The sequence below is a fragment of the Streptomyces sp. NPDC086519 genome (assembly GCF_040686075.1).
GTDB lineage: Bacteria > Actinomycetota > Actinomycetes > Streptomycetales > Streptomycetaceae > Streptomyces > Streptomyces shenzhenensis.
In genome coordinates, this window is sequence record NZ_JBFBJL010000028.1 from 57,209 (window position 1) to 112,678 (window position 55,470).

The window sequence follows — 55,470 nt, forward strand, 5'->3', positions numbered from 1 at the left end:
GTCCATGGTAGGGAGGCGGGGGGACATGGCACCTGAACAAATGGCCGAGGGCCCGCGGGATCGCGCCGCACTGCCGCCGGCGCGCCCGCTGGACGCCATTGATCAGGACATCCTGCAGATCCTCCAGGCGGACGGCCGGGCGTCGATACGGTCGGTCGCCGAACGCGTCCACGTCTCGCGCGCCAACGCCTACGCGCGTATCAACCGGCTCATCGAGGACGGGGTGATCCGCGGTTTCGGCGCCCGCGTGGACCATGAGCGGGCCGGCCAGGGCACCTCGGCCTACATCACGCTGAAGATCGTCCAGAACAGCTGGCGCACGGTCCGCGAGCAGTTGCGGCAGCTGCCCGGCGCCTCCCACATCGCCCTGGTGGGAGGGGACTTCGACGTGCTGCTTCTGGTGCACACCCCCGACAACCGGGCACTGCGCGAGCTGGTGCTGACCCGGCTCCAGGCCATCCCCGAGGTGCTCAGCACCCGCACGTCCCTGGTGTTCGAGGAGGAGGACCTGGAGCCGCAGGGCTGAGTCAGTGGGCGCGCAGGCCGGAGAAGGCCAGCCGGACGACCGCGTCCGCGACCTCGCGCGCGCTCGCGCCCGCGCCCCGCCCGTCCGGGCGGTACCACTCCACGATGGAGTTGACCATGCCGAAGACCAGCCGGGTCGCGAGGCGCACCTCGACGTCGCCGCGTATGTCCCCCTCGGCGGCGGCCGCCTTCAGCAGGTCGGCCACCCGGTGGTCGAAGTCACGGCGCCGCTCCAGCGCCCACCGCTCGGTGCCGGTGTTGCCGCGCACCCGCAGCAGCAGCGTCACGTACGGCAGTTCGGTGATCAGCACCTCGACCATGCGCCGTACGACGTGCTCCAGGCGGTCGGCGGCGGGGCCCACGCACGCGTGCTCCTCGTCGAGGATCCCGAACAGGCCGTCCAGGGCCCGGCTGACCGCGCGGCGCAGCAGCTCCTCCTTGCCGGAGACGTGGTGGTAGATCGACGACTTGGAGATGCCGGCGGCCTTGGAGAGGTGCTCCATGGAGGTGCCGTCGTAGCCGCGCTCGTTGAAGACCTGGACGGCCACCGCGAGCAGGGTCTCGGGGGTGTAGGTGTCGCGCTTGGCGGTCGTCATGACGCGCCCTCCCGCTTCTCGGTGGCGTACGCGTGGCGGTAGAGCGCGAGGGACGGCGCGTAGCGGCCGCTCGGCTCGCGCACGTGCAGGTCGTCGAGGAGGTCGTAGGCGAAGTCACGGCCGAGACGGCGGCTCCACTCGAAGGGGCCGAGCGGGTAGTTGACGCCCAGGCGCATCGCGGTGTCGATGTCCTCCTCGGTGGCGACGCCCTTGGCGACGGCGTCGTGCGCGAGGTCCACGATCCGGGCGACCGTGCGGGCGACGATCATTCCGGGGACGTCGCCGATGACGCTGACCTGCTTGCCGAGCGCCTGGAAGAGGCCGATGGCCTCGCTGAGGGTCCTGGGCAGGGTGTCGTGTCCGGCGGACAGGGCGATCCGGGTGGCGCGGCGGTAGTCGAGGGCGAGGTCGAAGTAGACGACGTCCCGGAACTCCACCGAGGTCTGGCCGTCGGCGAGGGCCAGCTGGCCGCCGCTGGGCAGGACCAGGCGGGTGCCGTGGTCCTCGTCCTCCTCGCGGACCTGGATGCCGGCCTCGCGGATCATCGCGAGCAGCTCGGCGGCGGGGCCCAGGCCGCCCTCGGCGACGACGTAGGCGGGCCGGTCGGCGGGCTCGGCGGTGTGCGGCTCCGCGGTCTCGGCGCCGTCCGCGTAGTCGTACCAGCCGTGCCCGGTCTTGCGGCCGAGCCTGCCGGACTCGACCAGCCGGCGCTGGGCCAGGGAGGGCGTGAAGCGGACGTCCTGGAAGAAGGCCTGCCACACGGAGTGTGTGACGGACTCGTTGACGTCCTGGCCGATCAGGTCGGTCAGTTCGAAGGCACCCATCCGGAAGCCGCCGCTCTCGCGCAGCACCGCGTCGATGGTGGCCGGGTCCGCGGCCTGCGCCTCGTAGACGGCGAACGCCTCGGCGTAGAAGGGCCGGGCGATGCGGTTGACGATGAAGCCGGGGGTGTCCGCGCAGGCGACCGGCGTCTTGCCCCAGGAGCGTGCGGTCTCGTACGCGCACGTGGCCGACGTGACGTCGGTGGCGAACCCGGAGACGACCTCCACCAGCGGCAGCAGCGGGGCCGGGTTGAAGAAGTGCAGGCCGACCAGGCGGGAGGCGCTGCGCAGGGCGCCGCCGATGGCCGTCACCGACAGGGAGGAGGTGTTGGTGGCGAGCAGACAGTCCTCGCCGACGATGTCCTCCAGGGCCCGGAACAGCTCCTGCTTGGCCTCCAGCCGCTCCAGGACGGCCTCCACGACCAGCGAGCAGTCGGCGAACTCCGTGAGCTCGCCGGCGGGCAGCAGCCGGGCGCGGGCGGCGTCCCGGGCGGCGGCCGCCATCCGGTCCTTCTCGACGAGCCGGTCGAGGCGGGCGAGGATCGCGGCGGCCGCCTCCGCGGCCCGCCCGGGGACGGTGTCGTACAGCCGTACGGGGTGGCCCGCGACGAGTGCGACCTGGGCGATGCCCTGGCCCATGGTGCCGGTGCCGACGACTCCCACGGTGCTGCTGAGGTCGAGTGCTGTCATGTGCGCGATCCTCCCGCACGGGGTTTTCCACAGATGCGGCAGGCCCCCTTGTCCCGACCGATCGTTCGGTTACTCTAACTCTGTCCGGCCGTTTCCGCCCAGGTCATGAGCTTCGAGGGGAGCTCATCAGACGAGGAGTTGGTCCCGCATGACCGCCGAACTCACCGCGCACGAGCTGATCGCCAGGCACCGGTCCACGCTTGACCAGGCGCTGGAGGCGATCCGCACGCGCGCGTACTGGTCCCCCCACCCCGAGCACCCCAAGGCGTACGGGGAACAGGGCAGCCTGGACGCGGCGGCGGGCAAGGCCGCCTTCGACGCCCTCCTCGGCACTCGTATCGACCTCGGCCAGCCCGGCACCGACGACTGGACCGGCGGCGAGGTCTCCCCGTACGGCATCGAGCTGGGCGTGACCTACCCGCACGCGGACATCGACACACTGCTGCCGGCGATGCGGGCCGGGCAGCCCGCCTGGCGCGACGCGGGCGCCGAGGCGCGGGCGCTGGTGTGTCTTGAGATCCTCAAGCGGATCAGCGACCGGACGCACGAGTTCGCGCACGCGGTCATGCACACCAGCGGCCAGGCCTTCATGATGGCGTTCCAGGCAGGCGGCCCGCACGCCCAGGACCGCGGCCTGGAGGCGGTGGCCTACGCCTACGCGGAGCAGGTCCGCACCCCCGAGACGGCCGAGTGGACCAAGCCGCAGGGCAAGCGCGACCCGCTCGCGCTGACGAAGACCTTCAAGCCGGTCCCGCGCGGCATCGCGCTGGTCATCGGCTGCAACACGTTCCCGACCTGGAACGGCTACCCGGGCCTGTTCGCCTCCCTCGCCACCGGCAACGCGGTCCTGGTGAAGCCGCACCCGCGCGCGGTGCTGCCGCTCGCCCTCACCGTGCAGGTCGCCCGCCAGGTCCTCACCGAGGCCGGCTTCGACCCGAACCTGGTGGCGCTGACGACCGAGCGCCCCGGCGAGGGCATCGCCAGGACGCTCGCGACCCGCCCGGAGATCCGGATCATCGACTACACCGGTTCGACCGCCTTCGGCGACTGGCTGGAGACCAACGCCCGGCAGGCGCAGGTCTACACGGAGAAGGCCGGCGTCAACACGGTCCTGGTCGAGTCGACCGACAACTACCAGGGGATGCTCTCCAACCTGGCCTTCTCGCTCTCCCTCTACAGCGGCCAGATGTGCACGACCCCGCAGAACCTGCTGATCCCCCGGGACGGCATCCGAACCGACGCGGGCCCGAAGACGTACGACGAGGTGGTCGCCGACATCGCCCGCGCGGTCGACGGCCTGCTCGGCGACGACGCCCGGGCGAACGCGCTGCTCGGCGCGATCGTCAACCCCGACGTCAAGGCCCGCCTGGAGGCCGCCGCGGGGCTCGGCGAGGTCGCCCTCGCCTCCCGCGAGATCGCCAACCCGGAGTTCCCGGGCGCGGTCGTGCGGACGCCGGTGATCGTGAAGCTGGACGGGGCGCGGAAATACTGGGAGGGGGCGGACGACGAGGCCGCCTACATGAGCGAGTGCTTCGGCCCGGTGTCCTTCGCCGTCGCCGTCGACTCCGCCACCGACGCGGTGGAGCTGCTGCGGCGGACCGTCCGTGAGAAGGGCGCGATGACGGTCGGGGCGTACACGGTCGACGCGGAGGTGGAGCAGGCCGTGGAGGAGGTCTGCCTGGAGGAGGCGGCCCAGCTGTCGCTGAACCTCGTCGGCGGGGTGTACGTCAACCAGACGGCCGCCTTCTCCGACTTCCACGGCTCGGGCGGCAACCCGGCGGCCAACGCCGCGCTGTGCGACGGGGCGTTCGTGGCGAACCGGTTCCGGGTGATCGAGGTGCGCCGGGAGTCGTAGGCACGCGGGGCGCGCGACCGGCCGACGTCAGCGGCAGGCATCGGTTCCTGACCTGACCGTCACCGATGCGTCGGCCGGCCCCCTTACAGGGCACTCCAGTGGTACAAGGTCATCGCTACGCTCGTCGCCAGGTTGTAGCTGCTCACCTGCGGGCGCATCGGCAGCCGTAGGAGATGGTCGGCACGCGTGCGTAGCTCCCCCGACAACCCGGTCCGCTCCGAGCCGAACGCGAGGATCGCGTCGTCGGGGAGCTTCGCCGTCCTGATGTCCTCGCCCTCCGGGTCCAGGGCGTACAGCGGGCCCTGCGGCAGGTCCGCCACGGTCATCCGCTCCACGGCCGTGGCGAAGTGGAGGCCCGCGCCGCCGCGGACGACCGTCGGATGCCAGGGGTCGAGGGTCCCGGTCGTGATGACTCCCGTCGCCCCGAAGCCCGCCGCCAGGCGGATCACCGCGCCCGCGTTGCCCAGGTTGCGCGGCTCGTCGAGGACCACGATCGGGGCCGTGCGCGGGACACGGGCCAGCTCGCGCAGGTTGGCCTCGCGGGACGGCCGTACGGCCAGGGCGGCCACGGCCGTGGGGTGCGGGCGCGGGACGAGGGACGCGTACGTCCGCGACGGCACCTCCGTCAGCAGCGCGGCCAGCGCCTGCGCCACGTCCGGGGCCAGCTCCCGCGCCAGGGCCAGCGCCGCCGCCCGGTCCGCCGTGACCGCCACCGGCACCTGCGCGCCGAAGCGCAGCGCGTGCTTGAGGGCGTGGAAGCCGTCGAGGAGGACGGCTGAGCCGGCCAGCCGCGCCCAGTGGTCCAGGGGGTCGGTCATGCCCCGAAGCCTACGCGGGGCTGCTCGTCGGCCTCCGGGAAGCGCTGCCCCGGCAGCTCGGGCTCGCTCCGGCGGAACCCGCGCTCACGCGCGCGTGCCGCCCAGCCGCCGATCCGGCGCAGGAAGGACGTCGGGAGGAAGACGGAGTCCGCCGCGATCATCGCCAGCGAGAAGAAGGGCAGACCGAGGACGACCGCGATCACCGCGTGCTCGGTCATCATCGCGGCCAGCAGCACGTTCTTCACCCGCCGGTTGAACAGCGTGAACGGGAAGGCGACCTGCACGGCGACCGTCCCGTAGGTCACCAGCATCACCAGCGTGCCGTTGGCGGACAGCAGGTCGGCGAGGGCCGGCCAGGGCGAGAAGTAGTCCAGGTGGAGCGGGTAGTAGACGGCGGTGCCGTCCTGCCAGCGAGAGCCCTGGATCTTGTACCAGCCGGCGGTGGCGTAGATCAGGCAGGCCTCGGCCATGATCACGAACAGGGCGCCGTTGTGCAGGATGTCGGCGATGACATCGAGCAGGATCCGGGGCTCGGGCGTGCGTGCCCAGCGGCCGGCCGCCCACCACAGGGCGGCGCCCGCCCAGGTCGCCCATATCAGGGCCGGGACCAGCCAGCCGCCGCCGGTGCGGCCGGTGAGGGCCGCCACCAGCAGGACGAGACCCGATGCCGCCCACAGCGCGGGGCCCGCCCGGTCGGGGGCCACTCGCTCGCCACGCGCGCGTGCGGCGCTCGCGCGGGCCGCCCTGCGCGCGTCCAGGGACCACACCTGGCCGCAGCGCGTGAACACCAGGTAGATGGACATCAGGTGCAGCACGTTGTCGCCGCCGTCGCCCACGAAGACGCTGCGGTTCTGCAGGGACAGCACCCCGATCATGAACAGCAGGGACGTGGCGCGGGTGCGCCAGCCCAGCATGAGCAGGGCGCCGGCGAGCACGGCGAGGAAGTAGCAGATCTCGAAGAAGGCCTGGCTGTCGGAGGACAGCAGCGCCGTGAAGGCGTGGTTGTCGGCGGTCAGCTGCTGGGCGAGGCCGAAGCTCCACGGGGCGTCGGGGCCGTACAGCTCCTGGCGGTGCGGGTACTCGCGCAGCAGGAACAGCAGCCAGGTGGCGGCGAAGCCGATGCGGACGACGGCCGTCTGGTACGGGCCGAGAGCCGCCCCGGTGACCTGGGCGATGGCACGGGACAGGCACAGAGCGAGACGGTTCACCGCACACCGCCGTTCGCCTCGTCCGCCGTGACCGTCCACCAGGGCAGCACCCGGTAGACGGGCGTGTCGGAGACCTTCTCACCGCTCCAGTCCGGTGGCGGCACGTTCGTGGTGCTGGAGCGCACCTGGACCCGCTCGATGGTGCCCTTCCGGCTCGTGGCGTCCCCCTCGTACATGCGCATCACGACGATCCGGCGCAGGTACTGCTCGGACAGGGAGCCGCGCAGGCCGATCGGGCGGTTGTCGGTGCCGTGCGTGGTCGTGAAGAAGTCCAAGGCCCGGCGCAGCTCGTTCTGCACGGTGTGGCTGGGCAGCAGGCTGCCGTCTATGGCCCTGCCGTCCTGTGCGGACAGATCGTTCCAGCCGGTCGTGGTCGTGGTGCCGTCCGGCATGAGCACGTCGGCGCGCACCTGCACGGCGATGTTCTGCTGCAGCGGGTTCGGTGCGAAGAGCTTCCAGTTCTGTTCGAACTCCGGGTACACCCACTCCTCGATCGCCTTGCCGTGCTGCTTGGTCACCGTGTTCGCCGGCGCCACGCTCAGGAACACCATCCCCAGGTGCACGCAGGCGGCGACGGCGACCAGGGCGAGGGCGAGGGCCGCGCCCACCTGGTAACGGGGCGAGAGGGCGGCGACGCCGGTGCGAGGGAGGGCGGGTGACTTTGCCTGAGAGACCGGATCGACCGGAGAAACCGGAGCGGCCGGAGAGACCGGAGCGGGTGGCGGGGCCGGTGGGGCGGACTCCGGCTCCGGACGCGTCCCGCTCGGGCTGTCCGGCCCGTGCCGGGCGTCCGCGCCCTCGTCGTACGCGTCGTCCATGCCGCCCCGTTCCCCGATCCCGTCACGCCGGCCGGGCGGCCGATCCGGGACCGCCCGGTGTGCCGCTGCCCGGCACTCGCACGGAACGGTACTCAGCACCGGCCACCGGGCGCAGCCCTGCGGGCGAGGCCGACGGCGTGGCCATCGCCACTCCGGGAGGGCCGGCGGCCCTCCCGGCCCGGGGCATCGGGGGCCTGTGCCCGAGATCACCCCAGGTCATACGGCATCCGGGCCCGGCCCCCGGTCACGCTCCGGCGAGTTTTCCACAGGCCGCGGCCAGCTTTTTCCACAGGGGTTGATCGCCCGCGCGGGCCCGGCCACCATGGGAATGGCCGAAACCGAACGATCGGACGGGACCGCGGGACGGCGGAACGGCGTCCGGGTCAGGCGGTCGCGCTCCGGGCGTGCAGCATGCGGTGGACGGCGTCCGTGCGTTCCAGGAGGGTGTTGCGGACCACGGGGGCCGCTTCCAGGGCCGTCTGCCGGGCTTTCTCGATGTACGCGGCATCGATGGCGTACGGCGGGAAGAGGTGGGAGGCGTAGGTCATCGCCGGGATCATGCCGCCCTGGTGCAGCTGGGGGACGGCGGCCAGGTAGCGCTCGGCGTAGGGGGCGAGCTGGGCGTCCTGGCCGGGGCGCCAGAAGGCGGCCGCCACCGGGGCGACCGCATGGACGGGCACCTCGCGGTCCACGGCCAGCCGCTGCCAGACCTCGGCCTTCGCGGCCGGGTCGGGAAGGGCGGCGCGGACCGTGAGGGCGCGCACCCAGGCATCGGGGTCGGGGTCGCGCGCGAGCAGGGCGGCGGACCGGGCGGTGACGTCGCCGCCGAGTTCGGCCTCGCGGACGAGGGCGCGCCAGTGCAGGTCGACGTCGTCGCCGGCCTGCTCGCGGAGCCAGGCCAGGTCCTCGGCGCCGGACGCGGTGCGGGCGAGGCCGCGCAGGGCGACCTGGCGGCGGCCCGGATCGGCGGCGAGCCGTCGGCAGGTCGCGGCCACGGCCTGCGCCAGCGCGGGGCGTTCCGCGGCGGGCGCCCAGAGTTCGGCGATGTTGGTGACGAGCGTGAGGTAGGGCTCGATCACGGCGTCGGAGGTCTCGGCCGCGAGGACCGCGGTGAGGCAGCGTCCGGCCTCGGCGGCCGTGGCCTCGCCGGCCGTGAGCATGTCCCAGACGGTGGCGGCGGCCGCGCCCCGGGAGATGGCCGTGGGCAGTTGGGCCGCGGCGCGGAAGAGGGTGTCCCGGGTGGTGGGGTCCGGGCGGGTGGTGGCGAAGGTGAGGTCGTCGTCGTTGATCAGGAGGAGGTCGGACGTGGCGGGAAGACCGGTGACGGGGGTACGGGCCTCGGTCACCTCGACGCGGACCAGCGCGGTGCGTCGCAGGCCGTCGCCGGCGCGGTCGTACGCGCCGACCGCCAGGACCTGGGGGCGCGGGTCGCCGTCGGCGACCAGGGTGACCGCGCCCCCGTCGTGCTCCAGGGTGAAGCGGTCGGTGCCGGCGGTCTCCAGCCAGGCCTTGCGCCAGGCTGCGAGATCGCGGCCGCTGGCCTCGGCGAGGGCGTCGATCAGGTCCTGGAGGGTGGTGGTGCCCCAGGCGTGGCGGGCGAAGTAGGCGGCCATGCCGGTGCGGAAGAGGTCCTCGCCGACGTAGGTCATCAGCTGTAGGAGGACGGAGGCGCCCTTGGGGTAGGTGATGTTGTCGAAGATCGACGCGGCCTGGGCGACGTCGTGGATGGGCTGGTGGATCGGGTGCGAGACGGGGCCCTGGTCGGAGAGGTACGCCCTGACCTTGCCGCCGAGGAGGTGGCCGGCCCACGCGTCGGTGTAGCGGGTGGCGCCCTCGGCGGCCCAGTGGCAGGCGAACTCGGCGAAGGCCTCGTTCAGCCAGAGGTCGTCCCACCAGCGCATGGTGACGATGTTGCCGAACCACATGTGCGCCATCTCGTGCAGCAGCACCACCGCGAGCAGCTCGCGCTCGGCGGGTGTCGGCGTGGCCCGCCGCAGGAAGCCGTCCGACCAGGTCACACAGCCGTAGTTCTCCATCGCGCCGCCGAACTCGGGCATGAAGACCTGGTCGTACTTGCGCTGCGGGAACGGCATCGCGAAGGCTTCGGCGTAGAAGGCGAGGCCCTGGCGGGTGAGGGTGAAGATCTCGTCGGCGTCGCGTTCGAGGACCTCGGCGAGCGAGCGGCGGGCGTAGATGCCGAGGTCGTGACCGTCGGCCTCGCGGCGGATCCCGTGGAAGGGGCCGGCGTTGACGACGGTGTTGTACACGGACAGCGGCGGGGTGTCCGGGAAGCTCCAGCGGCGGGCGGCGCCCTGCTCCTCGATCCGCGGGTCACCGGAGTTGCTGAGGACGGTCCAGGCGGCCGGGGCCGTGACCGTGAAGGCGTGTGGGGCCTTGAGGTCGGGCTGGTCGAAGCAGGCCCAGACGAAGCGGGCCTCGTCGGGTTCGAAGCTCGTCCAGACGTACACCTCGCCGTCGGCGGGGTCGGTGGCCTTGTGCACGCCCTCGCCGGTGGCCGTGCCGGCCTGGACGCTCTCGACGCGCAGCACGTTGTGCGCGGCCAGGCCGGGCAGCGGGATCCGGCCGTCACCGGAGGGGGTGAGCGGGTTGCCGTTCAGGGTGGCGGCGCGGACCTCGGCCGCGCAGTCGACGAAGGTCTCGGCGCCCGGTTCGGAGCAGGTGAAGGTCACTGTAGAGACGCAGCGGATCTCCGGCCCGGCGGGCAGGGCCGTGAGGTCGATGTCGACGTCGTACCGCTCGACCGTGATCAGTGCGGCCCGGCGTTCGGCCTCGGTCCGGGTCAGGCTGCGGATCCCCATGTGTCCTCCCTTGTGTGTCCGTCCCCCATCGGCGGACAGCGGCCGTCAGCCTACGACGGGGGGAGCTGGTGATCGCAGGGGTTTTCAGGTTCCCTTCTTCTAGAACCTGTTCTATCTTGACGGACCGTCAGATCAGCGGGACCCGCCGGGAGGACAGGACCGTGGACTTCACCTTCAGCGAGGAGCAGTTGGCGGCGGCCGAGGCGGCGCGCGGGGTGTTCGCGGGGGTGGCGCCGGACGCGGTGCCGAGCCCGGCGCTGACCACCGGTGCCGTGGCCGAGGGCTTCGACCGGGAACTGTGGGACAGGCTGGCGGGCGCGGATCTGCTGAGTCTGCTGCTGGGCGAGGAGTACGGCGGGGCCGGTCTGGACGCCATCGCGCTGTGCCTGGTGCTGCGGGAGTCGGCGAAGGTGCTGGCCAGGGTGCCGTTGCTGGAGCACAGCGCGGCTCTGGCGGCCGTACAGAGGTATGGGGCGGCGGAGTTGCGGGACCGGCTGGCGGCGCGGGCGGGGCGGGGCGAGCTGGTGCTGACCGTCGCCGCGAGCGGGCGCACCGGGCACGACCCGGCGGAGCTGGCGGTGACCGCCCGGCGGGACGGTGACGGCTGGGTGCTGGACGGGGTGCAGACGGCGGTGCCGTGGGTGTACGACGCCGATCTCGTCGTCGTACCGGCGCGCACGGAGGCGGACCGGAGCGTGCTGGCGCTGGTGGCGCCGGGAGGCGAGGGGGCCACGGCCGGGCTCGCGGTCGCCGAGCAGGTGTCGACCAGCGGGGAACGGTTCGGGGAGCTGCGGCTGGAGTCGGCGCGGGTCGCCGGGCGGGACGCGGTGGTGGCGGAGGGGGCCTGGGAGTGGCTGCGGGAGCTGCTGGTGACCGGGACGTGTGCGCTGGCCCTCGGGGTGGGTGAGCGGGTGCTGCGGTTGACCAGCGAGTACGCGGGGAAGCGGGAGCAGTTCGGACATCCGATCGCCACCTTCCAGGCGGTCGCCGTGCAGGCCGCCGACCGGTACATCGACCTGCGGGCCATGGAGGCGACGCTGTGGCAGGCGGCGTGGCGGATCGCGTCGGGGGCGGCCGGGGCGCTGCCGGCGGCCGGGGATGTGGCGGTGGCGAAGGTGTGGGCGGCCGAGGGGGTGCGGCGGGTGGTGCAGACCGCGCAGCATCTGCACGGCGGGTTCGGGGCCGACACCGAGTATGTGCTGCACCGGTACCACGCCTGGGCGAAGCAGATCGAGCTGGCCCTCGGGGGAGCCGGGGTCCATGAGGAGGCGCTGGGGGATCTGCTGGCCGCGCATCCCCTGGGATAGGGGATGCCGGAGCAGGGGGCGCCCGGTCGTAGGCGGTCTGCGGGTCGGCGGGGGCTGGTCGCGCCCGCGCGGCGCAAGCCGCACATCGAGCACAGCCCAGCGCCCCTTACGGGGCGCCCCGGTGTGCTCCTGATCCGGCCCCTCAGATGACGAAGCCCGGTTCTTCCCCGTCCGTGACGACTTCGCGGCCCGCTGCCTGCCACACCTGCATGCCGCCGTCCACGTTCACCGCGTCGATGCCCTGCTGGACCAGGTACATCGTGACCTGGGCCGAACGGCCGCCGGAGCGGCAGATGACGTGGACGCGGGCATCCTGGGGTGCCGCCTCGGTGAACTCGCCGTAGCGGGCCACGAACTCGCTGATCGGGATGTGCAGGGCGCCGGCGGCGTGACCCGCCTGCCACTCGTCGTCCTCGCGGACGTCCAGCAGGAAATCGCCGTCCTTGAGGTCCTCGACCCCGACCGTGGGCACACGTGCTGCGAAGTTCATGTCCCCGACGCTACCCGACGGGGCGGAGCGCTACTCCTGGGTCAGCAGGGCCGCCAGTTCCGCCTCGCGTTCGGTGACGTCCTGCTGGAGCCGCCCGGCGATCTCGTCGAGGAGGCCGTCGGGGTCGTCCGGGGCCAGCCGGAGGAGGCCGGCGATGGGGCCGTTCTCCAGTTCCTTGGCGACCAGGGCGAGCAGTTCCTTGCGCTCGGAGAGCCATTCCAGGCGGGCGTAGAGCTCCTCCGCACGGCTCGGCCTGCGCTCCGGCGGGACCGGGCCGGCCGCCCACTCCTCGGCCAGCTCCCGCAGCAGCGCCTCGTCGCCGCGGGCGTAGGCCGCGTTGACCCGGCTGAGGAACTCCTCGCGCCGCTCCTGCTCGGCCTCGTCCTGCACCAGGTCGGGGTGGGCCTTGCGGGCCAGCTCACGGTAGAGCCGGCGGGCCTCCTCGCTGGGACGAACCCGCTGCGGAGGCCGGACCTCCTGCTCGGTGAGCATCGCGACGGCCTCCGGGAACAGGCCGTTGCCGTCCATCCAGCCGTGCATCAGCTCCTCGACGCCGGGGATGGGAAGCACCCGGGCCCGGGCCTCCTCGGCGGCGCGGATGTCCTCGGGGTCGCCGGTGCGGGCGGCCTTGGCCTCGGCGATCCGCGCGTCCAGTTCTTCGATGCGTAGGTAGAGGGGGCCGAGCTTCTGTTCGTGCAGGCGGGAGAAGTTCTCCACCTCGACGCGGAAGGTCTCGACCGCGATCTCGTACTCGATCAACGCCTGCTCGGCGGCCCGCACGGCCCGCTCCAGCCGTTCCTCGGGCCGCGGTGCCTGGGACTGCTCAGCTTCCGGGGTCGTCACCCGACCAGCCTAGGGCCTGTCGCCGCCGACGGTGGCCGGGACCCACTCGGCGACCAGATCGGGGCAGGCCTCGACCAATGACCGCACCTCTCCGAAAGTCCGGGACCGGAGGCCGGGAGCCGGAGGCCGGGAGCCGAAGTCCGAAGGCCGGGAGCCGAAGTCCGAAGTCCGAAGGCCGGGAGCCGAAGGCCGGGAGCCGGAGACCGGAGCGCGGAGTTCACGCGGGTCACACCCCGAGCTCCGCGGCTATCCGGCCCGCCCGCACCGCGGCCGCCAGTTCCGCGTGGTCCGCCTCCGTGCGGTCGGCGTAGGCCACCGCGAACGCGGCGATCGCCTCGTCCAGTTCCTCGTTCTTTCCGCAGTAGCCGGCGATCAGGCGCGGGTCGGCGCTGTGGGAGTGGGCGCGGGCCAGCAGGGCGCCGGTCATCCTGCCGTAGTCGTCGATCTGGTCGGGGGCCAGGGCGGCCGGGTCGACGCTGCCCTTGCGGTTGCGGAACTGGCGGACCTGGTAGGGGCGGCCGTCCACCGTGGTCCAGCCGAGCAGGATGTCGCTGACCACCTGCATCCGCTTCTGGCCGAGGACCACCCGGCGGCCCTCGTGGCCGACGGCCGGCGTCTCGAAGCCGGCCGTGGCGAGATGGGGGACGAGCGCGGACGGGCGGGCCTCCTTGACCTGGAGGATCAGCGGCTCGCCGCGGTGGTCGAGGAGGAGGACGACGTAGGACCGGGTGCCGACGCTGCCGGTGCCGACGATCCGGAAGGCGACGTCGTGCGGGGTGTGCCGGGCGAGCAGCGGGTGGCGGTCCTCGGAGACTGTGGTGACGTAGTGCTCCAGGGCCGCGGTGACCGCCTCCGCCTCCGCGTCCGGGACCCGGCGCAGCACCGGGGCGGCGTCGACGAAGCGGCGGCCGCCGTCCGCGGTGGGCTCGGTGGAGCGGGCCGCGAACCGGCCGCTGGTGTTGGCGCGGGCCTTCTCCGAGACCCGGCGCAGGGTGCCGATCATGTCGTGGGCGTCGGAGTGCGAGACCAGTTCCTCGTCGGCGATCGCGTTCCACGCGTCCAGCACCGGGAGTCTGGCCAGCAGGCGCATGGTGTGGCGGTAGGCACCGGCCGCGTCGCCCGCGGCCTTGCGGCAGGTGTCCTCGTCGGCGCCCGCCTCCCGGCCGGCCAGCACCAGGGAGGCGGCGAGCCGCTTGAGGTCCCACTCCCAGGGGCCGAGCACCGTCTCGTCGAAGTCGTTCAGGTCGATGACGAGGTCGCCCTTCGGGTCCCCGTACAGGCCGAAGTTGGCCGCGTGGGCGTCGCCACAGATCTGGGTGGCGATCCTGGTCATCGGGGTGCGGGCCAGGTCGTGCGCCATCAGGCCGGCCGAGCCGCGCAGGAACGCGAAGGGGCCGGCCGCCATCCTGCCGACCCTTATCGGGACCAGTTCGGGGATGCGGTCCCGGTTGGACTCCTCGACCGCGCGGACCGCGTCCGGGCGGGAGCCGTCCAGGTCCAGGGCGGCGTGGCTGCGGCGCGGGACCGCCGAACGCAGCGCCTTGCCCTCCTCCTTGGGGGAGCCCTCCGAGGGCCACTGCGCAAAGCCCCTGGGCGCGGGCAGCTTGCGCCCGCCCGGCGTCGTCAGCTCTTCCGGTCCGGTCACGTCGACCGCCTCCCCCGTACTCCACGCACGCACGCGCACGAACATCAACTCGTGGAGACGGTACAGGTGGGGGCCGAAGCCCGTCAGACCCTGTGGATAACTTCGGGGTGGCCGGGGGGAGCATGCAGGTCACGCGGCATCTCCCGCGCCCACCGCGCCCACCGCGGCCGGCCGGGCGCGGGCGGCCATGCGGGCGGTACCGACCAGGCCCGCGGTACCGACCAGGCCCGCGGCGCCCGCCAGACCGCGCCGGAGCACCTCGGCGGGGTCGCCCGCGCCGCCGGCGCGCACCACGTCGGCGAAGTGGCGCATCTCCTTCTCCATCAGCGGGTGCACGTGCTCGGCCAGTTCCGGGGTGATGTCCCTGCCGAGGGAACGCAGCCGGCACTGCCACCACTGCTGGCGTTGATCACATCGATCAGCGCGGTGAGGTCCAGGCCGGTCTGAAGGCCGGCGAGGGCATCCACATGCTCATCGACCCCTGGCCGCCGACAGCCACGCCATCGCCCTCCCGCCGTTGCGGGCCGGCCCACTGGCCGCGCTCTTCGGCTTCACGAGGGACGGCATGGCCGTTCACCTCGGACGATCCCGTACGGGGGCACGTTTCTCCCCCCTCACAGCGGGCTTTCCCGGTGCCAGGCTGGCAGCCATACCCCCCGAGACCCCTTCCGAGGAGCACCACCAGCATGTCCGGTTCCGACCGTCCCACCGTCGCCGTCGCTTTCCATTCCGGGTACGGCCACACCGCCGTCCTCGCCGAGGCCGTGGCTCGCGGCGCGGCTGAAGCGGGCGCCCAGGTGATCTCCATCGCCGTGGACGCGATCAGCGAGGAGCAGTGGGCGCAGCTGGACGCCGCCGACGCGATCATCTTCGGCGCGCCCACCTACATGGGCACGGCGTCTGCCGCCTTCCACGCCTTCGCCGAGGCGAGCAGCAAGCGCTGGTACACGCAGACATGGGCCGACAAGATCGCCGCCGGTTTCACCAACTCCGGTGCCAAGAACGGCGACAAGTCCTCCACCCTCGGCTACTTCTTCACGATGGCCGCCCAGCACGGCATGCACTGGGTCAGCCTCGGCGTGCAGCCGGGCTGGGCCTCCACCGAGGGCAGCGAGGACGACGTCAACCGCCTCGGCTACTTCGTCGGCGCCGGCGCCCAGACCCCGGTCGATGCCGGCCCGGAGGCCGTCCACAGGTCCGACATCGCCACCGCCGAGGGCCTCGGCGCCCGCGTCGCGCGCCAGACCGCGTTCTTCCGCGCCGGCCGCACCGCCCTCGCGGTCTGAGAAACGCCCGGAGCCGTCGCGGAGAGCAACGCGCCCGGAGCCGTCGCGGAGAGCAACGAGAGAAAGAGAAAGAGGCAGTACCGATGGACAGCAACGCGCCCCTTCCCAGCGTCGGACAGACCTGGCTGGCGGACCTCGGTCCGGACACCCCGCTCGGCCACTTCACGGTGGAGATCACCTTCGACTCGGCGGCCCAGGTCAGCTTCGAGGTGACGGGCGGTGCCCTCAAGGGCCGGAAGCAGACGATGGAGTACACCGCCACCCGGCTCCGCGACGGTCTGTACGTCGTGCGCTGGACCGAGCCCGACGCCGGTGACCACGTCACGCACATCGAGGACTACACCGAGGGGACCTGCATGGCCAGCTCCGTCATCGGCGGCCGGTTCGTCCAGCTCCACGGGAAGTGGACCCGCGTCCGCTGAACGGTGGCCCGACGCCGCTGACTCCCGGTGGCCCTGGGACCGCGGCCCCAGGGCCACCGGAGTGCGTTGCGGGGATTTGTCCAGGGAGGAAACCCTCCCCTCTCACGGCCCGCGATTCCGTGCGACGCTGTCGAGCATGAGCAGGGACCCGCATCTGAACGAACTCGGGGAGTTCCTCAAGGCTCGCCGTGCCGAGCTCAACCCCGCCGAGCTGGGCCTTCCCGACAGCGGTCAGCAGCGGCGGGTACCGGGCCTGCGCCGCGAGGAGGTCGCCGTGCTGGCCGTCGTCAGCACCGACTACTACACCCGGATCGAGCAGGGCCGCCTCCAGCCGTCGGCTCCGCTGCTGGCCGAACTCGCGCGGGTGCTCCGCCTGAACGACGACCAGCGCGCCTATCTCTTCGAACTCGCGGGCAAGAACCTGCCACCCCGCGCCGGCGAGCGGCAGCAGATGAATCCCCAGGTGCAGCGCATGCTCGACGATCTCACCACCACGCCTGCCTTCGTGATCGGCCGCCGCACCGAGGTCGTGGGCTGGAACCGGCTGGCAGCCGCCCTGTTCGCCGACTTCGGACGGATCCCGGAGCCGGAGCGGCTCTACGTCCGGCTGCTGATCACCGACCCCGCCATGCGCCGGCTGTACGCGGACTGGGAAGAGGTCACCCGGCTGGCCGTCGCGCAGTTGCGCATGGAGAACGCCCGCTACCCGGACGACCCGCGGCTCACCGCCCTGGTCGGTGAACTCTCGGCTCGGGACGGCCAGTTCCGGCAGTGGTGGGCCGCCCACGACGTCGCCCTGCGGACGGCGGGCAGCAAGCGGCTGCGCCATCCCGTCGTCGGTGACCTCACCCTCGACTGGCACACCCTGGCCTGCACCGCCGAACCCGACCAGCACATCATCGTGTGGACCGCCCCGCCCGGCTCCCCGTCCCACGACGGACTGCGGCTCCTGGCGTCCTGGGCCGCGGACCAGAACCTGACGGCGTCCGGCAGCGCCACCACCCCGTAGCGCGTTCTGCCTGGGTTTCCCCGGGGGTCTCCGCTGCCGGAGCAGAGATCCTCCCCTCTCCCCGGCTGCCCGGGCCCGTGCCGAGGTGCCGGACGGGGTGGACGGCCTGGTGGACGGCGCGGCAGGGACCGTCCGGACGCCGCGGGTACGGCGTGCGGGTCAGGCGCCGCGAGTGATGCGGCTGCTGTGGCGAGGGCCGGCGTACTCGGCCTCGGTGACGTGGTCGAGCCAGTCGACCTCGTCGGTCTCCCACATCGCGATGTGGACCATGAAGTGGTCCGGGGCCGCGCCGTGCCAGTGCTCCTCGCCCGGCGGAGTCCAGACCACGTCACCGGGGTGGGCTTCGAGGATGTCGCCGCCGCGGGACTGGATCAGGGCGATGCCCTCGACGATGTACAGGGTCTGGCCCAGGCCGTGGGAGTGCCAGGCGGTGCGGGCACCGGGCGCGAAGCGCACCGCGTTGGCACGGGTCCGGGACGGCTCCTCGCCACGGTAGATCACATCCGCCCACGCGTCCCCGGTGAACCACTTCCCGGGCAGCTTCGTCGTCGGCGGCTTCGGCAACAGTTCCATGATCGATTCCTTGGTGTTTCGCGCAGGTTCGTGCCGGTCAGAGCGTTGGATCGAGGGCTGGTGGCCCCCGGCGCCGTCAGCTCGGCGGCTGCGACGCCGGCAGGTGCCGGCCGGCGGCCCAGGAGGCGAGGATGCGCAGGCGGTCGTGCGTGGCGGAGCCGGGGGCCGCGGTCCAGACCGTGAGGTGCTGGTCCGGGTCGGTGTTCGCGGTCAACGTGTCCCAGTCCAGGACGAGTTCGCCGACGACCGGGTGGTTGAGGGTCTTGGTGCCCACCGTGCGGCCCGCGACACGGTGGTCGCCCCACCACTGGGCGAACTGCTTGTCCCGCAGCGACAGTTCACCGACCAGCTCGATCAGGCGGGGATCGTCGGGGTATTTCGCGGCCTCCATGCGCAGCTGCGCCACGGAGATCTTCGCGGAGTTCTCCCAGTCGGCGTAGAGGGTGCGCATGGCCGGGTCGGTGAACTGGATCCGGGGGTAGTTGCGGTGCTTCTCCGGGAGCCGGGAGAAGTCGGTGACCAGCGCGGCGGCCAGGGCGTTCCACGCCAGGACGTCCCCACGGCGGCCCTGCACGACGGCCGGGGTCGCGGTCAGGTCGTCCAGCACCCGCTGCAACTGCGGCTGGACCTGCTGCCGACCGCGCCGCCGGGTGCGGGTGCTGGGCTTGCCGGCGAGCTGGAAGAGGTAGCCGCGTTCGTCGTCGTCCAGGTGGAGCACCCGGGCGAGGACGTCCAGCACGGGCGCGGACGCCTGCATGCGGCCCTGTTCGAGGCGGGTGTAGTAGTCGGTGCTGATGGCGGCGAGCTGGGCGACCTCCTCACGGCGCAGTCCCGCCACCCGGCGGGGCTTGCCGGTCTCGGGCAGTCCGACCGCGCGGGGGCTCAGCTCCGAGCGACGCTTCCTGAGGAACTCTCCCAGCTCGTTGAGGGGGACATCGCTGGTCATGCCGCCCAGCATGACACCGATCACAGGAGAGGAAGGGGGAGGGAAGGGGGGAGGAATTCTTCCCAGGATGTTCCCCTCCCCGGATGGATTCCTCCGCTTTTCGTGCCTGACCTCCCATGTGAGCCTCGATCGTGAGCAGCCGTGACCGACGACGTCGGCCGCGGCATCCCCACCCCCGCAGCGAAGGAACACGATCATGCGCGGAGCAGTCATCCACGCCCCCGGCGACGTGCGCTTCGAGACCCTGGACGACCCGAAGATCAGCCGCCCCACCGACGCGGTCATCCGCACGGTCGCCACCTGCGTGTGCGGCTCGGACCTGTGGCCGTACCGCGGCCTGGAGCCCATCGGCGCCCCGCACCCGATGGGACACGAATACGTCGGCATCGTCGAGGAGGTCGGCGCCGAGGTCACCCACGTCAAGCCGGGCCAGTTCGTGGTCGGCTCCTTCGCCACCTCGGACAACACCTGCGCGAACTGCCGCAACGGCTGGCAGTCGAGCTGTCTGCACCGGGAGTTCATGAGCACCTGCCAGGCCGACTACGTCCGCATCCCCAACGCCCACGGCACCCTGGTCGCCACCGACGAGCACCCGTCGGGCGACCTCGTGCCCAGCCTGCTCGCCGTCTCCGACGTGATGGGCACCGGCTGGTACGCCGCCCTCGCCGCCGAGGTCAAGCCGGGTTCGACGGCCGTCGTGGTCGGGGACGGCGCGGTCGGCCTGTGCGGGGTCATCGCCGCGAAGGAGCTCGGCGCCGAGCGGATCATCGCGATGAGCCGCCACGAGTCCCGGCAGAAGCTGGCCGCCGAGTTCGGCGCGACCGACATCGTCAGCGAGCGCGGCGAGGACGGCGTCGCCCGGATCAAGGAGCTGACCGGCGGCATCGGCGCCGACAGCGTGCTGGAGTGCGTCGGCACCGCCGAGTCCATGCGGCAGGCCCTGCACTCCGCCCGCCCCGGCGGCAACGTCGGCTTCGTCGGCGTTCCGCACGAGGTCGCCGTCGACGGCCAGGAACTGTTCTTCTCCCAGGTCGGCCTGCGCGGCGGCCCCGCCCCCGTCCGCCGCTTCCTCCCCGACCTCGTCGACCGCGTGCTGTCCGGCCGCATCAACCCCGGCAAGGTCTTCGACCTCACCCTCCCCCTGGACCAGGTCGCCGAGGGCTACAGGGCGATGGACGAGCGCCGCGCGATCAAAGCCCTCCTCAAGCCCTGACCGTCGCCGGAACCACCGCGTTCACCGCGGCCCTACTCCGGGTTCGGGCGGACTCCGTCCAGAAGGTTGTTCACGAGCGCGACGACGAAGTCGTCGGTGACAGGTTCGTCGGGGATGAGCAGTCGGTGGTACACGGCGCCCCAGAGCTGGTCGACGAGGACCTGCACGTCGATGCCGGTGCGGATCTGGCCGACTTCCTGAGCCCGGTGGAGGCGCTCCGCGGCCAGCCGCCGCCGGTGCGAGGAGTACAGCTTCCGGTAGGCGGTGGCCAGGTCCTCGTCGGTCTGTGACTCGCCGATCAGCTCGGTCAGTACGCGCCCGCCCGGGGTGTGGGTCATCACATCGGCGAAGGCACGGAGTTGGGTGAGCAGGTCGGCGCGGATGTCTCCGGTGTCGGGGAAGGCGAGCGTCTGCTCGACGGCGTGGAAGTAGCCGTCCAGGGCCAGCGCTCCTTTGGAGGGCCACCACTTGTAGAGGGTGGTCTTGCTGACGCCCGATGCCCTGGCGATGCGTTCGAAGGTGAGGTCGGCGATGCCTTCGGTGAGCAGCAGCTCGCCGGCGGTGCGCAGGACGTCTGCTCGGACCTCGTCCGCGGGGCGGCGCCCTCGTCCGCGGGCGTTGCCTTCCTTGGCAGCCGGGCCGTTCGCCTTGTTCGCCACGTGTGCTCCTGCTCGGTTGCCGGGAATGATGCCAGTTCCCCTCGCGGCCGGTTTCACGGCGTGATCCGCAGGCTCGCGATCAGCCCGTCGCGCAGGCCGAAGGTCATGGCGCCGGTGCCGTTGTGACCGTTGCCGGTCACTGTCAGGGTCGCGACACAGGTGTGCGAGGACGTGTGCGAGGACGTGTACGAGGCCGGGCCGGGCTCGATCGCGTTCAGCTCGAAGTGTGCCTGGACGCCGATGTTGTCGGTGCGGTCCCAGGCGCGCACGCCGTCGCGGCCGCGGTACACGCGGCCCCAGTCGTCGAGGTACGCGTCGTGGGTGAACGCGGCGGCGAACGCCTCGGCGTCGCCGCGGTTGGTCGCCTCGATGAACGTCTGGACGGCGGCCGGGATTTCGATGGCGGTCATGGTGATTGCCTCGGTGGTGCGGGGAACCGGGACGGGGATGGGCTGACGTCCCTCGCCCGTCCCGGGCCCGGGGTGTCAGCGCTGGACGGTGAGCAGGTCGGCGAGGTCGATGCGGGTGAGGAACTCACGGCGGATGCGGTCAGCGACCTCGGAGACCTCCTCGGATCCGTCGTCGGCGGGGTCGATGTGGACGCGGAAGGGACGCTCTCCGGCGGGCAGGGCGATGATGCGGGCGATCTCGTCGGAGACCAGCGACGCGGACGCGCCCTTGGGGGCGAGAGCGGCGAGCTTGGCCGCCACCTGATCCATCAGGCCGGCGTACCTGGTCTCGTACTCGGCCTCGACGGTGGTGTCATCGGGGCGGCCGGAGTGGGCGAAGTGGTTGGTGCCGCTGGTGAACGAGCCGGGAACGATGATCGAGGTCTCCACGCCCCAGCGGGCGAGTTCGCCGGCGTAGGACACCGCGAGGGAGTCCATGCCGGCCTTGGCGGCGAAATAGGGGGCGAGGTAGGGCGGGGTGCCGCCCTTGACGCTGGTGCTGGAGACCCAGACCACCAGTCCCTGTCCACGCCTGCGCATGCCCGGCAGCGCGGCGCGGTTGACGCGCTGGGTCGACAGCACGTTCACGTCGTAGAGCTCGGCGAGCTGGTCGGGGGTGAACGCCTCGGCCGGCCCAGTCACCATGTGCCCGGCGTTGTGGATCAGCACATCGATCCGGCCGTGCGCTGCCTCGATCCTCGCGACGGCGGTGTCGACCGAGTCCTGGGAATTCACATCGAGCTCGATGGAGCGCAGATCGACGTCGTGCTCGTGGGCGTGGTCGGCGGCGGCCCGGACCTGGGGCGCGTTGCGGCCGGTGGTCTCGCGCATGCCGGCGTAGACCGTGTGGCCGGCGTCGGCCAGCGCGCGGGCGGTCAGCGCCCCGAAACCGCTGGAGGCGCCGGTGATGACGACGACGTTGCCGGTGGTGGACATGGACGTGGTTCCTTTCAGCGGGGGCAGCGGGGGCGGCGAGGCGGGACGGTGCGGGGGCGGCCCTGTCAGGCGAGGCCTCCGTTGGCGTAGAGGATCTGTCCGTTGACCCAGCGCGCGGGGCCGGCGAGGAACGAGACGACCTCGGCGATGTCCTCGGGCCGGCCCAGACGCTCCAGCGGGGTCGCCTTGGCGAAGTTCGCGATGGCGGCGTCGTCCTTGCCGTCCAGGAACAGCGGTGTGGCGGTGGGGCCGGGGGCGACGGCGTTGACGGTGACGTCCCGGCCGCGCAACTCACGGGCCAGGGTGAGGGTCAGGCCCTCGACCGCGGCCTTGCTGGCGACGTAGGCGCCGTAGGCGGGCAGCTGGGTGCGGACCACCGAGGTCGAGAAGTTGACGATCGCGCCACCCGGGCGGACCTTCCGCGCCGCCTGCTGGGAGACGACGAAAGTGCCGCGGATGTTCGTGCGGTGCATCCGGTCCAGGTCGGCGAGGTCGAACGTCGCGACCGGGCCCAGGATCATGATGCCGGCGGTGTTCACGACCACGTCGACGCCGCCGAAGGCCGCCTCGACCGCGTCGAACGCCGCGCTCATCGCACTCTCGTCAGCGACATCGCCTCCCACCGCCAGGGCCCTGCCACCGGCCGCGGTGATCGCGGACACGGTTTCCTCGGCCCTGGCCTTGTTGCCCGCGTACTGCACGGCGACCGCGAGGCCGTCCTGGGCGAGCCGCTCGGCCACGGCCCGGCCGATGCCGCCCGAGCCGCCGGTGACCAGCGCGACGCGGTGGGTGATGGGGCTGCTCATGGTTGTTCTCCTCCCGGTCCATCAAATGAACGACGCGTACATATAAGCAAGTAATGAACGTGCCGTCCATATCTGCGGGCAAGATTTTTCCGAGCGGGCGAGGACGGGCCCCTCTTCGCGTACGGCGGCCCGGCGTGACAGAAGGTCCGCTTCCGGACTCCGCAACCGCGTCGAGGGCTGACAACGGCTACGCCAAGAACCCCCTCACCGGGGGCATCGAATCCGCGGGCTCGACCCCGACGAGGCACCTGGCCCCGGCGGCGTAGATCAATCCGGTCCCGAGCACCGCAGCACCGCGCGCCACAGCACTGCGGCACCGCGCACCGCGGCACCGCAAAAGACAGGCCCCGCCCGTGAGATAGCTCACGAGCAGGGCCTTTGGCAGGTGCCGACAATGCTGTGCGATGCCTCACAGCCGCCGGACAGCCACTGCACGATCGCCGGACAACGAGAAGCGGGCCCCTGCGGTGACTTCCGTCACCGGCAGAGACCCGATTCGTCGGTTCATCTCTGTGCGCGAGGGGGGAGTTGAACCCCCACGCCCTTGCGGGCACTGGAACCTGAATCCAGCGCGTCTGCCTATTCCGCCACCCGCGCATTGGGTGTGTCTTCCGGCTTCGACCCCTTGTTTCCCTTGGGGTGGCGCCTTCCGACATCGAGAACATTAGCACGTGGGGCCGGGTGGGTTCACATCCCTTGTCGCGGGGCAGCGCTCACCTGGCGATCACGTACCGAGCAGTCGGCCATCACGTATCAACCTCGTACCGGTAGAGCCCATCTGTCCAGGAGACGGATCGGGTCCACAGTCAGGTGCGGGACACTGGTCGTGGGCCACCTCTACGATCCATGGCAGAAGGAGTGCCGATCCCGGCCGGGAGAAGCACGCCGAGGAGTTCGAAGGGGGGCCGCTGGGGGAACCGGCTGTTTGCCGGGCGCGTAGATACGATCAGTGAGCGGTAACGGCAACGGCAACGGCAGGCAGTACGGGCAAGGCGACAGAGGAGGTGCCCTGTGGGAGTCCTGAAGAAGTTCGAGCAGCGTCTCGAAGGTCTGGTCAACGGCACCTTCGCCAAGGTGTTCAAGTCCGAGGTCCAGCCCGTGGAGATCGCCGGCGCGCTACAGCGCGAGTGCGACAACAACGCGACCATCTGGAACCGGGACCGCACCGTCGTACCCAATGACTTCATCGTGGAGCTGAGCGCGCCCGACTTCGAGCGGCTCAGCCCCTACTCCGGACAGCTCGGCGACGAGCTGGCCGGGATGGTCCGCGACTACGCCAAGCAGCAGCGCTACACCTTCATGGGGCCGATCAAGGTCAACCTGGAGAAGGCCGAGGACCTCGACACCGGCCTGTACCGGGTGCGCAGCCGTACGCTCGCCTCCTCCAGCAACCAGCAGGCCCCCGAGCGTGCCCCCGCGAGCGGCGCCCCGCAGCGTCCGGGCGGCTACGGCTACCCGCCGCAGAGCGCGGCCGCGCCGCCGATGCCGAGCGCCCCGCCGCCCGGCGCCCGCCCCGGCGGCTACGGCTACCCGCAGCCGGCCCAGCCGGCCGCCCAGCGGCCGCCCTCGGGCCCCGTCGGCGCCCCCGTGCCCGGCTCCCGCACCCGCTACTGGATCGAGATCAACGGCGCCCGCCACCAGATCTCCCGCGCGACGCTGGTGCTGGGCCGCAGCACCGAGGCCGACGTGCGGATCGACGACCCCGGCGTGTCCCGCCGGCACTGCGAGATCCGGACCGGTTCGCCCTCGACGATCCAGGATCTCGGGTCCACCAACGGCATCGTGGTGGACGGGCAGCACACCACCCGCGCTACGCTCCGCGACGGCTCGCGGATCGTCGTGGGCAGCACCACCATCATTTACCGGCAAGCCGAAGGGTGAAGCGGGGGCAATGTCAGAGCTGACCCTCACGGTCATGCGGCTGGGTTTCCTGGCCGTACTGTGGCTGTTCGTGATCGTGGCCGTGCAGGTCATCCGCAGCGACCTGTTCGGTACGCGCGTCACCCAGCGCGGATCGCGAAGGGACGAAGGCCGCCGCCAGCAGCCCGCCGCCCGCCAGCAGGCCGCGCCCCCGCAGCAGCGCGGCCAGCAGCCCGCCGCCGGCGGCCGCCGCCGCAACGCCCCCACCAAGCTGGTCGTCTCCGAGGGCACCCTCACCGGTACGACGGTCGCCCTCCAGGGCCAGACCATCACCCTCGGCCGCGCCCACGACTCGACGATCGTGCTGGACGACGACTACGCCTCCAGCCGTCATGCCAGGATCTACCCGGACCGCGACGGCCAGTGGATCGTCGAGGACCTCGGCTCGACCAACGGCACCTACCTGGACCGGTCCCGGCTGACGACTCCCACGCCGATCCCGCTGGGCGCGCCGATCCGCATCGGCAAAACCGTCATCGAGCTGCGGAAGTAGTGCTACATCATGGATAGGCGCGAGCGGAGCGAGCACGCAGCGGCGGACCGGACGCCGGTCCCCGGCGCGCTCCCGACCGGAGGGTGGGCACCGTGCGGATGTACCCGGAGCCGACGGGCGAGGTGCGCATGAGTCTGTCACTGCGCTTCGCCGCCGGATCGCACAAAGGCATGATCCGGGAGGGCAACGAGGACTCCGGTTACGCCGGTCCCCGCCTGCTCGCCATCGCCGACGGCATGGGCGGCCAGGCCGCCGGCGAGGTGGCCTCCTCCGAGGTGATCTCCACCCTCGTCACGCTCGACGACGACGTGCCCGGCTCCGACATCCTCACCTCCCTCGGCCACGCCGTGCAGCGCGCCAACGACCAGCTGCGCGCCATGGTGGAGGAGGACCCGCAGCTGGAGGGCATGGGGACCACCCTCACCGCCCTGCTGTGGACCGGACAGCGCCTCGGCCTCGTACACGTCGGCGACTCCCGCGCGTACCTGCTCCGCGACGGCGTGCTCACCCAGATCACCCAGGACCACACCTGGGTGCAGCGGCTCGTCGACGAGGGCCGCATCACCGAAGAGGAAGCCACCACCCACCCGCAGCGCTCGCTGCTCATGCGCGCGCTCGGCAGCGGCGACCACGTCGAGCCGGACCTGTCGATCCGCGAGGTGCGCGCCGGCGACCGGTACCTCATCTGCTCCGACGGGCTCTCCGGGGTCGTCTCCCACCAGACCCTGGAAGAGACCCTCGCCAGCTACCAGGGGCCGCAGGAGACCGTGCAGGAGCTGATCCAGCTCGCGCTGCGCGGCGGCGGCCCCGACAACATCACCGTCATCATCGCGGACGTCCTCGACCTGGACACCGGCGACACCCTCGCCGGACAGCTCTCCGACACGCCGGTCGTGGTCGGCGCCGTCGCCGAGAACCAGCAGCACCTGCACGACAACGGGTTCATGCAGACCCCGGCGGGCCGCGCCGCCAGCCTCGGCCGCCAGGGCCCCCGGCACGGTGGCGGCGGCGAGTTCGGCCCGCCCGGCTCCGGCGACACCACCGGCTACGTCCCGGCCGGCAGCTTCGGCGACTACACCGACGACGACTTCGTCAAGCCCCGCAAGGGGCGCACATGGCTGAAGAGATCCTTCTACAGCGTGCTCGCCCTCGCCGTCATCGGCGGGGGCCTGTACGGCGGCTACCGCTGGACGCAGACCCAGTACTACGTCGGCGCCAACGGCGAGCACGTCGCGCTGTACCAGGGCATCAGCCAGGACCTGGCCTGGGTGTCGCTGTCGAAGGTGGAGACCGACCACCCCGAGATCGAACTCAAGTACCTGCCGCCCTACCAGCAGAAGCAGGTCAAGGCCACCATCGCCGAGGGCGGTCTCAAGGACGCCCGGTCCAAGGTCCAGGAGCTGGCCGTGCAGGCCTCCGCCTGCAAGAAGGAGTCGGAGCGCACCGCCGCCGAGTCCAAGACCAGCTCCAAGACCAGCTCCAAGACCGGCCAGGGCGAGGCCGGAGGCACCACGGGAACCACCAAGACCTCTCTCACGTCCAAGGCCTCGCCAAGCCCTTCGAAGTCGGCGTCCGCCACGGCGTCACCGTCCCCGTCCCCCTCAGCGACCCCCAGCCCCGGCCCCACCCTCTCGGAGGATGAGCAGAAGGTCGTCTCGCTGTGCGGTAAGCAATAGGCAAGCCGTGAGAGGCCCCGTCACACGATGAGCAGTACTACCAACACGTCGACGAACCACACGTCCACGATCGGCTCCATCGGCACCCCGAGCCGGCGCAACACCGAGCTCGCGCTGCTGGTGTTCGCCGTCGCCATCCCGGTGTTCGCCTACGCCAACGTGGGCCTGGCCATCAACGACAAGGTCCCCGCCGGACTGCTGAGCTACGGCCTGGGCCTCGGCCTGCTGGCCGGCGTCGCCCACCTCGCCGTCCGCAAGTTCGCCCCGTACGCGGACCCGCTGCTGCTGCCGCTGGCCACCCTCCTCAACGGCCTCGGCCTGGTCGTCATCTGGAGACTCGACCAGTCCAAGCTGCTCCAGTCGATCCACGTCTCGGGCGGCAAGGCCACCAACCAGCTGCTGTACACCGCGATGGGCATCGCGCTGTTCATCGTCGTCCTGATCTTCCTCAAGGACCACAGAGCACTCCAGCGCTACACCTACATCTCCATGGTGGCCGCGCTCTTCCTCCTGCTGCTCCCGCTGGTCCCGGGCCTCGGCGCCAACGTGTACGGCGCCAAGATCTGGATCCACGTCGGCAGCTTCACCATCCAGCCCGGTGAGTTCGCGAAGATCGTCCTCGCGGTGTTCTTCGCCGGCTACCTGATGGTCAAGCGGGACGCCCTCGCGCTCGCCAGCCGCCGCTTCATGGGCCTCTACCTGCCGCGCGGCCGCGACCTGGGCCCGATCCTGGTCGTCTGGTTCATCTCGATCCTCATCCTGGTGTTCGAGACCGACCTCGGTACCTCGCTGCTGTTCTTCGGAATGTTCATCATCATGCTGTACGTCGCCACCGAGCGGACCAGCTGGATCGTCTTCGGTCTGCTGATGTCCGCGGCCGGCGCCGTCGGCGTGGCCAGCTTCGAACCGCACATCCAGACCCGTGTGCAGGCCTGGCTGAACCCCATGCGTGAGTACACGCTCAGCCGCACGGGCAGCAACGACGGCATCCTCCACTCCGAACAGGCCATGCAGGCCCTGTGGGCGTTCGGCTCCGGCGGCACCCTCGGCACCGGCCTCGGCCAGGGCCACTCCGACCTGATCCGGTTCGCCGCCAACTCCGACTTCATCCTCGCCACCTTCGGCGAGGAGCTGGGCCTGGCCGGCCTGATGGCGATCCTGCTCATCTACGGCCTGATCGTCGAGCGCGGTCTGCGCACCTCGCTCGCCGCCCGCGACCCGTTCGGCAAGCTGCTCGCCGTCGGCCTCTCCGGCGCCTTCGCCCTCCAGGTCTTCGTCGTCGCCGGCGGTGTGATGGGGCTCATCCCGCTCACCGGTATGACGATGCCGTTCCTCGCGTACGGCGGTTCCTCCGTGATCGCCAACTGGGCGCTCATCGGCGTGCTGATCCGCATCAGCGACACCGCCCGCCGCCCGGCACCGGCCCCCGCCAGCAACCCCGACGCCGAGATGACCCAGGTGGTCCGCCCCTCATGAACAAGCCCCTGCGCCGGATCGCTATCTTCTGCGGCCTCCTGGTCCTCACCCTCCTGCTGCGCGACAACTGGCTCCAGTACGTCAAGGCCGACACCCTCCGCGAGGACCCCGCCAACCGCCGCGTCACGATCGCCCGCTACTCCACCCCGCGCGGCGACATCATCGTCGACGGCAACCCGATCACCGGCTCCACGGCGTCCAGCCCCTCCGGTCTCAACGACCTGAAGTACAAGCGCACGTACAAGAACGGCCCCATGTGGTCGCCGGTCACCGGCTACGCCTCCCAGGCCTTCGGCGCCAACCAGCTGGAGAGCCTCGAGGACGGCATCCTCACCGGCAACGACGACCGGCTCTTCTTCCGCAACACCCTCGACATGATCACGGGCAAGCAGAAGCAGGGCGGCAACGTCGTCACCACCCTCAGCGCGGCCGCGCAGAAGGCCGCGTACAACGGCCTGAAGGCACAGGGCGGCAAGGGCGCGGTCGTCGCCCTGGAGCCCTCCACGGGCAAGATCCTGGCCCTCGCCTCCTACCCGTCGTACGACCCCTCCGCCTTCGCCGGCACCTCGGACACCGACGCCGCGGCCTGGAAGAAGCTGCAGAAGAAATACAACCCGAACGACCCGATGCTGAACCGGGCGCTGCGCGAGACCTACCCGCCGGGCTCCACCTTCAAGGTGGTCACCGCCGCGGCCGCGCTGGAGAACGGGCTGTACAAGTCGGCCGACGAGGCCACGAACTCGCCGCTCCCCTACGTCATGCCCGGCACCACCACCGAGCTGAAGAACGAGGGCAGCATCCCCTGCAAGAACGCGACCATGCGGATCGCGCTGCGCTACTCCTGCAACACCGTCTTCGGCAAGATCGGCGCCGACCTCGGCAACGACAAGATGCTCGCCGAGGCCAAGAAGTTCGGCTTCGACGCCGAGCAGTTCACCCCGGTCCGCTCCAGCGCCTCGGTCTTCTCCGACAACATGAACCAGTCGCAGACCGCGCTGTCCTCGATCGGCCAGTTCAACACCGCCGCGACCCCGCTCCAGATGGCCATGGTCGCCTCCGCGGTCGCCAACGACGGCAAGCTGATGAAGCCGTACATGATCGACAAGCTTCAGTCGTCGAACCTCGACACGATCTCGCAGACCGACCCCGAGGAGATGAGCCAGCCGCTCAGCTCCGCCAACGCCCAGATCCTCCAGTCCATGATGGAGACCGTCGTCCAGGACGGCACGGGCAAGAACGCGCAGATCAACGGCGTCACCGTCGGCGGCAAGACCGGTACCGCCCAGCACGGCGTGGAGAACAGCGCGAACCCCTACGCCTGGTTCATCTCGTACGCCAAGCTCCCCGACGGCAGCAAGCCGGTCGCGGTCGCCGTCGTGATCGAGGACGATCAGGCCAACCGTGACGACATCTCCGGCGGCGGCCTCGCGGCCCCGATCGCGAAGAGCGTGATGGAGGCAGTCATCAACTCCAAGAAGTGACCCCGCTCACGTCCCCTTCACATCGGTGCACGTTGCGATACCGGTCCGGTATCGGGTTACGGGCTTGGCCAGGTCACACAAACACAGCCGGGTACGGTAGGCCCGGACGGCAGCCTCCGGCCGCACAACCGTGCCGGTCGGGACCGACGGAGAGGGCTGGTAGGGAACTATGGAAGAGCCGCGTCGCCTCGGCGGCCGGTACGAGCTGGGCCACGTGCTCGGCCGTGGTGGCATGGCGGAGGTCTACCTCGCGCATGACACGCGGCTCGGCCGCACGGTGGCGGTGAAGACGCTGCGCGCGGACCTCGCGCGCGACCCGTCCTTCCAGGCCCGGTTCCGCCGGGAGGCCCAGTCGGCCGCCTCGCTCAACCATCCCGCGATCGTCGCGGTCTACGACACGGGCGAGGACTACATCGACGGGGTCTCGATCCCGTACATCGTCATGGAGTACGTGGACGGCTCGACGCTGCGCGAACTCCTCCACTCCGGCCGCAAGCTCCTGCCCGAGCGTGCCATGGAGATGACCATCGGCATCCTCCAGGGCCTGGAGTACGCCCACCGCAGCGGCATCGTCCACCGGGACATCAAACCGGCGAACGTCATGCTGACGCGCAACGGCCAGGTCAAGGTCATGGACTTCGGCATCGCCCGCGCGATGGGCGACGCCGGCATGACCATGACCCAGACCGCGGCCGTCATCGGCACCGCCCAGTACCTCTCCCCGGAGCAGGCCAAGGGCGAGCAGGTCGACGCGCGGTCCGACCTCTATTCGACCGGTTGCCTGCTGTACGAGCTGCTGACGGTACGCCCGCCGTTCGTCGGCGACTCTCCCGTCGCGGTCGCCTACCAGCACGTCCGCGAGGAACCCCAGCCCCCCTCGGTCTTCGACCCCGAGATCACGCCGGAGATGGACGCGATCGTCCTCAAGGCCCTGGTCAAGGACCCGAACTACCGCTACCAGTCGGCCGACGAGATGCGCGCCGACATCGAGGCGTGCCTGGACGGCCAGCCCGTCGCGGCCACCGCGGCGATGGGCTCCGTCGGCTACGGCGGCTACCCGGACGACATGCCGACCACGGCCCTGCGCTCCGACGCCGGCGCCACCACCATGCTCCCCCCGATGAACCCCGACGACGGCGGCTACGGCTACGACGAACGCCCGGACCGCCGCCGCCAGCAGAAGAAGAACAACACCTCCACGATCCTGCTCGTGATCGCGGGCATCCTGGTGCTCGTCGGCGCGATCCTGATCGGGAAGTGGGCGTTCGGCGGAGGCGGGGCCGGGAACGACACGGTCCAGACGCCGAACTTCATCGGGCAGACCAAGGCGACGGCCACACAGATGGCCGACAACATCGGCCTGAAGCTGGCCTTCACCCAGAAGACCTGCGACAACCAGCCCAAGGGCAGCATCTGCGACCAGGACCCGGTCTACAAGACCGAGGTCAAGAAGGACTCCACGGTCAACCTGGTGGTCTCCACGGGCGCGCCGAAGGTCGTCGTGCCGAGCGTCGTCGGCCAGAACATCGACGACGCCAAGACCACGCTTGAGGGCGACAAGTACAACTTCGTCGTCAAGACGAAGCAGCAGGTGTCCGGTGAGGACCCGGGCACCGTCCTGGACCAGAATCCGGCCCTCGGCGCGGAAGTCCAGAAGGGCTCCACGATCACCCTCACGGTCGCCAAGGCCGAGGAGAAGTCCACGGTCCCCGACGTCGCCGGCCAGACCTGCGACGGAGCCAAGGCCCAGATGACGGCCAACAACCTGATCGGCACCTGCACCGAGGTCGACACCACGGACCCGAACCTGGTCGGCAAAGTCGTCTCGACCGACCCGCAGGCCGGTAAGCAGGTCGACAAGAACTCCACGGTGAACATCCAGATCGGCAAGGCCCAGCAGCAGACGGCCGTGCCGGAGGTGCGGGGCCAGACCGTGAGCCAAGCCAGGCAGGCCCTGCAGGCGGCCGGTTTCACGAAAATCCAGTTCAACGGCGACTCCAGCGACAACGCGATCGTCGCCAACCAGGATCCGCAGCCCAACACCGGCGTGAACGACCCCGGCAGCACAACGATCACCCTCACCACGGTGAGCAGTGGCAACGGCAACAACAACGGCGGCAACAACGGCGGCACCAACTTCTTCGGCGGTGTCACCGGCTGACGTTCCGCACGTGACAACGGATGGGCCCCTGCCGGGAAATTGGCGGCAGGGGCCCACTCACACGATCTGGAACCGGGTCAGCCCGCCAGGGTCTGCCTCGCAGCCTTCACCTTGAACGTCAGTCCTGCCTTGACCTTGGCCATGACCGCCGCGTTCGCCGCGATGGCCTGTTCCTGGTAAGCCCGGTCGACGGCGTACCAGACGCCAACCACGTTGTTCTTGTGACGGCAGTCCGCGTCGGCCGTCGCGGTCCGCAGTTCATGCGCCGTAGGCATGGCTGTCTTCACCCACGCGGTGTCACCCACCGCCGCCAACGGATTCGGGTAGCTGAAACCCTTGCCCTTCATGCACAGTGACCACTTGGAGAACACCGCCTCAGTCCGGCGGTCACGCTGAGACTCGATCAGCGTCTGCAATTTGAGGTCGACGGCGATCTGCGGGTCGACGAGCGAGTCGTCGATGCTGCCGGTCAGCTTCTTGGCCGCGTCTCCGATACAGCCGTGATCAGGAACCTTCTGGCCGTGAATGACCTGACCGCCCGCGCCGAATTTCTTCCTGGTGTCGGACGTACCCCGCAGCACGGTCTCGATACCCGGTGCCGTATCCGGTTGTTGCATCGCCGACTGGGACTTGTCGGCGTGGACTCCGCCCTCGGGGTGGTAGCCCCACTTGGCCATCAACGTGGCGTTCTGAGGACCGTAGCGACCGTCTATGCGCGTGGCGGGAGTTTCCCTGGTGCGCGGCGGAAGCGAAACCGGGAAAGAGTAGTTGAAACCGAATCTGGCCATGCAACCTGAGACGATCTTCGCCTGGGCCTTCGCCACCACGGACAGCTGTTCCCAATTCATCAGATATTGATCAAGGGGCAGGGGTTTGTCCTGTGCGGAGTCGAAGACGTACGTCTTGACCACAGATGGCGGGCTGGCAATCGCTGTGTTCCGAGCGTCATCGGGCTTGCCGTCGGCTTTCGCGCCCCCGCCAGCACCTGCGCAACCAGCCAGAAAAAACGCCAGAGTGATCGAGAAGGTGGTGCCGCGGAGGCTGCTGGGCACAAGCGTGGTCTTTCGGTTCAGGGGGCGCATGAAGTGGATTCGGGGCGTCAAGCGTCGCAGGGCTCTCCGGCCGACACCAGACCGGCCGAAGACCCCTGCTGCCACCGTCGGACGGATCTCCAGATCCGCGACTCAGCCTTCGAACCGGCCCGACGCGTTGTTGTTCTTGATCTGGGACGAAAGGTCGAGCGTCTTGTTCGCGCCGACGAGGAAGCACTCCACGCTGCAGCCATAGTTGCTGTTGTAGTAAATGACGAAGAGGCCGTTGTACCAGCTGTCAACGGCAGCCGCGTGGTTCTTGACCGACAGACCGGCGCCCGCGCTGCCGTTGTTGCCCGCCTTGAAGGTGTAGCCCGCGTAGTCGGAGATATCGGCGCTCTGCTTGTAGACGGCGCCGTACCCGTACGCGCTGGAGTTGTAGTACAGACACACTTGGCCACTGCTGCAGTCGGCAGCAGGGTTCGCCGAAGCCGGCGTAGTGGCCAGGGCCGCCACCAGCGCGGTGCCAGTCACGAGCCCCGCAGCAAGCAACTTATTCATGCCCATGTCAGTACTCCTCAAATCAAGGCGCCGATCCTCGGCGCTCGAGGGAGGATACAACGAAGTCGATCTTGTGGACAGAGCGACAACTCACCTGCACGCAGCGGGCCCAGAAGGTCCGAAGCCGCAGCACTGAGGCCTCCGGAGGGCCCCAGTCAACCGTTCAGCTCCGCCGGAGACGCACCAGTCATTCTTCGTCTCGAATCGCACTTCAGCGCCTTTGCCGATCACATCTTCGCGTGTCGCGAGTCGTTGAACGGGTGGGGCGAGGTATCGGGTCTCCGCCCTGGCCATACGGCCACACCGAGAACGGAAGGGCAGAACGTGATCAACGAATCGGCACTGCTGGAGTCGAAGACCCTGCGCAGCAGCGTGCTGGACCGCACCGATGCCCTTGACAAGGTGAAGGCACTGTCACTGCTGCCGGACGGGATGCATGTGACGACGGCGATGGTGGCGGCGTACTTCAACGTCACGATGGAGGCCATCCGGGCACTCGTGCATGATCACCGCACGGAGTTGAAAGCGAACGGCTATCAGGTCCTGACCGGATCCCAACTGAGTGACTTCAAGCAACTCAGTGGAATCCAGTCACGGACCCGGTCCCTCGCCCTCTTCTCCCGGCGAGCCGTCCTCAACGTCGCCATGCTGCTCCGTGACAGCGAAGTCGCACGTCAAGTACGTGTCTACCTCCTCGACATGGAGTACCTGGCTCGGACACAGCCTGTGGATAAACCCGTCCACAAGGAGTCCGACTCCCTCGACGACCGCATCGACCAACGCATCACCCACATCCTCGGCAAGACCGTCGTGCCGATGTTCAACGCCCTGATCGAGACATCGGGCGAGCACCGCAAAGAGCTGATCGCCCTGCGGGCAGGAGTCCAGCGCATCGAGCGGCGACTCCACCAGCACCACACACGGCTGAAGAGGCTCGAAGGGATCCGAGACGACCGCCCCGCCATCGGAGTCATGGCCGCCATGGACGCCATGAACGGCCGCACGTTCGAGCGCCACATCGCCAAGCTGCTGATCCGCGACGGATGCACCAACGTCGTCGTCCAGGGCGGTCATGGCGACCGGGGCGTCGACATCATCGGACTCACGGCCGACGGACGGCGCCTCGTCGTCCAGTGCAAGAGGTTCGCGCCCTACCTCAATATCACCAGCCCCGACGTCCAGAAGTTCATCGGAGCGGCGAAGGTCCTGTACAGCGCGGACGTGGCGCTCTACGTGGCGACGTGCCCCTTCACAGCGGAGGCCCTGGACATCGCCGCCGAAGCCGGGATCACCGCCGTACACCGTGGGGCGCTGGAGGACTGGAGCGCCGGGGAACCGCTGAAGATCCTGGAGTAAGCGCGACGTGACGGGAAAGGGCCCGAAGTCGCAAGGAGTAGTTGCGGCTTCGGGCCTTCGTCAGGCTAGACGAGTGAGCTCCCGGAACTCACTCAAGTCACCGCAGCTCCTTCGGCGGTGTCCGCTCGCTGTCCACCTTCTGCACCCGCACCAGCTCCCCCCACACCACATACCGGTACCGGCTCGTGTACACCGGCGTGCACGTCGTCAGGGTGATGTAGTGGCCCGGCTTGGTCTTGCCGGACTCCTTGGGGATCTGGGAGAGGACCTTGACGTTGTACTTCGAGGTCTCGGGGAGGATGTCGTAGACCTTGTAGACGTACCAGTCGTCGCGGGTCTCGAAGACGACCGGGTCGCCGACCTTCACCTTGTCGATGTTGTGGAACTTCGCGCCGTGGCCGTCGCGGTGGGCGGCGAGGGTGAAGTTGCCGGTCTTGCCGGTGGTGGGGAGCGTGGCCTTGGACGGGTCCGTGTAGTAGCCGGCCACGCCGTTGTTCAGGACGTCCGTCGACGTGCCCTTCTCGACGAGTACCTCGCCGTTCCTCATCGACGGCACGTGCAGGAAGCCGATGCCGTTCTTCGTGTTCAGCGCGCCCGGGCCGGTGTCCTGCCGAGCCCAGGTGTCCCGGACCTTCTCGCCCTCCCGGTCGGCCTTGCGGTCCGCGACGACGTTCGTCCACCACAGCGAGTAGACGACGAACAGGCCGAGCACCAGGCCGGCCGTGATGAGGAGTTCACCCAGAACGCTGACCGCCATCGCGATCCGGCCGATCGGCCGCCGCCCCGGTACGGACGCCGCGTCCGGCGCGTCGGTCTGCTCTTCGGTGTCGTCGGCGGTCGCTGCCACTGTTCCTCTGCCTCTGCCCTTACTCGACGAGCGCGTCTGGCTTGCCCTTGCTGCGCGGGCGTTCCTCGACCATCTTGCCCCACACGATCAACCGGTACTTGCTGGTGAACTCCGGCGTGCAGGTGGTGAGAGTGATGTAGCGGCCCGGCTTGGTGAAGCCGGAACCCTTCGGGACCGGGTCCAGCACGCTCACATTGCTCGGCGACGTCACCGGCAGCATCGACGTCACCTTGTACACGAAGTACTCGTCCTGCGTCTCGACGACCACCGCGTCACCGGCCACCAGCTTGTTGATGTACCGGAAGGGCTCGCCGTGCGTGTTGCGGTGCGCGGCCAGACCGAAGTTGCCGGTCTTGTCCTGCGGCATCGCGGTCTTCAGCGCACCCTCGCCGTAGTGCCCCACCATGCCCTTGTCGAGGACCTTGGCATTGCTGACGCCCTCGGCGATCGGCGCCACCACGTCCAGCTTGGGGATGTGCAGGATGGCGAAGCCCTGACCGGGCTCGAAGACACCGGGGGCGCGCTTGCCGCTCGCCCAGTCCTGCTGGAGGCTGCTGGCCTCCTTGCCGGCCTGGGCATGGGCGCGGACGTTCGTCCACCACAGCTGGTAGGTGACGAACAGCAGCATCAGCACGCCGGTGGTGATGAACACCTCGCCAATCGCCCGGCTCGCCACGACGGCCGGGCTCGGCTTGCGCAACCGTGCCTGCCGCCGCGCCTCGACCCGGGAGAGCGACCGCCCCGGCGCTCCGCTCTCCTGCGACACCGCCTCCGGTGCGCCGCCGTGCCGCCCACCGCGCCGCTTGGCGGCCTTTCTGCGGGCCGCTCGGCCACCTACCGGCCGTCCGATGCCAGAAGGGCCTGCCGTGCCCGCAGAAGCCGATATAGGCGGCGGGTCGGGGATCCGCAGCGCCACGGTCTCCTCGTCGATCGGCGGCACATACGCCGTCCGATCGTCGACCGGCGGGAGAAACGCCGTCTCCCCGAGCGTGCTCGACCCCCCGTACGGCTGATCCCCGTACGAGGCACCGGTCTCGTGCTCGGGGCGCAGCGCGGTCACGCCGAGGCCCTGCCCACCACCGGGGCGAGCCCCGCCGACCGCCCCACGGCCCCCTCGTCACCGCACTCGACCAGCCAGTTGGCCAGCATCCGGTGCCCGTGCTCGGTCAGCACCGACTCGGGATGGAACTGCACGCCCTCCACCGGGAGTTCACGGTGCCTGAGCCCCATGATGATCCCGTCGCGGGTACGGGCGGTCACCTCCAGCTCGGCCGGGACCGTCGCCGGCTCGGCGGCGAGCGAGTGGTACCGGGTCGCCGTGAACGGCGAGGGCAGCCCCGCGAAGACACCCTTGCCGCCGTGCTCGACCAACGAGGTCTTGCCGTGCAGCAGCTCCGGCGCCCGGTCCACCACACCGCCGTACGCCACCTGCATCGACTGCATGCCGAGACAGACGCCGAAGACCGGGACACCGGTCGCGGCACAGTGCCGCACCATGTCCACGCAGACCCCGGCCTCCTCCGGCGTTCCCGGGCCCGGCGACAGCAGCACACCGTCGAAGCCGTCCTGGGCATGCGCCGTCGACACCTCGTCGTTGCGCAGCACCTCGCACTCGGCGCCCAGCTGGTACAGGTACTGGACCAGGTTGAAGACGAAGCTGTCGTAGTTGTCGACGACGAGAATCCGCGCGCTCACTGGTTGTCCACCGTCACATCGTTGAAGGGCAGCAGCGGCTCGGCCCAGGGGAAGACGTACTGGAAGAGGACGTAGACCGCGGCCAGGACCAGCAGGAGTGAGATCAGCGCCTTCACCCACGCGTTCCCCGGCAGATGCCGCCAGATCCAGCCGTACATGCCGTCCCTTCCGTCTCACCACGGCACCAGAATCCCGCCGTACTGCACCAGACTAACGGCGCAGCGCCTTGGGTCTGCCTGACTCCACAGGCTGTGTGGAGTCCAAGTGCGCCCAGACGATCAGCCGATGGCTGTGCCCCCACTCCGGATCGCACGTGGTCAGCGTGAGATAACGGCCCGGGCGCGTATACCCCGACTTACGTGGCACAGGGTCGATCACTTCAACGTCCGTCGGAACTGTTTTGTAAGGGCCTTTGTCGATCCGATACGTGAACCAGGTCGTCCCGTCCGTCAGGACGATCGCGTCACCCTCGCGCAGCTCCGGGAAGTCGAGGAACGGATCACCGTAGGTGCGCCGGTGGCCGGCGACCGCGAAGTTGCCCACCTGCCCGAGCCCGGCGGTCCGCGCGTAGTGGGCGAGGCCCTTCTTCAGCACGTCGGTGCCGGTGCCCTCCAGGACCGGTTTGTTCCACGTGAAACCGAACCGGGGGATGTACATGATCGCGAAGGCCTTGCCGTAGTGGTACGCGGCGGGCTTGGCCGGAGGCGCCGCGGTCGCCCGCGCGGTGGTGGGGTGCACCGTGGCCTTCGCCGACCACTGCCGCTGCAACTGGTCGATCTGGTCGTGCATCACACTGTCGGCCTTCACACCGGTCCAGAACAGCACGTACGCGACGAAGAGCACGATGAGCGTGCCGACGGTGATGCAGAGCTCGCTGACGGTCCTGACGATCACGCGCACCGGCGGCTCCAGAAAGTGACGAGCTGCTTACCTCACGGGCTTCGCGTAGTGCAGATCCACTGTGCCCGAGTAGCCCGGCAGAGTCACCGTCCCGTCCTCGGTCACTTTCCATCCGAGCCCGTACACGTTCACGTACACCATGTAGTTCTGGATGGCCTCGGAGTCCGCGAGCGACTTCTGCATCTTCGCCGGGTCACCGATCGCCTGGATCTTGTACGGCGGTGAGTAGACCCGGCCCTGGAGGATCAGCGTGTTGCCGACACAGCGCACGGCGCTGGTGGAGATCAGCCGCTGGTCCATGACCTTGATGCCCTGGGCGCCGCCCTGCCACAGGGCGTTCACCACGGCCTGCAGGTCCTGCTGGTGGATGACCAGGTAGTCCGGCTGCGGCTCGGGGTAGCCGGGCAGCTTGGCCGTGGCGTTCGGCGGGGCGTCGTTGAGTGTGACGGTGATCGCCTTGCCGGTGAGCTTCTGGGTGCCCGCGTCCTTCTCCAGGCCGGTGAGCTTGTCGTCCTGGGCCTTGCTCGAGCCGTCGTCGCGCTCGGCGAGCTTCTCGTTCTGGTCGCGCGTGCTCGCGTTGGACTCGTCCAGGTCCTTGTTCTTGCGGCTGCGCTCCTGGATCAGGTCGGAGAGCTTGAGCAGGTTGTCGTCCGAGCGGATGTCGGTGCCCTTGGCCGTGTTGAAGCTGGTGAAGAAGAGGAGTCCCGCGAGGGCGAAGACGGCCACGGTGAGAACCCGCACCGGCCGGAAGCCGTTCCTGCGGGCTGGGCCGGCACCCGTTGATCCGGTCCCCTGGGAGTCGGCAGAATTGCTCAACGTACCCTTATCTCCTTCGGCGCCACGGAAGCACTACGCTAACGGACGCCCGGGGGAGCGCTCAGCGCGCCCTTATCTGTCCCCTTGTACGCTGCCCCGAGCCCGACCCAGTTACCTGCGCGGCCACGCAGCGCATCGACAGGAGAGACCCTCGTGCCGAAGTCACGTATCCGCAAGAAGGCCGACTACACGCCGCCCCCGGCGAAGCAGGCGACCGCCATCAAGCTCAACAGCCGCGGCTGGGTCGCGCCGGTGATGCTGGCCATGTTCCTCATCGGGCTGGCCTGGATCGTCGTCTTCTATGTGACCGACGGGTCGCTGCCGATCGACAGCCTCGACAACTGGAACATCGTCGTGGGCTTCGGCTTCATCGCGGCAGGCTTCGGCGTCTCCACGCAGTGGAAGTAGCCGGGCCGACAGCTCTGCCCAGGGCTGTTCGCTGAGTTATCCACAGGCTTGCACTGCTGTCCACACCCTCCTGGGGAAAAGACGACGATCTGTGGATAACCCGTCGAGTGTTGACGCCGGTACGACTACCACAACACCCGCCGTAAAACCGCTCGCCCCCTCCCTGACCTGCGGCAACGCAGGTGAGTAGGAGGGGGCGCAGTTGTGCACGCACGTTGTGCACAAGATCGGCCACCGACTGTGGACAACGGTTCGGTATCGGTGCGGTGCGCCGCCGTGATCGGGCTCAGGTGAGCTGAGTGGTCCGGACGACCGTGATCACCACGGCCACGACCAGCACCAGCGCACACGTGCCGTACTGGATCAGGTTCCGCCGCTCACGCGGGGCGTGCACCATCGCGTAGCCGGTGATGACACCGGCGACCAGGCCGCCGATGTGGGCCTGCCAGGCGATGCCGCCGCTGAAGGTGAAGATGAGGTTGATCACCAGCAGGGCGATGATCGGCCGCATGTCGTAGTTGAGGCGGCGGATGAGGACCGCGGTCGCGCCGAAGAGGCCGAAGATCGCGCCGGAGGCGCCGAGCGAAGGGCTGGCGGGGTTGGCGAGCAGATAGGTGAGCGCGCTGCCTGCCAGGCCGGAGACGAAGTACAGCGTCAGATAACGGGCGCGGCCGAGGGCGGCCTCCAGGGGGCCGCCGATCCACCACAGGCTCAGCATGTTGAACGCGATGTGCATGTAGTTCGAGGGGTCGTGCAGGAACATCGCGGTCAGCAGCCGGTAGTACTGCCCCTGCGCGACGCCTTCGACCCCGCCGTTCTGCGTGACCCAGGCCTGGCCGAACAGCTCGAAACGGCTGGTGAAGTCGTCTCCGACGGACAGCTGGGCCACGAAGACGGCGATGTTGACGCCGATCAGGATCTTGGTGAGCAGTCGTGGGTCGGCGGTCATGGTGCCGCCGGCGAGGGTGCGGGGCCGGTAGGCCGCGGGGGGCGGGCCGCTGTGGCCTTCGGTGGTGCCGCGGACGCATTCGGGGCACTGGAAGCCCACGGAGGCGCTGACCATGCACTCCGGGCAGATGGGTCGCTCGCAGCGGGTGCAGCGCACGCCGGTCTCCCGGTCCGGGTGCCGGTAGCACTTGGGCAGGCTGTGGGCGTCGCGCGCGCTGCCTGTCGCCTGGTCCTCCATGGGGTCCCCTCGCTTGTCGTGGGCAGTGTTCCGCCCCGACCATCCTTACGGACGAGCGGGGCGTTTGGTTCCCTTCGGGCGCTTCGGTTTCGGGCCGGTCAGCCAGCGCGCTTGGCGACGACGACCGTCTGGATGACGACGTCGGTCACGGGCCGCTTGTTGGGGCCGCTGACGGGGACGGCGGCGATGCTGTCCACGACCTTCTGGCCGGCCGGGTCGACGACCTCGCCGAAGATGGTGTGCTTGCGGTTGAGGTGGGGGGCGGGGTTGACCGTGATGAAGAACTGGGAGCCGTTGGTCCGGGGGCCGGCGTTGGCCATGGCGAGCAGGTAGGGGCGGTCGAAGCGCAGGTCGGGGTGGAACTCGTCCTCGAACTTGTAGCCGGGGCCGCCGATGCCGCTGCCGACCGGGTCGCCGCCCTGGATCATGAAGCCGCTGATCACGCGGTGGAAGACCGTGCCGTCGTACAGCGGGTCGGTGGAGACGGCGCCGGTGGCGGGGTGGGTCCACTCGCGCTCACCCTGCGCCAGTTCGACGAAGTTCCTGACCGTCTTGGGCGCGTGGTTCGGGAAGAGCCGGACCTCGATGTCGCCGAGGCTGGTCTTCAGAGTGGCGTAGAGCTGCTCGGCCACGGTCCGCCTTCCATTGTGCTCGAATTTCAGTGCCCCGATCCTCGCACGGTACGGCAGGCACGACGGCCGCCCGGGGTTTCCGCACCCGGATCCTCACGAATCGCTTGCGGAACCCCTCTGCCATGTGGGGCACGCGCTGCCGATCCGTGGCATTGTCGTGAGCAGGCCCCTCTTGGCTGTTTTTGCACCCGTATGCCGTTCTTCGCGCGCCGCTCGGCCCGCGGACAGGCATGATCCGTAAAAGGGTGGAAAGTCGAAATACCGTACGCCACCGAGGAGGAGGAAACCCGTGACCCGCAAAGACAGCGTGCGCGCCGCGACCAGTTCGGCGAAGGACAGCGTGCGGCACGCCGCGGAAGCGGTGGCGCCCTACGCCGACACGGCCAAGGAGCGTGCCGCGTACTACGCGCAGGAGGCACGCGTACGGCTCGCGCCCGTGGTGTCGCAGGCCGCCGAGCAGGCCCGCGTCCAGTACGACGCCCGTCTCGTGCCGCGCTTGGAGCAGGCCCGCACCCATGTGCCGCCGATGGTGGACCAGGCCGCGCACGACGCCGCCGATCTGACCCGCAAGGCGGCCCGGCAGGCCGCCGACTACTCGCGCCCGAGGATCGAGCAGGCGGTGGCCGCGGCCGGTCCGGTCCGCGAGGAGGCTGCCGCCCGGGGAGCCGCCGTGCTGGCGGCGCTGCGTGGCAATGTGTCGGCCGAGGACATCGAGAGGCTGGCGCGCCGGAATAGGCGGCGTGCGGCGTGCGGCCGTGCGTTCAAGGCGTTCGCCGCGGTCGGTGTGGTGGCCGGCGCGGCCTTCGCCGCCTGGAAGTGGTGGGACAGGCAGGCCAACCCCGACTGGCTGGTGGAGCCTCCGGCCGCCACGGAGGTCCCGGATCCGGGGCGTCTGAGTTCGGTGGACGGCAGCTCGCCCCTCGACCCGCAGGTGCAGGCCAAGGAAGCGGAGGAGCAGGGTTCCCGGTCCCGGGACGACAAGAACAGCTGAACCGGGCGGGGCTTCGGCCTCCCGCCTCTCGCCCCTCGGCGTCGTTTCACGTGAAACCAGACGCCCGACAGCGAGGGCGGACGCAGAGCCCCTCTGACTGCGTTTACGCAGGCCAGAGGGGTCTGTTGTGACGCCCGCAACCGGTCCCTCACCACGCTGTCCGGGCCCGAGCCGGTCCTCGACGCAGTCAGCACGCGCATCCGGCCCGACTGACTGTCCGACCCGCTCGTCCTGCATTCCAGCGGTAGGGAAACCCGTGTGCGAGATGCCCTCGGTAACCGTCCACGGTGCTCCGCAGGTGAATGAGCGCCGCGGGCGCCGGTCCCGCACGGTCCTATTCCGTCACCGGCGGCCCGGACGGCGCCGGACCACCGCGACCGCTTCCCGGACGGGACATCGGCCTGTTCCCTTCCCGCAAAGCCGAGGGGCCGCTCTGCGGGGGTACGGATCCGAGCCCTGCTCCCTGCCGGGGCTCCGGCGTCCGCACACCGGGTCTCCGAGCTGCACGCCTGGCGAGGTGGGGCAGGGAAGCGTAGAAGCGGTCGGGAAGGAACACGGCGTCCGCGATGATCATCGTGCCCGAGAAGAGAGGCAGTCCCAGGACAACCGCGATACCGATGTGCATGCCCAGCAGCATGGTCAGCACGGGGTACTTGAGCCTGCCGAAGAGCACGAACGGGAAAGCGACCTGCGTGAGAACGGTCAGGTAACCGACGATCGCGATCAGGAGCGGGTACCGGTCCAGGAGATGGGAGAGCTCGGGCCAGGGCTGGAAGAGGTCGAGGTTCAGCACGTAGTGGAGGGCCGTGCCGTCGCCCCAGAAAGAGCCCTGCACCTTGTACAGGCCGGCCGATCCGTAGAGAAGGCAGACCTGTACCGCGATGACGAAGACGCCGCAGTTGTGCACCACCGTGATCAGCTTGCCGCGCGCCGCCCGGAGTTGCCGAGCCGGGGAACTCCGCGCCTGCTCGGGCCCGACGTCCGCCCGCGCCGCCTTGATCCGTTTTCTGCGCGCGTCCAGGGACCAGCGCCGGCCGCACGCGGTGAGCACGAGATAGAGAGCCATCAGCAGGACGAGGTTGTCGCCCCCGTCCGTCATGAAGATCGCTCTGGCATGGAACGAGGTCACCACAATGGCGAAGAGGACGGATGTGGCCCGGGTCCGCCAGCCCAGCATGAACAGCGTGGACGTCACGAGGGCCAGCACGTAGCACAGCTCGAAGTAGGCACGGTTGTCCGACAGGATCAGGAAGCTGTACCAACCCGTCTGGTCGAAGAGCTGTGCCGCCAACGCGGGTGTCCACGGGGAACCCGGCCCCCAGATCTCGTACCGGTGGGGGAATTCGCGCAGGAGAAAGACCAGGTAGAGCAACCCGTAGCCGATGCGCAGAACCGACGTGGCGTACAGGGACACCGGCCGGCCGGTGACAAGTGCCCAGAAGGCGTCGGTTCGGGTGAGGAGCCGGTGGTAGAACGCGTCTGCGGTCCATGCGTCGTGGCTCATGGGCCGGTCCTGCGTGACCGCCGTGGCGGGGAGTTCGCGGATCTGCTCATTTCCCATGGGGGGTCACCTTCCACCAGGGCAGGAGCCGGTTCTCCACCGGCGACGGCGGCCGGTGTCCGGCCGCCGTACCGGGCGCGGCCACGGGCAGCGTGACGACCCGGAGCTGGACGAACTCGAAGGTGCCGCCGTCGTCGTGGTCGGCGAGGCGGTCGGCGGCGATGTTGCTCAGATACTTCTGCATCATGAGGGCCCGGTCCGAGCGTGCCGTGTCGTCCTCTCCGTGCGTGTCGACGTAGGAGGCCCAGGCGCGGCGCAGGAGGTTCTGGGCCGTGTGGCTCGGAAACGCGTTGTGCTCGACGGCGGCACGGTCCATGGCGGTCAGGTCGACCCACGGGCTGACCCGCATCGACCCGTTGGACGCGGTGTGCGCGGTTCTCGCCAGGACCTGCCGATTGACCGAGTCGGGGTTGGGGGCGAAGAGCCGCCAGTTCTGTTCGAAGAGGGGATACACCCACGCGTCGACCTGTCGGCTGTACCGCCTTGAGACAGGGTTGGCGGGTGCCACTTGCAGAAAGACGGCACCGATATGGACCAGGGTTGTCACCAGACACAGGAGGATGGCAGTGTGCAGCCCCGCTCTCAGCACCCTGGCACCCGCGGACCGCTCGCCGGGTGGGTTTCCGCTGTCGTACTGCTCCCATGAGAGCGAATCGGCATCGGACTCCCCGGTTTCCCGCACACGCGCTGCATCAATACTGCTCGACACCGCCCACCTCGCCTTCTCGTCTCCGCCGACCGGCGCCTGAGGTCCCTGCGGACCGGCCGACACCGGCGGCGCGCGGCGGAATCGAGGGGATCCCACCGCGCGCCGTCATCCGATGTACGGACCTCTCACAGCCTGCCGCCTAGCCTTCGTGGCCTTCCTGACCCTCAAGCTTCGGTGCGTTGGCGTAGCCGTAGGTGGTGGAGTCGTGGTTGGCGTAGTCGTGGTTGGCGTAGTCGTGGTTGGCGTAGTCGTGGCCGTTGTCCTCGCCCTGTTCCGGCTTGCCGTTCTCCGGCTTGCCGGGCCCACCCTGATGTTCCTCGCTCGGCTTGCCGTGCTGGTCATGGCCGCCACCGTGGTCCGGGCCGCCCGGCTTGTTGTCCTGCTCACCGGGTTTGCCGCCTTGCCCACCCGCGGTGGTCCCGGCGGTGTTGCCCGACGTGTTCCCGGAGGTGACGTTGTTCCCCGCCGTGTTGCCCACGGTGTTCCCGGCGGTGTTGCCGGAGACGTTCCCCGTGCCGCCGGTCCCGACGATCGGTCCGCCCACCAGGCCGCCGGTGACCAGATCGCCACCGGTCACACCGACGGTGGTGCCGGTCGTGGTTCCGGTCGTCGTACCGGTCGTCGTACCGGTCGTCGTGGTGCCACCGGTCGTGCTGGTCGCGCAGTTGTTGAGGAAGATGCGGTTGTCGTCGAGCGTCACGGCGCCGTTGCGGGCCAGCGCCCGGCCCTCGATGTTCGTCCCCGTGGTCACGGTGATCGAAGTCAGCGCCATGATGGTGCCGACGAACGTGGAATTGGTACCGAGGGTGGCCGAACTCCCGATCTGCCAGTACACGTTGCACGGCGAAGCGCCGTTCGTGAGAAGCACCCGGCTGGCGGTCGCGGTCGTCAGGGCTTCAGGAATCTGGAACACCCAGACCGCGTTCGGGTCTCCCTTGGCGTCCAGGATCAGGTCGCCGGTGAGTCCGACACCGGCTGTGGCGGTGTAGACGCCCGGAATCAGCGTTGTGCCCGTGGTGATTGCCGCCGGGAGAGCAAAGTTCGTAGCCTGGCCGGCTGCATTGTTGTACGCCGTGACCAGGTCGGACTTGGCCTGCAGCGCGACGGCGTCGGCGGCGTGTACGGCGCCGAGCACCTGACCGGGTGGGAAGCCTGTGATTGACGGGGTCGGGGACGTCCCCAGGTCGTGGCTGATCAGCGTGGCACCGGTATTGGTGACGCCCGAGCCTGCCAGAACTGAGAAGCTCGCGGCCGTGGCCAGCGGTACGGCCGTGGCGATGGCGCTAGCCTGCGCGGGCGTCAGGACGACCATGGCCGCGGCCACGATCGCGGCCAGGGCCGAGGCCAGCCAGCCGGGCAAGGTGTGACGGCGAGCTGTTTGAGGGATCTTCAGCTTCATCGAGAGGCCAATTTCTGTGGGGGCCGTGGCATGCCGGGCCCTACCAGTTACCCGGGAGCCTTGATCTGATCGCTGCATATTACGGAGAGATATATGAGCGGCAACGGCAATCGAAAGAGAGTCGAGATTTCCAACAATTAAACCCCCGAATGCATGGCAGGTATTGGTACATTAATATTTCCGATTATCCGGCACATTCACTCGAATTTGCGGATCGTCTGCCGAGGGCGTTTCTTCCGGTCCCGTCGGCCGCCCTGGCCCCGTGTTCCGTTCAGCCCGCAGGCCCGCGTCGGTCCGTCAGGCGTCGATGAGGAGTAGCCTGGTGACTACCGAGAGCATCTCGTACGCCGACGTCCACGCCGGCGTCGTTCCCGGCGATTCACCACAGCCGGGCCGGTCGCGACCGGCCCGGGGTTGGGTCCGCATCATGACCGCGACCATTCTGTTGACGCCCGCGGTCGAAGACCGAACCCCTGTTTCTTCATCGCCGCTCAGACTCCGACTGGCACCCGCCGACACCGCTCCAGCACTGATCGACGGCGCCTGGTGGCCCCGCTCCCGCGATCTGAAGGCAGAGCTTCCGGCGCTGATCGAGTTCCTCGACCCGCTGTGGGGGCGGATCACCCGGGTAACGGTGAATCCCACGTTCTGGCCGGTCATCCCGCAAAAGGTGCCCGTCCACGGGCACGTGGTGCACGTCGGCTGGTTCGATGCCGAGCAAGACCCGCACAAGCTGCTGCTGCTCTCCTACACCGTAGGCCGCTGGGACCTGCTGGTGATCCCACCGGAGACAGCGCCGACCACCGCGGCCCGGCTCATGGCCACGGCCACCGACCCGGCGCGGAGCCTCACGGCGACCGGCCTGATCGGCGAGGGCTGACTCCGACACTGGGCACCCGGGAGCAAGGCTCCGTTGCGACTCCGTGGCCCGGTGCGACCAATGGCCCGTGCCAGGGGCCGGTCTCCTGAACCGAGGTGCCATGCCCATTCCACAGCTGACCCTCTATCGGCGCGACAAACACCGACGGGCGTTGATCACTATGGCCGGTGAGATCGACCTGAGTACGGAGCGCCTCGTGCGCGAGTCGGTGGGACGATGCCTACTCGACGGCATCCGCGTCATCGACGCAGACCTGACCACCGTCACCTTCTGCGACGTGACCGGCCTCAACGCCTTCCTCTACGCGTCGCAGGCCACCGCCGCGGCCGGTGGATCCTTACGGTTGCACCACCCGCCTCCGGTGCTGGCTCGCATCATCACCCTCACCGGCAACGGCTTCCTGCTCTCCGGCCTGCCGGACGGTCTCCCCACAGACCCGGCCGGCCCTGCGGCACACGTCGTCGGATCCGCGGACCCCGCCCCGGGAAGTGTGCGGTGAGCGGGCGATCCAGGGCCGGGCAACCCGGCGGCCACCAGCCGTTCGCCGTGGACGCGGTGCCGCTGCGCCGACTCGACCCCTGAAAAACGGAGAGCCTGGGGAAGGCACCCCGGCGCCCTCAAACGCCTTCGAGGCGAGCGTCGCCACCAGCGCGTCGTCCTCCGCGCCAGCAGTCGAGCAACAGGCTCCGCGCCGTATGGATCACCGCGGCGATCCCCACCAGGACGCCCTCATGCTGCGGCGGCATCACCCCGTACGCACCCGTGTAGTCGAGATCGAGGGTATGGAACACTTCCGGCTGCCCGAAGTGCTCAATGATCCCGGGCCGCTCCCGCCCGGCCTCGACCAGGAAGAGCAGCGGCACCCACAGCCGTGCGTCCGCCTCCAGGTAGGCACGGTGGATGAGGCCGGACACCTGCTTGTTGCCTCCGAGCCCGAGCAGTGTCGGCGCATCGAGGACGAAGTGCGTGAGAATCGATCTCCGGCCTCCGTACGATGCTCGGCGGCGGCCGCGTCTTGCGCCCCGTCTCGGAGCTCTCCACCGAGGAGACGCCGACGTCTAAGCCCGGGGTGGACTCAGCCGAGACAATCGCCCCCTCCCCACCGGCGCCCCGCCGGCCTCGCCCGAAACCCAAGGGAACACGCTCCCCCGACATCCTCCAACGAATCCGTGCGCACACACGCACACACACGCGCACGAAAATCGGGACAAAAGAACCCCCCTGATCGCGTTTCCGCAGGTCAGAGGGGTTTATACAAGTGGAGCCTAGGGGAGTCGAACCCCTGACATCCGCCATGCAAAGACGGCGCTCTACCAACTGAGCTAAGGCCCCGTACGGGAAGCGACCGGCCAAGCGAGAGGTCCGCAGGGTCGGTGCCGCACACCAGAGTACCGGGTCACCCCCCTTGCCTCGCAAAAAGATTGGGGGTCCCCGCAGATGACCACTCTCCGTAAGATGCTCGACGGGGTTCGCTGTAGCGAACCGTGGATTTTTTGGGGAAGCGATGGGGAGACGCAATGGACGCCGCACAGCAGGAAGCCACCGCCAGAGCGCGGGAGCTGCAGCGGAACTGGTACGGAGAGCCGTTGGGGGCGCTCTTCCGTAAGCTCATCGACGACCTGGGGCTCAACCAGGCACGTCTCGCGGCGGTCCTGGGACTGTCCGCGCCCATGCTGTCGCAGCTGATGAGCGGCCAGCGGGCGAAGATCGGCAACCCGGCCGTGGTCCAGCGGGTGCAGTTGTTGCAGGATCTGGCGCAGCAGGTCGCGGACGGCAGCGTGAGCGCGGCCGAGGCGACCGAACGCATGGATGAGATCAAGAAGTCCCAGGGGGGCTCGGTGCTCAGCAACACCACGCAGACGACGAGCGGTTCAGGAGCTCCGACGGTCAAGCGGGTGGTCCGCGAGATCCAGTCGCTGCTGCGGTCGGTGGCCGCCGCCGGTGACATCATCGACGCGGCCGACACGCTCGCTCCGACCCACCCGGAGCTGGCGGAGTTCCTCCGGGTCTACGGTGCCGGCCGCACCTCGGACGCGGTCACGCACTACCAGTCGCACCAGGGCTGAGCCACGGCCCGGCGCACCGGAGGGGGTCCGGTGAACCGGGCGGGGCAGGGCCCTGGCAGACGGGGGCACGCGCGAGGGGTCGTATCGCTCATCCGGGGGAAGCAAGGGGGTAACAGGCAAGGGGGTGGCAGGGGGACCTGAGGGGGAGGGGTACGGGCAGTCATGGGTGAGGTCTTCGCGGGCCGGTACGAACTGGCCGACCCGATCGGTCATGGCGGAGTGGGTGCCGTCTGGCGTGCCTGGGACCACCGGCGCAAGCGCTATGTGGCGGCCAAGGTGCTCCAGCAGAGCGACGCCCACGCGCTGCTGCGCTTCGTGCGGGAGCAGGCGCTGCGCATCGATCACCCCCATGTGCTGGCTCCGGCCAGCTGGGCCGCCGACGACGACAAGGTCCTGTTCACGATGGACCTGGTCGCCGGCGGCTCGCTGGTCCACCTCGTCGGGGACTACGGTCCCCTGCCCCCGCTGTTCGTCTGCACGCTCCTCGACCAGTTGCTCTCCGGACTCGCCGCGGTGCACGCCGAGGACGTGGTCCACCGGGACATCAAGCCCGCGAACATCCTGCTGGAGGCGACCGGCACCGCCCGTCCCCGGCTGCGTCTGTCCGACTTCGGCATCGCCATGCGGCTCGGCGAGGCCCGGCTGACCGAGACCAACCTCGTGGTCGGTACGCCGGGTTACATCGCTCCTGAGCAACTCCTGGGCGCCGACCCCGACTTCACGGCCGACCTGTTCGCCGTCGGCCTGGTCGCCCTGTATCTCCTGGAAGGCGCCAAGCCCGACGCCAAGGCGCTCGTCCAGTACTTCGCCGAACACGGCACCCCGGGAGCGCCCAAGGGCATCCCGGACCCGCTCTGGGAGGTGGTGGCCGGCCTCCTCCAGCCAGACCCCCGCGCCCGCTTCCGTACGGCCGTCGGAGCCCGCAGGGCCATCGCCCAGGCCAGGGAACTCCTCCCGGAGACGGACGCCGACGGCGACTTGATCGAGATCTTCGACCAACTGGGGCCCTTGCCCACGGGTTTCGGGCCGGAGGGCCCGGTGCGGATGGCTTCCGGGGTCGATACGCGGACCTCAGGAGAGCCTGGTGCGCCGGGGGCGGGGCCGGCACCGGGAGCGGAAGCGCCGAGTGCGGGCGGCGCGGCGATTGCCACGGGGGCGCGGGCGGCCGGGGCGGCTCCGGGCCGGGAGACGGCCGGGGAATCGGCCGGGGAATCCGCAGGTGCGGCAGGGGCGGCAGGGGCGGGGGCGGGCCAAGGTGCGGGCCCGGCGGCCCCGTTGCCCGGGACCGGTGGCGCCGACGGGTTCCCGGCGGTCTCCGCCGCCGACGGCACCGGCGGCACCGGCGGCACCGGCGGCGGAACCTCGTCGGCGCCGGTCTCCCTGTCCGACACCGGCAGTTTCCGGCTCCCGCCGCCCCAGGCGCCGGTCCCCCCGGCCCCCGCCGCAGTGCCGCCCGAGCCGGCATCGCCGTATCCCCCGTACGCCCGGCCGCAGGCCGTCCCGGTCGTGCCGCAGCCCCACACGCCGTGGCCCCCCGCGCAACCGCTCCCTCCGGCCCAGCCTGACACCGGCACCGCCACCTACACCGCGCGGGATCCGCAGGCCCCGCCACCGTCGGTCCGCACCCACGGCCGGCGTCGGCGGCGGCGGGCGCCTCGGCCCGGTCCTCCCGCCAGGGCGGCCGTGCCCATCCTCCTGCTCGCGCTGGCCTGTTACGCCGTCGGCTTCTGGGCGTTGGCCCGGATCTGAGCGCGCCGGGCGGTCAGGGTCCACCCGCCCAGGACCAGCAGCAGGGCCGTGCCCGTGCCGATGCCGCCGGCCGCGAGCGCCCGCATCGCCGTGTCGTCGTCGCCGGCCGCGCCCGCGAGGCCTCCCCGGGCCGAGGACACGTCGAAGACACCGTTCGGGACCGGGGAACCGGCGTACGCGGGGCCGGAGTTCGGGGTGCCGTCGACGCGGACCCGGAGCGTGACGCCGTACGGCCCCTTCCCGAAGGTGTCCGCGGTCTGCCCGGTGAGGTGGACGACGAGGTAGTAGTCACCGGCGAAGCGGACGGAGCTCGCCGTGCCGCCCGTGGCGTACCGGTTGGCGTACGCCACGGGTGGCAGGGGGGCGAGGGAGGACGACTTCTGGGTGCCGTCGTAGCCGAGGGAGACGTCGTCGACGTAGCCGCGGACGGGGTTGTAGAGGGAGAGGTTGAGCGCGGCGCTGACGTAGCCGCGGCTGTCGCCGCTGGTGCTGCCGAGGTCGACGGTGGCGTGCAGCTGCTGGCCCCAGTCGACCGGGACGGCGTAGTAGAGGGTCTGGCCGGGCGTGATGTCGGTCTGCCAGACGCCCTGGTCCAGGACGGCGGCCGCGGCGAAGCCGGCGCCCGCGGTGCGGCGGCGGGGGGCCGAGGTGAGCGGCTCGGGTGACGCGGAGTTCCAGGTCTCCGGGGCGGTGGTGGCGCCGGCCTCGGTCAGGGCCGGTTCGGTGACGGGGGCGATCTCCAGGTCCCAGCTGCCCGGGGAGGTGGTCGTCGAGCCGGACACGGCCCGCTCGACGACCACGTAGTAGGTGCCGGCGTCCTTGCACAGCGCCTTGCCCGCGTCCCGCCGCCCCACCGCCGTGACCGGCCGGGGGCTGAGCCCGGCGCCGAAGCGGGCGGTGTCGTAGTCGCAGGCGGTGCCGTTGGCGTCCTCGATCGAGACCTCGATGCCGTCGCTGGCGGAGACGGTGGCGTCGGTGGGCGGAACGGCGGTGACGGGGACGTAGGCCGTGGTGTCGGCGGCGAGTTCGAGGCGGAAGTACAGCGAGCCCTTGTCCGGGAGGGTGCTGCGGTAGGTCGTGCCGGGCTCCAGCGGTACGGCGGCCGTGGTGCCCGTGGCTCCGGTGACCGTACGGGTGTCGGGAGCGAAGGCGTATCCGCTGCCGCTGTCCGCGGCGGCCGCGGAGGCGGGCAGCAGTGCCGTCAGCAGCGCTGTCAGTACGAGGGCGGCCGTCACGCCGAGACCCCGCCGTGCCGCTGTAGTACACCACCGCCGTGTCACGCGCGCCCCCAGCCGTCGTCCGCCGGTCGTCCGGGTCCCGGACCGGCCGGCCCCATACTGCCTCGCGCGCCCGCGCGCCACCCGGCGATCCGTACGACCGTCCGAAACGCCTCCCTCGCACCACGGCCCCCGCCCCCGGAACGCCCAAGAACGCCCCAGAAGGCCCCAGAAGGCCCCGGCAACGCAAAACCCCGACCGCTCGGGCGGCCGGGGTCTCAGTCTCGTCTGTGGTCGGTACTCACGAACCCGTGGGCACGGAGTCAGTCGCCTCCGTCCACAGATCCTGCTCGGCGCGATCCGCCTGGATCTGGCGGTACACGAGGAGCCCGCCGATGGCGGCCAGTGCGACCAGGAGAAGCTTCTTCACCGCGCGACCTCGTCTCTTCCTTGACGTAGGGGACCTCTGGCGCCCGACTATACACACCGACCGATATCGATCGGTGACCTGGCATCCGACCCCCAACTCCGGTCCGCCACAAGGCGTTGCACGAGGTCGGACCGCTCCGATCGGAGGGTGATCACACCTCCACGGACGGTTACTTTGCTCCCTCTCGACGCCTTTCGCAGGCCTTTCTTGGGATTTTTCCCCTGCCATGCACCCATCCGTGTGGTGTTCATCAGAACATCGACGCGCCACAGGCCGACGTCCCCCACTTCGCGACCCCCATACACATCATGAGGAAAGTACGCAAATCGCCCAACCCGAAAGTGAGGGGCCATGGCCCGGAACTCCAAGGTCATGACGCTGTGGACCGCCATCGTCACCGCCTTCCTCGCGCTGTGCACGGCGCTCGGATTCGTCTCCGCCACCACCGCCGCCGCGGTACCGCAGACCGAGACCCCGCGCAACAGCACCGGCGACGACCACAGCACGGCCCGGGTGACGATCCCGGCACAAAGTCACTGGCTCTGGTCCCACGCCAGGTCCCTGCCGCCCACGATGAAGCAGCGCATCCGGGCCGAGGCCCACGGCAAGACCCCCAGTTGCCGCCACCGCCCCCTGGACACCACCGAGCCGGAAACCCCGGCCGACCCCCCCGCGGCACCGATGGACTGCTGACCCCGCCGGTACAGACGACTCGGACGCAACGGCGCAAGGGCGACTTGCGTACGTACCAGCGCCTACTGCGACACAGGCCCGTGACCGGGATCGATCCGGCCGCGGGTCTCCGCATGCCCCGACATCGCCGCGTCCGTGGACGAAGCCGTCCGTGAACGAAGCCACCCGTGAACGAAGCCGTCCGTGGACGAAGCGGTCCGACTCATCAACACCTCTTGAGGAGTCGTAGCCTGATCGTGTGCCCAAGGCCTACGAGGAGATCGCCGACGACCTCCGCCGCGCCATCCGAGGCGGCGAGCTCACCCCGGGCGCCCGGCTGCCCTCCGAGGCGGAGCTGGCCCGGCGCCACGGCCGCAGCGTGCCCACGATCCAGAACGCGCTGCGGCTGCTCAGCGCGGAGGGTCTGATCGACAAGCGGCACGGCAGCGGCACCTTCGTGCGCCGCCCGCGCACCCGCGCGGTCCGCGACAACGAACGGCACCAGTGGGAGAAGGACCGCGCCCTGATGCCGGAGTCCGCCCGGGCCGAGACCGGCGCGACCGAGCGCGAGACCGGTCTGGTCATCGACGACCTGGTCTTCTTCGCCCGCTACCGCCAGCTGGCCGCGCCCACCGACCTCGCCGAGGCGTTCGGCGTGTCCAAGGGCACCGTGCTCCTGGAGCGCACCTACCGGACCCGGCACGCCGCCGAGAGCGCCCCCTTCAGCCTGGTGACCTCCTACCTGGTCCGTGACATGGTCGCGGCCAACCCGGATCTCCTGGACGAGACCAACGAACCCTGGCCGGGCGGCACCCAGAACCAGCTGCGCACCGTCGGCATCGAGGTCGACCGCGTCGAGGAGCGCTTCACCGCCCGTCCGCCGACGCCCGAGGAGGCCCGGGAGCTGGACCTGCCGGCCGGCACCTCGGTGATCCTGCTGCGCAAGCGGTCGTACGACATCCACGACCGCATCGTGGACATCACCGCTGTCACGCTTCCCGGCGACCGCACCGAACTGCTCTTCACCACACACCTGGAAAGGTGGTGAACGCTGCCGTGACCCGGCGCATCACCGTCGTCACCGCGGTCCACGCGCCGTCGGCCCGCTTCCTGCCCGAGGCCTACAAGTCGCTGTGCGAGCAGCGGCTGCCCGACGGGTGGGAGTGGCAGTGGCTGATCCAGGAGGACGGCTGCGGCGACGAGGTCGGCCCGTACGTCCCCGACGACGCGCGGGTGTCGTTCCGGCAGGGCCGCGCCGGTGGTCCCGGGGTCGCGCGCACCATCGCGCTGGCCCGGGCGGAGGGCTCCTACGTCAAGGTCCTGGACGCCGACGACCAGCTCCAGCCGGGTGCGCTGGGCCGTGACCTGGCCGCGCTGGAGGACCGCCCCGACCTCGGCTGGGCCACCTCACGAGCCCTGGACCTGCTGCCGGACGGCTCCACGGCCCAGTTCCCGGGCGACCCGGAGGAGGGGCCGATCGAGCGCGGGACCGTGCTGGGCCACTGGACGGCGCACGGCTTCCGCGCCCCGGTCCACCCGGCCACCCTCTTCGTCCGCCGTGAGCTGCTGCTCGCCCTCGGCGGCTGGATGGCACTGCCCGCCTCCGAGGACACCGGACTGCTGCTCGCGCTCGACGCCGTGAGCCGGGGCTGGTTCTCGGCGGAGCCGGGGCTGCTGTACCGCAAGTGGGCGGGCCAGGTCACCGGCCACCCCGCCCACACCGACCCGGCGGAACGGGAGGCCCGCATGACGGTCGTGGCGGACCGGGCACGGGCGCTGGCGGAGCTCGGCTGGCGGTACGGGTGACGTCCTTCGGATGACCTACAGGGTCGCCGCGTCCACTCGTGAGAACACCAGGTCGCTCTCCTCGGTCACCGGGCGGTCCCAGCGGACCGGGACCACCGGCTCGCCGTACAGGGCGCGGGGGTAGCTGTCGGCCGCGTAGCTGTTGGCGAGCCGGTAGACGTGGTAGCCGGCGTCGGTCATGGTGCGCAACAGGTCCTCCGCGTTGTCGCCCAGCTGGGCCATCCGGTCGGGGGTGACCTCGACGGTGATCTCGGCGTCCGGGCGCAGCTTCTCCAGCAGCGGCGCGAGCCCGCGCACCACCGCGCCCTCGGCGCCCTCCACGTCGATCTTGATGACCCGCGCGGTCTCGATCTCCTCCGGCCTGAGCAGTTCGGGCAGCGGCACGGCCTCGATGTCGAAGCTGGACTCGGCCGGCCCGTCCCACGGGACGATGCTGTTGGCGCCCATGTTGCGGGAGCTGGCGAGCACGAAGGTCAGGGTGCGGTGGGCGTCGGAGACGGCGGCGTTGACCGCGCGGATGTTCCGGCAGCCGTTCAGGGCGCTCTGCTGTTCGAGGCGGCGGAGGAAGGCGGGGGAGGCCTCGACGGCCACGACCCGGCCCTGCTCCCCGACCAGCC

55 protein-coding genes, 2 tRNA genes and 1 pseudogene (1 of these 58 running past the window's edge) are annotated in these 55,470 nt (G+C 70.3%); 23 read left to right on the top strand and 35 right to left on the bottom strand.

Annotation, left to right across the window (positions count from 1 at the left end; all coding sequences use genetic code 11):
* Window positions 1-40 precede the first annotated feature (40 nt).
* Window positions 41-526 carry an Lrp/AsnC family transcriptional regulator gene (locus AB0P24_RS25830; RefSeq protein WP_365797960.1) on the top strand — a complete coding sequence of 162 codons (486 nt, stop codon included), beginning with the start codon at window positions 41-43 and terminating at the stop codon, window positions 524-526.
* 1 nt (window position 527) lies between these two features.
* Here the strand turns inward: AB0P24_RS25830 and AB0P24_RS25835 are convergent, their stop codons facing one another.
* Together AB0P24_RS25835 and AB0P24_RS25840 are read right to left on the bottom strand one after the other, a co-directional pair.
* Window positions 528-1,121, bottom strand: a complete 594-nt coding sequence (locus AB0P24_RS25835) for a TetR/AcrR family transcriptional regulator (RefSeq protein ID WP_365797852.1) — start codon at window positions 1,119-1,121, stop codon at window positions 528-530.
* A complete protein-coding gene (locus AB0P24_RS25840) occupies window positions 1,118-2,632 on the bottom strand; it encodes a 3-hydroxyacyl-CoA dehydrogenase (RefSeq protein WP_365797854.1) in 1,515 nt (504 codons plus the stop codon). Before AB0P24_RS25840 ends, AB0P24_RS25835 begins: the two co-directional genes overlap by 4 nt.
* Before the next feature lie 148 nt (window positions 2,633-2,780).
* On the opposite strand from AB0P24_RS25840, the gene paaN reads away from it, so the two are divergent.
* Window positions 2,781-4,487 (top strand): phenylacetic acid degradation protein PaaN, encoded by a 1,707-nt coding sequence (gene paaN / locus AB0P24_RS25845; RefSeq protein WP_365797856.1) that lies wholly within the window; start codon window positions 2,781-2,783, stop codon window positions 4,485-4,487.
* A gap of 83 nt (window positions 4,488-4,570) precedes the next feature.
* Here paaN and AB0P24_RS25850 read toward each other — a convergent pair whose 3' ends face one another.
* From AB0P24_RS25850 to pepN, 4 genes are all read right to left on the bottom strand, one after another.
* The gene (locus tag AB0P24_RS25850) at window positions 4,571-5,305 is read right to left on the bottom strand and encodes a TrmH family RNA methyltransferase (RefSeq protein WP_365797858.1); all 735 of its coding nucleotides are present in this window, start codon (window positions 5,303-5,305) and stop codon (window positions 4,571-4,573) included.
* Window positions 5,302-6,513, bottom strand: a complete 1,212-nt coding sequence (locus tag AB0P24_RS25855; RefSeq protein ID WP_365797860.1) for an HTTM domain-containing protein — start codon at window positions 6,511-6,513, stop codon at window positions 5,302-5,304. Before AB0P24_RS25855 ends, AB0P24_RS25850 begins: the two co-directional genes overlap by 4 nt.
* Complete coding sequence (locus AB0P24_RS25860; RefSeq protein WP_365797862.1) at window positions 6,510-7,331, bottom strand: DUF5819 family protein; 822 nt, start codon at window positions 7,329-7,331, stop codon at window positions 6,510-6,512. Before AB0P24_RS25860 ends, AB0P24_RS25855 begins: the two co-directional genes overlap by 4 nt.
* 383 nt (window positions 7,332-7,714) lie before the next feature.
* Window positions 7,715-10,150 carry an aminopeptidase N gene (gene pepN / locus AB0P24_RS25865; RefSeq protein ID WP_365797864.1) on the bottom strand — a complete coding sequence of 812 codons (2,436 nt, stop codon included), beginning with the start codon at window positions 10,148-10,150 and terminating at the stop codon, window positions 7,715-7,717.
* A 161-nt stretch (window positions 10,151-10,311) separates the two neighbouring features.
* On the opposite strand from pepN, the gene AB0P24_RS25870 reads away from it, so the two are divergent.
* The gene (locus AB0P24_RS25870) at window positions 10,312-11,457 is read left to right on the top strand and encodes an acyl-CoA dehydrogenase family protein (RefSeq protein ID WP_365797962.1); all 1,146 of its coding nucleotides are present in this window, start codon (window positions 10,312-10,314) and stop codon (window positions 11,455-11,457) included.
* A gap of 142 nt (window positions 11,458-11,599) precedes the next feature.
* Here AB0P24_RS25870 and AB0P24_RS25875 read toward each other — a convergent pair whose 3' ends face one another.
* The 4 genes from AB0P24_RS25875 to AB0P24_RS25890 all read right to left on the bottom strand — a co-directional run bounded on the left by AB0P24_RS25875 (window position 11,600) and on the right by AB0P24_RS25890 (window position 14,747).
* Window positions 11,600-11,929: a rhodanese-like domain-containing protein gene (locus AB0P24_RS25875; RefSeq protein WP_365797964.1), complete on the bottom strand. Its 330-nt coding sequence runs from the start codon at window positions 11,927-11,929 to the stop codon at window positions 11,600-11,602.
* 48 nt (window positions 11,930-11,977) lie between these two features.
* Window positions 11,978-12,790, bottom strand: a complete 813-nt coding sequence (locus AB0P24_RS25880) for a hypothetical protein (protein WP_365797866.1) — start codon at window positions 12,788-12,790, stop codon at window positions 11,978-11,980.
* A 226-nt stretch (window positions 12,791-13,016) separates the two neighbouring features.
* Window positions 13,017-14,480 carry a DUF2252 domain-containing protein gene (locus AB0P24_RS25885; RefSeq protein WP_365797868.1) on the bottom strand — a complete coding sequence of 488 codons (1,464 nt, stop codon included), beginning with the start codon at window positions 14,478-14,480 and terminating at the stop codon, window positions 13,017-13,019.
* An 84-nt stretch (window positions 14,481-14,564) separates the two neighbouring features.
* Complete coding sequence (locus AB0P24_RS25890) at window positions 14,565-14,747, bottom strand: hypothetical protein (RefSeq protein ID WP_365797870.1); 183 nt, start codon at window positions 14,745-14,747, stop codon at window positions 14,565-14,567.
* 374 nt (window positions 14,748-15,121) lie between these two features.
* On the opposite strand from AB0P24_RS25890, the gene AB0P24_RS25895 reads away from it, so the two are divergent.
* The 3 genes from AB0P24_RS25895 (at window position 15,122) to AB0P24_RS25905 (ending at window position 17,152) form a co-directional block, all read left to right on the top strand.
* Entirely contained in the window at window positions 15,122-15,721 is a 600-nt protein-coding gene (locus tag AB0P24_RS25895) for a flavodoxin family protein (RefSeq protein ID WP_365797872.1), read from the top strand.
* An 83-nt stretch (window positions 15,722-15,804) separates the two neighbouring features.
* Window positions 15,805-16,143, top strand: a complete 339-nt coding sequence (locus AB0P24_RS25900) for a hypothetical protein (RefSeq protein ID WP_365797874.1) — start codon at window positions 15,805-15,807, stop codon at window positions 16,141-16,143.
* A 136-nt stretch (window positions 16,144-16,279) separates the two neighbouring features.
* Window positions 16,280-17,152, top strand: a complete 873-nt coding sequence (locus tag AB0P24_RS25905; protein ID WP_365797876.1) for a helix-turn-helix transcriptional regulator — start codon at window positions 16,280-16,282, stop codon at window positions 17,150-17,152.
* A 159-nt stretch (window positions 17,153-17,311) separates the two neighbouring features.
* Here the strand turns inward: AB0P24_RS25905 and AB0P24_RS25910 are convergent, their stop codons facing one another.
* Together AB0P24_RS25910 and AB0P24_RS25915 are read right to left on the bottom strand one after the other, a co-directional pair.
* Window positions 17,312-17,725, bottom strand: a complete 414-nt coding sequence (locus AB0P24_RS25910; protein WP_365797878.1) for a cupin domain-containing protein — start codon at window positions 17,723-17,725, stop codon at window positions 17,312-17,314.
* A 76-nt stretch (window positions 17,726-17,801) separates the two neighbouring features.
* On the bottom strand, window positions 17,802-18,683 hold the full coding sequence (locus AB0P24_RS25915; RefSeq protein ID WP_365797880.1) for a helix-turn-helix transcriptional regulator: 882 nt from the start codon (window positions 18,681-18,683) through the stop codon (window positions 17,802-17,804).
* A 184-nt stretch (window positions 18,684-18,867) separates the two neighbouring features.
* Between AB0P24_RS25915 and AB0P24_RS25920 the strand changes: the two genes are divergently transcribed.
* Window positions 18,868-19,884 (top strand): zinc-dependent alcohol dehydrogenase family protein, encoded by a 1,017-nt coding sequence (locus tag AB0P24_RS25920; protein WP_365797882.1) that lies wholly within the window; start codon window positions 18,868-18,870, stop codon window positions 19,882-19,884.
* A 32-nt stretch (window positions 19,885-19,916) separates the two neighbouring features.
* Here AB0P24_RS25920 and AB0P24_RS25925 read toward each other — a convergent pair whose 3' ends face one another.
* The 5 genes from AB0P24_RS25925 to AB0P24_RS25945 form a co-directional block, all read right to left on the bottom strand.
* Window positions 19,917-20,543 carry a TetR/AcrR family transcriptional regulator gene (locus AB0P24_RS25925; protein ID WP_365797884.1) on the bottom strand — a complete coding sequence of 209 codons (627 nt, stop codon included), beginning with the start codon at window positions 20,541-20,543 and terminating at the stop codon, window positions 19,917-19,919.
* Window positions 20,544-20,596: 53 nt separating this feature from the next.
* A complete protein-coding gene (locus AB0P24_RS25930) occupies window positions 20,597-20,953 on the bottom strand; it encodes a nuclear transport factor 2 family protein (protein ID WP_365797886.1) in 357 nt (118 codons plus the stop codon).
* A 75-nt stretch (window positions 20,954-21,028) separates the two neighbouring features.
* The gene (locus AB0P24_RS25935) at window positions 21,029-21,928 is read right to left on the bottom strand and encodes an SDR family oxidoreductase (RefSeq protein ID WP_365797888.1); all 900 of its coding nucleotides are present in this window, start codon (window positions 21,926-21,928) and stop codon (window positions 21,029-21,031) included.
* Window positions 21,929-21,993: 65 nt separating this feature from the next.
* Window positions 21,994-22,734, bottom strand: a complete 741-nt coding sequence (locus AB0P24_RS25940) for an SDR family oxidoreductase (protein ID WP_365797890.1) — start codon at window positions 22,732-22,734, stop codon at window positions 21,994-21,996.
* A gap of 513 nt (window positions 22,735-23,247) precedes the next feature.
* Window positions 23,248-23,331 (bottom strand) — tRNA-Leu (locus AB0P24_RS25945).
* A gap of 414 nt (window positions 23,332-23,745) precedes the next feature.
* Here AB0P24_RS25945 and AB0P24_RS25950 point away from each other — a divergent pair.
* From AB0P24_RS25950 to pknB, 6 genes are all read left to right on the top strand, one after another.
* Window positions 23,746-24,615: a DUF3662 and FHA domain-containing protein gene (locus AB0P24_RS25950; RefSeq protein WP_365797892.1), complete on the top strand. Its 870-nt coding sequence runs from the start codon at window positions 23,746-23,748 to the stop codon at window positions 24,613-24,615.
* A gap of 10 nt (window positions 24,616-24,625) precedes the next feature.
* Window positions 24,626-25,147: an FHA domain-containing protein gene (locus tag AB0P24_RS25955; RefSeq protein WP_365797894.1), complete on the top strand. Its 522-nt coding sequence runs from the start codon at window positions 24,626-24,628 to the stop codon at window positions 25,145-25,147.
* Between the two features lie 98 nt (window positions 25,148-25,245).
* Complete coding sequence (locus AB0P24_RS25960) at window positions 25,246-26,823, top strand: Stp1/IreP family PP2C-type Ser/Thr phosphatase (protein WP_365797966.1); 1,578 nt, start codon at window positions 25,246-25,248, stop codon at window positions 26,821-26,823.
* 27 nt (window positions 26,824-26,850) lie between these two features.
* Window positions 26,851-28,299: an FtsW/RodA/SpoVE family cell cycle protein gene (locus tag AB0P24_RS25965; protein ID WP_365797896.1), complete on the top strand. Its 1,449-nt coding sequence runs from the start codon at window positions 26,851-26,853 to the stop codon at window positions 28,297-28,299.
* A complete protein-coding gene (locus tag AB0P24_RS25970) occupies window positions 28,296-29,780 on the top strand; it encodes a penicillin-binding protein 2 (protein WP_365797898.1) in 1,485 nt (494 codons plus the stop codon). The genes AB0P24_RS25965 and AB0P24_RS25970 overlap by 4 nt, the downstream gene beginning before the upstream one ends.
* Window positions 29,781-29,949: 169 nt before the next feature.
* Window positions 29,950-31,941, top strand: a complete 1,992-nt coding sequence (pknB, locus tag AB0P24_RS25975) for a Stk1 family PASTA domain-containing Ser/Thr kinase (RefSeq protein WP_365797900.1) — start codon at window positions 29,950-29,952, stop codon at window positions 31,939-31,941.
* Between the two features lie 77 nt (window positions 31,942-32,018).
* Here the strand turns inward: pknB and AB0P24_RS25980 are convergent, their stop codons facing one another.
* Entirely contained in the window at window positions 32,019-33,023 is a 1,005-nt protein-coding gene (locus AB0P24_RS25980) for a hypothetical protein (RefSeq protein ID WP_365797902.1), read from the bottom strand.
* Window positions 33,024-33,125: 102 nt separating this feature from the next.
* Entirely contained in the window at window positions 33,126-33,539 is a 414-nt protein-coding gene (locus AB0P24_RS25985; RefSeq protein ID WP_365797904.1) for a hypothetical protein, read from the bottom strand.
* Between the two features lie 318 nt (window positions 33,540-33,857).
* Between AB0P24_RS25985 and AB0P24_RS25990 the strand changes: the two genes are divergently transcribed.
* Window positions 33,858-34,889, top strand: a complete 1,032-nt coding sequence (locus AB0P24_RS25990; protein WP_365797906.1) for a restriction endonuclease — start codon at window positions 33,858-33,860, stop codon at window positions 34,887-34,889.
* Between the two features lie 97 nt (window positions 34,890-34,986).
* On the opposite strand, the gene AB0P24_RS25995 is transcribed toward AB0P24_RS25990, so the two are convergent.
* The 6 genes from AB0P24_RS25995 to AB0P24_RS26020 are packed head-to-tail and all read right to left on the bottom strand — an operon-like array spanning window position 34,987 to window position 39,147.
* Window positions 34,987-35,736: a class E sortase gene (locus AB0P24_RS25995; RefSeq protein ID WP_365797908.1), complete on the bottom strand. Its 750-nt coding sequence runs from the start codon at window positions 35,734-35,736 to the stop codon at window positions 34,987-34,989.
* A 19-nt stretch (window positions 35,737-35,755) separates the two neighbouring features.
* Window positions 35,756-36,796 carry a class E sortase gene (locus tag AB0P24_RS26000; protein ID WP_365797910.1) on the bottom strand — a complete coding sequence of 347 codons (1,041 nt, stop codon included), beginning with the start codon at window positions 36,794-36,796 and terminating at the stop codon, window positions 35,756-35,758.
* Window positions 36,793-37,431, bottom strand: coding sequence for an aminodeoxychorismate/anthranilate synthase component II (locus AB0P24_RS26005; RefSeq protein ID WP_181803456.1), 639 nt, complete (start codon window positions 37,429-37,431; stop codon window positions 36,793-36,795). Before AB0P24_RS26005 ends, AB0P24_RS26000 begins: the two co-directional genes overlap by 4 nt.
* The gene (locus AB0P24_RS26010; protein WP_365797913.1) at window positions 37,428-37,589 is read right to left on the bottom strand and encodes a hypothetical protein; all 162 of its coding nucleotides are present in this window, start codon (window positions 37,587-37,589) and stop codon (window positions 37,428-37,430) included. Before AB0P24_RS26010 ends, AB0P24_RS26005 begins: the two co-directional genes overlap by 4 nt.
* Before the next feature lie 52 nt (window positions 37,590-37,641).
* On the bottom strand, window positions 37,642-38,331 hold the full coding sequence (locus tag AB0P24_RS26015) for a class E sortase (protein ID WP_365797914.1): 690 nt from the start codon (window positions 38,329-38,331) through the stop codon (window positions 37,642-37,644).
* A gap of 27 nt (window positions 38,332-38,358) precedes the next feature.
* Window positions 38,359-39,147, bottom strand: a complete 789-nt coding sequence (locus AB0P24_RS26020) for a DUF881 domain-containing protein (protein WP_365797915.1) — start codon at window positions 39,145-39,147, stop codon at window positions 38,359-38,361.
* 153 nt (window positions 39,148-39,300) lie between these two features.
* On the opposite strand from AB0P24_RS26020, the gene crgA reads away from it, so the two are divergent.
* A complete protein-coding gene (crgA, locus tag AB0P24_RS26025) occupies window positions 39,301-39,555 on the top strand; it encodes a cell division protein CrgA (RefSeq protein WP_089100431.1) in 255 nt (84 codons plus the stop codon).
* A 286-nt stretch (window positions 39,556-39,841) separates the two neighbouring features.
* On the opposite strand, the gene AB0P24_RS26030 is transcribed toward crgA, so the two are convergent.
* Together AB0P24_RS26030 and AB0P24_RS26035 are read right to left on the bottom strand one after the other, a co-directional pair.
* Window positions 39,842-40,741, bottom strand: a complete 900-nt coding sequence (locus AB0P24_RS26030; RefSeq protein WP_365797916.1) for a rhomboid family intramembrane serine protease — start codon at window positions 40,739-40,741, stop codon at window positions 39,842-39,844.
* 98 nt (window positions 40,742-40,839) lie between these two features.
* On the bottom strand, window positions 40,840-41,373 hold the full coding sequence (locus tag AB0P24_RS26035; RefSeq protein WP_365797918.1) for a peptidylprolyl isomerase: 534 nt from the start codon (window positions 41,371-41,373) through the stop codon (window positions 40,840-40,842).
* A 289-nt stretch (window positions 41,374-41,662) separates the two neighbouring features.
* Between AB0P24_RS26035 and AB0P24_RS26040 the strand changes: the two genes are divergently transcribed.
* Window positions 41,663-42,364 (top strand): DUF5324 family protein, encoded by a 702-nt coding sequence (locus AB0P24_RS26040; protein WP_365797920.1) that lies wholly within the window; start codon window positions 41,663-41,665, stop codon window positions 42,362-42,364.
* A gap of 334 nt (window positions 42,365-42,698) precedes the next feature.
* On the opposite strand, the gene AB0P24_RS26045 is transcribed toward AB0P24_RS26040, so the two are convergent.
* From AB0P24_RS26045 to AB0P24_RS26055, 3 genes are all read right to left on the bottom strand, one after another.
* Window positions 42,699-43,925, bottom strand: coding sequence for an HTTM domain-containing protein (locus tag AB0P24_RS26045; protein WP_365797922.1), 1,227 nt, complete (start codon window positions 43,923-43,925; stop codon window positions 42,699-42,701).
* Window positions 43,915-44,379 (bottom strand): DUF5819 family protein, encoded by a 465-nt coding sequence (locus AB0P24_RS26050; protein WP_365797924.1) that lies wholly within the window; start codon window positions 44,377-44,379, stop codon window positions 43,915-43,917. Before AB0P24_RS26050 ends, AB0P24_RS26045 begins: the two co-directional genes overlap by 11 nt.
* 394 nt (window positions 44,380-44,773) lie before the next feature.
* Window positions 44,774-46,033 carry an ice-binding family protein gene (locus AB0P24_RS26055; RefSeq protein ID WP_365797926.1) on the bottom strand — a complete coding sequence of 420 codons (1,260 nt, stop codon included), beginning with the start codon at window positions 46,031-46,033 and terminating at the stop codon, window positions 44,774-44,776.
* A gap of 427 nt (window positions 46,034-46,460) precedes the next feature.
* Here AB0P24_RS26055 and AB0P24_RS26060 point away from each other — a divergent pair.
* Window positions 46,461-46,907: pseudogene (locus AB0P24_RS26060) on the top strand (DUF5994 family protein); the annotation flags it as partial.
* A 106-nt stretch (window positions 46,908-47,013) separates the two neighbouring features.
* A complete protein-coding gene (locus AB0P24_RS26065) occupies window positions 47,014-47,412 on the top strand; it encodes an STAS domain-containing protein (RefSeq protein WP_365797928.1) in 399 nt (132 codons plus the stop codon).
* 118 nt (window positions 47,413-47,530) lie between these two features.
* Here the strand turns inward: AB0P24_RS26065 and AB0P24_RS26070 are convergent, their stop codons facing one another.
* Together AB0P24_RS26070 and AB0P24_RS26075 are read right to left on the bottom strand one after the other, a co-directional pair.
* Entirely contained in the window at window positions 47,531-47,827 is a 297-nt protein-coding gene (locus tag AB0P24_RS26070) for a hypothetical protein (protein ID WP_365797930.1), read from the bottom strand.
* 345 nt (window positions 47,828-48,172) lie between these two features.
* Window positions 48,173-48,245 (bottom strand) — tRNA-Ala (locus AB0P24_RS26075).
* Window positions 48,246-48,430: 185 nt separating this feature from the next.
* On the opposite strand from AB0P24_RS26075, the gene AB0P24_RS26080 reads away from it, so the two are divergent.
* Both AB0P24_RS26080 and AB0P24_RS26085 read left to right on the top strand, forming a co-directional pair.
* Entirely contained in the window at window positions 48,431-48,979 is a 549-nt protein-coding gene (locus AB0P24_RS26080; RefSeq protein WP_365797932.1) for a DNA-binding protein, read from the top strand.
* A gap of 162 nt (window positions 48,980-49,141) precedes the next feature.
* Window positions 49,142-50,728 (top strand): serine/threonine-protein kinase, encoded by a 1,587-nt coding sequence (locus AB0P24_RS26085; RefSeq protein WP_365797934.1) that lies wholly within the window; start codon window positions 49,142-49,144, stop codon window positions 50,726-50,728.
* On the opposite strand, the gene AB0P24_RS26090 is transcribed toward AB0P24_RS26085, so the two are convergent.
* Window positions 50,692-51,963 (bottom strand): hypothetical protein, encoded by a 1,272-nt coding sequence (locus tag AB0P24_RS26090; RefSeq protein WP_365797936.1) that lies wholly within the window; start codon window positions 51,961-51,963, stop codon window positions 50,692-50,694. The genes AB0P24_RS26085 and AB0P24_RS26090 overlap by 37 nt on opposite strands.
* A 283-nt stretch (window positions 51,964-52,246) precedes the next feature.
* Window positions 52,247-52,375, bottom strand: coding sequence for a DLW-39 family protein (locus AB0P24_RS26095; protein ID WP_003999697.1), 129 nt, complete (start codon window positions 52,373-52,375; stop codon window positions 52,247-52,249).
* A gap of 351 nt (window positions 52,376-52,726) precedes the next feature.
* Here AB0P24_RS26095 and AB0P24_RS26100 point away from each other — a divergent pair, with 351 nt between their 5' ends.
* From AB0P24_RS26100 to AB0P24_RS26110, 3 genes are all read left to right on the top strand, one after another.
* Window positions 52,727-53,068, top strand: coding sequence for a DUF6344 domain-containing protein (locus AB0P24_RS26100; protein WP_365797938.1), 342 nt, complete (start codon window positions 52,727-52,729; stop codon window positions 53,066-53,068).
* 238 nt (window positions 53,069-53,306) lie between these two features.
* On the top strand, window positions 53,307-54,095 hold the full coding sequence (locus AB0P24_RS26105; RefSeq protein WP_365797940.1) for a GntR family transcriptional regulator: 789 nt from the start codon (window positions 53,307-53,309) through the stop codon (window positions 54,093-54,095).
* Window positions 54,096-54,103: 8 nt separating this feature from the next.
* Window positions 54,104-54,853, top strand: a complete 750-nt coding sequence (locus AB0P24_RS26110; protein WP_365797941.1) for a glycosyltransferase family 2 protein — start codon at window positions 54,104-54,106, stop codon at window positions 54,851-54,853.
* Between the two features lie 15 nt (window positions 54,854-54,868).
* Here the strand turns inward: AB0P24_RS26110 and AB0P24_RS26115 are convergent, their stop codons facing one another.
* A protein-coding gene (locus tag AB0P24_RS26115) for an FkbM family methyltransferase (protein WP_365797943.1) crosses the window boundary here: on the bottom strand, window positions 54,869-55,470 show its 3' portion. Its footprint extends 370 nt past the window's final position; only the last 602 of its 972 coding nucleotides appear in the window; the start codon falls outside the window, past its right edge — the gene reads right to left on this strand; it ends in the stop codon at window positions 54,869-54,871.

Bases quoted from the DNA above. Each gene is read 5' to 3' on its own strand.
- AB0P24_RS25830 (WP_365797960.1), top strand. From the start codon at position 41: ATGGCCGAGGGCCCGCGGGATCGCGCCGCACTGCCGCCGGCGCGCCCG.
- AB0P24_RS25835 (WP_365797852.1), bottom strand. From the start codon at position 1,121: ATGACGACCGCCAAGCGCGACACCTACACCCCCGAGACCCTGCTCGCG.
- AB0P24_RS25840 (WP_365797854.1), bottom strand. From the start codon at position 2,632: ATGACAGCACTCGACCTCAGCAGCACCGTGGGAGTCGTCGGCACCGGC.
- paaN (WP_365797856.1), top strand. From the start codon at position 2,781: ATGACCGCCGAACTCACCGCGCACGAGCTGATCGCCAGGCACCGGTCC.
- AB0P24_RS25850 (WP_365797858.1), bottom strand. From the start codon at position 5,305: ATGACCGACCCCCTGGACCACTGGGCGCGGCTGGCCGGCTCAGCCGTC.
- AB0P24_RS25860 (WP_365797862.1), bottom strand. From the start codon at position 7,331: ATGGACGACGCGTACGACGAGGGCGCGGACGCCCGGCACGGGCCGGAC.
- pepN (WP_365797864.1), bottom strand. From the start codon at position 10,150: ATGGGGATCCGCAGCCTGACCCGGACCGAGGCCGAACGCCGGGCCGCA.
- AB0P24_RS25885 (WP_365797868.1), bottom strand. From the start codon at position 14,480: ATGTTCGTGCGCGTGCGTGCGTGGAGTACGGGGGAGGCGGTCGACGTG.
- AB0P24_RS25890 (WP_365797870.1), bottom strand. From the start codon at position 14,747: ATGCGCCACTTCGCCGACGTGGTGCGCGCCGGCGGCGCGGGCGACCCC.
- AB0P24_RS25895 (WP_365797872.1), top strand. From the start codon at position 15,122: ATGTCCGGTTCCGACCGTCCCACCGTCGCCGTCGCTTTCCATTCCGGG.
- AB0P24_RS25900 (WP_365797874.1), top strand. From the start codon at position 15,805: ATGGACAGCAACGCGCCCCTTCCCAGCGTCGGACAGACCTGGCTGGCG.
- AB0P24_RS25905 (WP_365797876.1), top strand. From the start codon at position 16,280: ATGAGCAGGGACCCGCATCTGAACGAACTCGGGGAGTTCCTCAAGGCT.
- AB0P24_RS25910 (WP_365797878.1), bottom strand. From the start codon at position 17,725: ATGGAACTGTTGCCGAAGCCGCCGACGACGAAGCTGCCCGGGAAGTGG.
- AB0P24_RS25915 (WP_365797880.1), bottom strand. From the start codon at position 18,683: ATGCTGGGCGGCATGACCAGCGATGTCCCCCTCAACGAGCTGGGAGAG.
- AB0P24_RS25920 (WP_365797882.1), top strand. From the start codon at position 18,868: ATGCGCGGAGCAGTCATCCACGCCCCCGGCGACGTGCGCTTCGAGACC.
- AB0P24_RS25930 (WP_365797886.1), bottom strand. From the start codon at position 20,953: ATGACCGCCATCGAAATCCCGGCCGCCGTCCAGACGTTCATCGAGGCG.
- AB0P24_RS25935 (WP_365797888.1), bottom strand. From the start codon at position 21,928: ATGTCCACCACCGGCAACGTCGTCGTCATCACCGGCGCCTCCAGCGGT.
- AB0P24_RS25940 (WP_365797890.1), bottom strand. From the start codon at position 22,734: ATGAGCAGCCCCATCACCCACCGCGTCGCGCTGGTCACCGGCGGCTCG.
- AB0P24_RS25955 (WP_365797894.1), top strand. From the start codon at position 24,626: ATGTCAGAGCTGACCCTCACGGTCATGCGGCTGGGTTTCCTGGCCGTA.
- AB0P24_RS25960 (WP_365797966.1), top strand. From the start codon at position 25,246: ATGTACCCGGAGCCGACGGGCGAGGTGCGCATGAGTCTGTCACTGCGC.
- AB0P24_RS25965 (WP_365797896.1), top strand. From the start codon at position 26,851: ATGAGCAGTACTACCAACACGTCGACGAACCACACGTCCACGATCGGC.
- AB0P24_RS25970 (WP_365797898.1), top strand. From the start codon at position 28,296: ATGAACAAGCCCCTGCGCCGGATCGCTATCTTCTGCGGCCTCCTGGTC.
- pknB (WP_365797900.1), top strand. From the start codon at position 29,950: ATGGAAGAGCCGCGTCGCCTCGGCGGCCGGTACGAGCTGGGCCACGTG.
- AB0P24_RS25980 (WP_365797902.1), bottom strand. From the start codon at position 33,023: ATGCGCCCCCTGAACCGAAAGACCACGCTTGTGCCCAGCAGCCTCCGC.
- AB0P24_RS25985 (WP_365797904.1), bottom strand. From the start codon at position 33,539: ATGGGCATGAATAAGTTGCTTGCTGCGGGGCTCGTGACTGGCACCGCG.
- AB0P24_RS26010 (WP_365797913.1), bottom strand. From the start codon at position 37,589: ATGTACGGCTGGATCTGGCGGCATCTGCCGGGGAACGCGTGGGTGAAG.
- AB0P24_RS26030 (WP_365797916.1), bottom strand. From the start codon at position 40,741: ATGGAGGACCAGGCGACAGGCAGCGCGCGCGACGCCCACAGCCTGCCC.
- AB0P24_RS26045 (WP_365797922.1), bottom strand. From the start codon at position 43,925: ATGGGAAATGAGCAGATCCGCGAACTCCCCGCCACGGCGGTCACGCAG.
- AB0P24_RS26055 (WP_365797926.1), bottom strand. From the start codon at position 46,033: ATGAAGCTGAAGATCCCTCAAACAGCTCGCCGTCACACCTTGCCCGGC.
- AB0P24_RS26065 (WP_365797928.1), top strand. From the start codon at position 47,014: ATGCCCATTCCACAGCTGACCCTCTATCGGCGCGACAAACACCGACGG.
- AB0P24_RS26080 (WP_365797932.1), top strand. From the start codon at position 48,431: ATGGACGCCGCACAGCAGGAAGCCACCGCCAGAGCGCGGGAGCTGCAG.
- AB0P24_RS26085 (WP_365797934.1), top strand. From the start codon at position 49,142: ATGGGTGAGGTCTTCGCGGGCCGGTACGAACTGGCCGACCCGATCGGT.
- AB0P24_RS26100 (WP_365797938.1), top strand. From the start codon at position 52,727: ATGGCCCGGAACTCCAAGGTCATGACGCTGTGGACCGCCATCGTCACC.